This is a genomic window from Burkholderia sp. LS-044 (genome assembly GCF_004803625.1).
Lineage (GTDB): Bacteria > Pseudomonadota > Gammaproteobacteria > Burkholderiales > Burkholderiaceae > Burkholderia > Burkholderia cepacia.
Genome location: NZ_SSWO01000026.1, coordinates 1 through 56553 on the forward strand (window position 1 = coordinate 1; position 56553 = coordinate 56553).

Below are 56553 nucleotides of genomic sequence, written 5' to 3' on the forward strand. Positions count from 1 at the left end.
GTGCGGGCCGCCTTCGACTGGAAATCAGCGATGAACCAGTTTGCTATCCTGTTTGGCGAGCGATTCACGCAGGCGCGCGGATAAGGCGCTGTTCAACCGCCTCGCCCACAAAAATGCGGACAGGTTCACGCGGATTGGCTGGCCTGCTGCAAGCTGTTCGTTGATCGTCGACCAGTTCAGCCTCCCGGGCACCAGTTGCTTGATCAGTGCCGGGTCAAGGTTCAAGCCGTCGTGCCCGGCTCAATCGTCACTTCCTCCTTGCGTTTGCGTGGCATAAAAGTGGTTCCTTGGCTCTCGGTTTATGCCTCACACAAAAGATCGGATAAGCTGCGCCCCGGCAAAAAAATGGTGGCAGGTTTCGCCCCTCGCTTCATTGGCATAATCACGACCTTTTGCGGTATCGTGCGCGAGCGCTGATGTCCGATTCCGTGATGCCGACGAACAACGTACGCGTTTTGCAGCGCTCACGTGAATCCACCGACGATATCGCACGTGCATGTCACGACGCCGTGCCATCCGCACCGCCAAACGTCCCTCCTATCCCTATCACCCATGCTCGCAACAACCGACCTGACGACCGTAGTCAGCCTGAAGCAGATCCTCGAAACGCCCGGCGACTTCTCTGGCTGGCTCTATCTACCGCCGAAGCCGTGGACGCTCGATACAGAGGGCGCATTCTCGGCAGACGCGCAACATGCCGAAGACGATGCATCGTCCTCGATCGCGCTGCAACCCGGCTGGAGCGTCACGCTGAATAGTGCGACGATCGAAGATATCGTGATCAACGCCCACGACCAAATCGACGAACCGAGCGTTTCGCAGTTGCTCGACGCATTCGTCTTTTACGTAGAGAACGATGAATTCATCCTGTTCTGACGACCTGGTTTGCCACACGTCATCATGAAATCCTGGCGGGACACCCTGATTGCAGCCAATCCGCTCGTTCGATTTCTCGAGGAGGATGCATTTTTGGCACTGTCTATCTCGGCAATCCCGCGGCGCATTACGTTGTCCGGGATGCGAAGGTCGCAAGTCGTTTAGCGACCGATGACTCCATCGACGATTTCGGTGAATTCAAGTGTCGGCATGCGGCTGACAGAGAGACCCGAGACCGGTATCGTTCGCAAGCGATTCGACAAGGCGCCATGTCGCCGGGAGGCACGATGCACAATCGGGATCTGAAGCAGTTCATCGTCGAAATTCGCGACACGGTGGGCGTGCACGCAAGCATCGGCGCACCTGCGCCCGACCATGCAACACCCACGAGCTCCCTCTCCGTGAGCGATGAAATTGCTGCGTGGTTCAGCGCACTCGACGATGTCGATCTGTCGATTCCCTGGACCGCTGACGACCTCCTGTTGTACGGCAACCAGGCGAGTCTCGCGCTTGGCCAGACCGGCTATCGTGTCGACGCATCTGGCCGGCGTCTGTCCGGATGGCACGACGACTGGATCGTGCTGGGTCAGATGGGCGGCGATCCCGTTATCGTCGTCCCGGGAGGCGATGTGCTGTTCGACCGCCACGGCGCGGGCTCCTGGGCACCATTGCGCGTTGCGTCATCCCTCACGCACTTTGCCCACGCGCTGCGTATCTGGTGCGAGTTGTACGTTGGAAGGTACTCACGCGACATCGTCGACGACACGTATGAAATCCGCCCGGCATTCCTTGCTGAAGTCCGGGCGCGGATAAGCGAGGCGCTGCCCGATGCGGAAGCGGTGGTGTTCCTGGAGATGGTCGGCGGGTGAGTGCGGGCGAGCAGTCTCAAGCAATGCGCAGGCCAATCCGCAGGCAGCCCCGGGTGACACAAGTGATTGACTGAAACACGGTCTTACTTACGGCGAGAACGAAATGCTTGACCCCGACCAGGATGACGACCTGATCCACGTCTACGCAGGTAGCTCCGGAGATGCACCGGTTCATGAAGAACTTCCCGCGCGCCAGGTCGAGCCGGGCATCTACGAATTGCTGGCATCGCCTGGCCTTGCGCTGAATCTCGCGAAAGGCGATCTTGTCCGCATGGATGACCCCGATCGTCCTGCCACGGTACTGAAGCGCGGCGGAAGCTACTGCATCCAGATCTATGGCGACGCGATTCCGGATCGCGAAATCGACCGGCTTGCGAGCGAGGTCGAATCCGAACTGAGCGGTACGCTCGACGGTCGTTACGGCGGCTCGCTCGCGTTATCGGTGCCGTCCGGTGCGGGAGGCGAGCGAATCCGTACCGTCTTCGACGGCTTCACGGCAAGAACCGGCCTTGCCTGGTACTACGCGAACATCTACCGGAACTTCGAGGATCCGGACGACGAAACGCTGCTCGACTGGTGGCTCGAGTCGTGACGGTGCAAAATCGAACCCGTGTATGTCGGGGATACCGACAGGAAGATCAACCGATGCCCCCCACGCCGACCATCGGCACGACCGTGGCCGAAATCGAAGCGGCCGAAGCATTGCTCGGCCGCGCGTTGCCGCGTTCGTTCGCCGCATGGCTGCTTCTCAACAACGGCCGGTCGCTCGGCGGACTGCCCGTGTTCCCCGTCTTCGATGCGCGCAATCCGCGCAGGACGTGGAATTCGATCGTGCGGCGCTACGACGAAGGCTGGCGCGCGTGGCGAGACAATTTCGACCATACGGATGCCGATTTCTCGCACTTGTTGCCGTTTGCCGAGTTCGGGACAGGTGACTACTACTGCTTCGACTACGACCGGACAGCGGCATCGTGCGAGCCGGCCGTCGTCCTTTGGTCGCACGAGACGGGCGAGACGACGCCGGTATCCGACAGTTTCACGGCCTTTCTGTCGAAGCGGGGCGCCATGGAGGGGGCGGGAAATGAACCTGACGAACGATCCGGCCGAGTGGCGTGAACGCCAGGAGGCCGTGTGTGCGCGATACGCTCTGCGCGCTGCCGAACCCGAGCACAAGGTTGCGGTCGCGATATCGACGCTCGGGCGGATGCCTGTCTATGGCACGCGCATCGCGCTGTCGGAAGGCGATGACATCGGCTGGTTTTTCCACTGCGGTGAATATTCGGACGCACCCGATTTTTACCAGCCGCTGCACGCCGCACATCTGCCCACCTACCTGCCGCTCGTCTTGCCCTATTTGATGCTGCCGCCCGGCGCGCGTTTCATCATCGACGACGCCGGCTACGAAGACGTCTGGATGGATTTGCCCGGCAACGAGGCGTCGCGATGAGTGCGCGGCAGACCTTTCGCAAGGCGCTGATGCTGCTCGATCATGGCATGACGGATCGAGGCGAAGCCGTGCTGCATCTTGCGCTGACCGAGGCCGAGCAGGAGGGCGATCGCGTTGCACTCGCCCAGTCGCTCGTCGCGCTGGGCGATCTGATGTGCGAGACGTCACGCAGTGGATCGGCGCGTCCGTTCCTGGAGCGGGCGCTTGCGGCGGCACGAGACCTCGATGCCGGCCTGCTGGCGTGCGAGCGTGACAGGGCCGAACGATTGCTGGCGCGTATCGAATGCGAGCGCATCGGATTGCAGATTCGCGGCCCGGAAGATTTCAAGAACAGGACGTTCACGCTTGCCGACTTCATCGCGGTTGTGCGAGCGAAGGCCGAACGACCGGAGGGCTACGATCCGGCGTGGCAATACGATGTGTACGGAAATGACGGCGATGCAGACTGGTGCCCGCGGCAGACGATCTATATCGCCGACAAGGTACAGGTCGACGACGAGGATCGCGAGCGCTACCCCGAACGTGTCACTGAGCTCGGTTACGTATTCCGCTACTCGTGCGAGCACTTCCAGGACGTCGTCGATCTGGCCTGTCGTCAGAAACCGGGCGCGTCGATCGACGACCTCGTCCGCTGTCTCGACCACTTCGATCGCCACGACGACTTCCTCGATCTGGATTCGAACGGCGAGTAGCCGCGAGCACGACGAATGGGACGTCGCAACAAAAAAGGACCGCCGGGGCGGTCCTTTCTCATCGTGAAGCGAGGCCGAGAAACCTCCGCCCCTCAAGGCAACGAAATCGTCAAATTGGCCGATTCCGGCCCGACCTTGATGACCTGCGAATAAGGCGCCAACGCCTGCAGCGTCTTGTCCTTCAGATACGTATTGAGCCCGAGATACCCGAGCAGCGCCACCAGCGCAAAAACCGCCCCGATCGCCCACACCGGCACTTCGCGTTTGAGTCGATGCGCGATCTGATCCGGCAACGGCCAATGCGGCGCGAACGGCGCCCGCTTGCCCTTCATATGCGCGATCTCGTCCCCCAGCCGCGCGGTGAGGTAAGCCAGCTTCTCCGGCCCTTCGAGCAGATACTTGCCCTGGAACCCGAGCAGCAGGCACATATGAAACACCTCGAGCGACTGCAGCCGCGCCGCACCCTGCGCGCGACCTTCCTCGAGATACTGGAAGAACTTCTCCCCCGCGAGCTGCTCGCCGAACAGCACGAGCTGCAGCGGCCGGCGTTCCCAGTCCGTGCGGATCTTGAACTGCGACGACAGCACCATCTCGTCGATGGCCGCGCAGAACGCGAACTTCGCGCCGTACACATCCTCGGCCGCGATATTCAGCTTTTTCGCGCCGCGCTCGAAGTCCGACAGGAATTCCTGGATCCGCGTGCTGAACTCGCTCGCGCTATCCGGTTCCCGCCCGTTCTTGAGCAGGAACAGCATGAAGAACCCGTCGTACAGCAGGTCGAGCAGCGAACGGGCCTGGAACGAGGCGTCCGTCGACGCCGGGGTATGCAGGGGAGGCGGCGCGTTGTCGCCGAACAGGGAAGGCGCGTAGCTCATGATGTGACCGCGATCAGTTCGAACTTCAGGTCATTGATGCCAGTCGGCGCGTAGATCATCGCGGACTGGGCCTGCAGCATGCGCTCGTACAGCGCGCCGCGCGAATCGAGCGCGAAGTAGCAGGCGCCGGGGCGCACCGGAATCGCGGGCGGCACCTGCGGCGTGTACGACAGTCGCACGCCGGGCATGGCCGACAGCACGAGCTTGTCGACGTCGTCGGGTGCGCCGACCTTGAAGCGGGCCGGCACCGCATCGACGAGCTCGACGCTCGGCATGTCCGCGGACACCGCGAGGTAGAACTCGGTCTTGTCGTCGATCTTGCCGGAATCGAGGCGGCCGAGGTGGAACGACGGGCGCACCTCGTCGAGCGTGATCGCGAAGTAGCGCGTCGAGATCACGGTGTCGAGCAGCTCGCGCAGCATCAGGTCGAGACGCGCAAAGCTCGGGCCCGGATCGTCGTGGCGGTACACCGGCAGGTCCGCGAGCGTGTAGCCCTTCGAGAACGTCATCAGCTGGCCCGCGAGGCGCAGCAGTTCCTGGAACAGCCGCTCGGGATGCAGCGCCGAGTGCTGGTGCAGGTGCGCGAGCGTCGCGAACGCGGCGTTCGCGGTGTGCAGCAGCCAGAACGACGCGATGTCGCCCGAGCGGAATTCGATGATGTTCTTCGACGGCTCGCGGTGAAAGCCGTACAGCGCGTTCACCTTCGCCTGCAGCGCATCGACGAGCTGGCGCAGCCGCTGGTGCAGGATCGGCGATGCGTCGATCGCGAGGCACGGCGGCACGAAGCTGTCGTCGATCTCGAAACCGGACGTCGCGGTGCGGCGCACGCGTACGAGCGGCACCGACAGCAGCTGGTCGCGCGGTTCGCTGTGCGCGATCAGCTTGACCTGCGTCTTCAGGAACGTGATGTCGGCTTCGGCTGCGTCGGTGAAGTTGTCGCCGACGCTGGTCTGCTCGCTGACGAAACGCGTCATGAAGCCGGCGGCCGGATCGTCGCTGTAGTTGGTGCCGTTCTCGCGCAGCGGGTGCAGCGCGAGATAGAACACGAATTCGTTGATGCCGTCAGGCAGCGTGTCCAGCGCGATCGGCGGCGGCAGGTCGTCGGCCTGCGGTGCGGCATACAGCGCGCCGTCCGGGAACACGAGCGCGAGCTCGGCCACCCGCAGCACGTTGCTGCCGAGTGCGTCGCGGTCGATGCGCACCGAGCGCACGCCCCAGTTGTACGGCTGGATCGCCTGGATCGATTCGAACAGGCGCGCTTCGTGGTACGCGTCCTGTCGCTGAAAGTGTTGAGGCCGGAGGAACAGCCCTTCCCCCCACAGCACCTTGGCCGAATAACTCATGTCAAATCCGGTTAATGTCGCGTTGCGATGTAATCGATTCGTTCGTGCCCGAATTAAATCGCCAATTGTTAACTCTTGTTAATTGACATTCGTGCGTCATGTTTAACCGCAGGAGACCGAAGAAAGCAAATTCAGCGGTTGCGAAGGCGCACCCTGTTGCGGTGCGATGACGGTGCCATCGGTGACCGTCATCGCGCAATTATGCAGGCCGATGATTATGCCGGATTTCTCCGACTTCACCGGGTCGAACGTCAGTTTCCATCGTTGTAGTGCGGGATCGCGGAACAGCGCGACGATGCCGAACGCTTGTGCTTCGCGCGAAACCTTTTCGGTCGCCGTATAGCGCTGGCCCGGAATCAGCGTGATTTCACGCACGTTCAGCAAATCCGCGCCCAGCGCGGCTTTTTCCTTGGTCGGATCCGTAAATGCGTCGAACGGCGCCTGCTGGAACGACGTCGGGTCCTTCAGCGTATAGAGCCGCACGACGAGCGCGAGCGGCTTGTTGTCGGTCGCGGCATTCAGGTTCGGCGCTGCGGCGAGCGTGATGCCGAGGCTGCGCGGCGGCTTCTGCGCGTCGGGCACCTCGGGCTTGCCGATGCCGGCCGCGGACATCACGGCGCTCGCGGCCGAGCCGAGCAGCGGGGCGGCCGCGCATCCGGCCAGAAGGGCGCAGGCAACCAGCGGCAGCGCGTAGCGAATCATCAACGATCTCATCGTATTTCCGGCGTGCTGCCTTTATCCCTGTCAAATCTGCCGGGTATTTCCGCGCTCGTTGCGTATCCCCGGCATTGCACTGTTCAACTATTAAGCACGCCCGCGTCGTGGCGAGCGTCCGGAAATTTTTTCCGCCACCCCGGCGGCGTGTCGTGCAACCAGTAAAACTTGCCCATTCCGGCCGAAAGAAAAATCGCTGCGAGCCCGCGGCGAGCGGCCATTGGAGGGGGTAGCGCCCGGTTTTAAAAGGAATTACTCTTCACACGACGATTGAATTATGAAAAATTGATCGGTACTATACCCGCGCGCTTCTTGCAAAGCAAAAGAACCAGATTCTCAACGATTTAAAACTCACGCGCCGGTGGATATAACGATGAAAGACCGTCTCTTCGCAAAACTGTCTGGGGTAGTAGTGGCTTGCGGCGTGATCGCCGGTTGTGCGAGCCAGCCTCCCGCGCCGCCGACTGCAGAGGTGTTCAACAAGTCGCTGGCCGATGCGGACGCAGTTGCGAAGGCGGGGGACCAGGACAAGGCCCTCGGCCTGTATCAGCAGCTCGCGAAGTCGGATCCGACGCGCGAGGAGCCGTGGTCGCGCATCGCGCAAATCCAGTTCGCACAGAACCACTACGGTCAGGCAATCGTTGCCGCGCAGGAAGCGCTGCAGCGCGACGCGACCGACCGTCAGGCAAAGAGCGTGCTGGCCGTGGCCGGCCTGCGGATCGCGACGCAGTCGCTCGGCGAGCTGCGTCAGGATTCGTCGCTCGCGGGCGACGCGAAGTCCGATGCGCAGGCGCTCGCGAAGCAACTGCGCGACACGCTGGGCGAATCGGCGCTGTTCCCGCCGGAGACGAATCCCCGCGCCAGTGGCCGAACCAAGAAGACCCGCACGGTCGTGCACAAGAAAGTCACGACGCAGGGTGCGGAAACCACCGCTACGGTGCCGCCGACGAACACGTCGTCGGGCGGCGGAGCGCCGAAGGGCGGCGATCCGTTCGGCGCCCTGCGCAACTGACCGTAACTGACGCGATAACCACAACTAACCTGGGAGCCGTCGAGATGGCCAAGAAAGAAAGCATTCAGAAAAGCTTGCAGAAAATACGGCCGCCGCGCGTCCAATTGACCTACGAGGTCGAGAAGGGCGATGCGATCGAGGTGAAGGAACTGCCGTTCGTCGTCGGGGTCGTCGGCGATCTGGCGGGCCAGTCCGAAATCGAGCAGCCGAAGCTGCGCGACCGCAAGTTCGTCAACATCGATCGCGACAATTTCGACGACGTGATGAAGGCGATCGAGCCGCGTGCCGCGTTCCAGGTGGAAAACCGCCTGAGCGAAGGTGGCGGCAAGTTCGCGGTCGACCTGAAGTTCCGTTCGCTGTCGGATTTCAGCCCGGACGAAGTCGTCGAACAGGTCGAGCCGCTGCGCCGCCTGCTCGAGGCGCGCTCGAAGCTCGCCGACCTGCGCAACAAGCTCGCCGGCAACGACAAGCTCGAGGATCTGCTGTCCGAGGTGCTGAAGAACACGCAGCAGCTGCAGGAGCTCGCGAAGGGCACCGGCGGCGACAAAGACGGCGAATGACGACGGAGTGTTGAGATGAACCAGCAAACGGCTGCGGCCCAAGCGAGCGGCGCGGAATACGCCGCCGGGACTTCGCTGCTCGACGACATCGTCGAGAAGAGCAAGGTCGCGAAATCCGATTCCGAGCATGCGCGTGCGAAGGACCTGATCGGCGAACTCGTGCACCAGGTGCTCGACGGCACGGTGATCGTGTCGGACAACCTGTCGGCCACGATCGACGCGCGCGTCGCGGAACTCGACCGCCTGATTTCCACGCAGCTTTCCGCGGTGATGCACGCACCGGAATTCCAGCGCCTCGAAAGCACGTGGCGCGGGATGGACTATCTGGTCAAGGAAAGCAACACCGGCCAGACGATCAAGATCAAGGCGCTGCACGCTCCGAAGCGCGACCTCGTGCGCGACTTCAAGGGCGCGAGCGAATTCGACCAGAGCGCGCTGTTCAAGAAGGTCTACGAAGAGGAATTCGGCACGTTCGGCGGCTCGCCGTTCGGTGCGCTGATCGGCGATTACGAGATCTCGCGCCAGCCGGAAGACATGTACTTCATCGAGCAGATGTCGCACGTCGCGGCGGCCGCGCATGCGCCGTTCATCGCGTCGGCGTCGCCCGAGCTGCTCGGCCTCGAGTCGTTCTCCGACCTCGGCAAGCCGCGTGATCTCGGCAAGGTGTTCGATACGGTCGAATATGCGAAGTGGAAGTCGTTCCGCGACGCCGAAGATTCCCGCTACGTCGGCCTGACGCTGCCGCGCTTCCTCGGTCGCCTGCCGTTCAATCCGAAGGACGGCCAGACCGCGGAGAACTTCAACTTCGTCGAAGACGTCGACGGCACCGACCACGACAAGTACCTGTGGTGCAACGCCGCGTGGGCGTTCGCAGCGCGCCTGACGGCCGCATTCGACGACTTCGGCTGGTGCGCGGCGATCCGCGGCGTCGAAGGCGGCGGCCTCGTCGAGGACCTGCCGACCCACACGTTCAAGACCGACGACGGTGAAGTCGCGCTGAAGTGCCCGACCGAAATCGCGATCACCGATCGCCGCGAAAAGGAACTGAGCGACCTCGGCTTCATTCCGCTCGTTCATTGCAAGAACTCGGATTACGCTGCGTTTTTCGCCGCGCAATCGGTGCAGAAACCGAAAAAATACAGCACCGACAGCGCGAATGCGAACGCCGTCCTGTCCGCCCAGCTTCAGTACATCTTCTCGGTGTCGCGCGTTGCGCACTACCTGAAGGCGATGATGCGGGACAAGATCGGCAGCTTCGCATCGGCGCAGAACGTGGAGACTTTCCTCAACCGGTGGATTTCGCAGTACGTCCTGCTCGACGACAACGCGTCGCAGGAACAGAAGGCGCAATTCCCGCTGCGCGAGGCATCCATACAAGTGTCGGAGATTCCGGGCAAGCCGGGCTCGTATCGTTCGGTCGCGTTCCTGCGCCCGCACTTTCAGCTCGACGAACTCTCGATTTCTCTGCGACTTGTCGCTGATCTGCCCAAACCGGCAAATTCATAAGCGAGTAAATCGCCCGGGCGGGCCGCCTGGGTAGGACGTTAAAACCACCTCTTTGGGGAGTCGAAGGGCCATGTTACATATGCACTTGCAGTTTGGTAGTCCCGCGGTGAAGGGCGAGTCCGCGGACAAGGACCACCAGGGCTGGATCGAACTGAAATCGTGGGATCACTCGATCGTTCAGCCGCGTTCGGCAACCGCATCGACCGCTGGCGGTCACACGATGACGCGTTGCGAGCACGGCGACATGATTTTCACGAAGGAAATCGATTCGTCGAGCCCGCTGCTGTACCAACACGCTTCGGGCGGTACCACGTTCGACGAGGTGACGGTTCATTTCTCGCGCGCTGACGGTGAAGGCAAGCGCGTGCAGTATCTGGAAGTCAAGCTCAAGTACGTGATCATCTCGAGCATCGCCCCGAGCGTTCGCGAGGAAGGTCTGCCGCTCGAGACGTTCTCGCTGAAGTACGCAGCCGTGCAGTGGAAGCAAACCCAGCAGAAGATCGGCGGCAACCAGGGCGGCAACACGCAAGGCGCCTGGAGTCTGACGAAGAACGACAAGACCTACGCGGTCTAAGGTCGGTCGCGGCAACGGGGCGCTCGGCGTCCCGTTGCCGTTTTCGCTGTGAATCAGGGCCTGTTTCCGCTAATAACGGGCTTGCGCTGGCCCCCAGAAGGGCCGAGCGCAAGGATTGCGACGAAGCGAATACTCGACGTATTCGCGAGGAGCGTGACGCGGCGATCGGCCCTTCTGGGGGCCAGCCCCACGAATGATTTTTTCAAACAGGGGAACGTGCGTTGCCGGCCGTATTGCGGCGTCGTTCGTCGCTTGTTTGGCTCGGCCAAACGGCGCTCCTCACTCCTTGCACTACGACCGGCAACACACGTTCGCAAGCCCGTTATTAGCGGAAACAGGCCCTTATGAAACGATTCGAACCCAGTTTTCTCGACAAGCTGTTCGACGACGAACCGCACCTGCCGGCCTCGGCAGCGATGCGGCAATTGTCGCTGGACGAGCTCAAGAACACGGTCGCCCGCGACGTCGAGGCGATCCTCAACACCCGTATCGCCCACACCGAGAACGAGCTGGCCACGCTGCCGGAGTGCCAGAAGTCGGTGCTGACCTACGGGCTGAACGATTTTGCAGGGCTGAGCCTGGCGAGTCACTACGACCGCGCGTTCATCTGCAAGTCGATCCAGCAGGCCATCGCGCGCCACGAGCCGCGCCTGCAGCAGGTGCAGGTGACGTTCGAGCTGAACGAGCAGGCCACCAACGCGCTCTATTTCGCGATCCAGGCGCTGCTCGTCGTGCACCCGGCAGAGGAGCCGGTGAGTTTCGACGCGATGCTGCAGCCGTCGACGCTGCAGTATTCGGTCACGCGCGCACGCGCCGCAAGAATGCAGTAAATCAAGCCGCCGAGCGGGCCGGACCGCCCGGTGATGGTTCAGGGTCCGGCAGGAAATATTGAGGTTCGGGGTCGTCGATGGAAGAATTGCTGCCGTATTACGAGCGCGAATTATCGTTTTTGCGGCGCTATTCGCGAGATTTCGCCGAACGCTATCCGAAGATCGCGGCGCGGCTCGCGCTGTCCGGCGAGCATTGCGAGGATCCGCACGTCGAGCGGATGATCGAGTCGTTCGCGCTGCTCGGCGCGCGCATCAACAAGAAGCTCGACGACGACTACCCCGAATTCACCGAAGCGCTGCTGGAAGTGCTCTATCCGCACTACCTGCGGCCGTTCCCGTCGTGCTCGATCGCGCAGTTCACGCCGGCCTCGCCCGGCCAGCAGACCGAGCCGGTCGTGATCGATCGCGGTACCGAGCTGAAGAGCCGCCCGATCCGCGGCGTGCAGTGCCGGTTCCGCACCGCCTATGACGTGACGCTCGCGCCGATCCGCATCTCGGAAGCGCGCTACACGCCGGTCGCGCTCGCGCCGAGCGCGACGGTGCTGCCGTCGAACGCGACGGGCGTGATCTCGATCACGTTCGAGTCGCTCGCCGCGCAGCTCGATCTCGGTGCGCTGAAGCTGCCGACGCTGCGCGCGCACCTGCACGGCGAGCAGTCGTTCGTCGCCGCGCTGACCGACTGCCTGTTCGTCAACGTGCTCGGCGCGTACGTCGAGCCCGAACGCAACGGTCGCTGGACCGCGTTGCGCAAGCTGCCGATCGCGCACGCCGGCTTCGACGAGGACGACGCGCTGATCGACTACCCGGCGAAATCGCATCCCGCGTATCGCCTGCTCACCGAATACTTCGCGTTCCCCGACAAGTTCGATTTCGTCGACTTCGACATCGCGGCGATCGCGCGCGCGACGGGACGCTGCCAGCGGGCGACACTGCATCTCGTGCTGCAGGACGTGCGCAGCGATTCGCACGTCGCGCGGCTGCTCGAGCTGCTGACGGCGAGCCACTTCCGGCTGTTCTGCACGCCGATCGTCAACCTGTTCCGCCAGCACGGCGAGCCGATCCGCATCACGCACCGCGCGGTGTCCTACCCGGTGATCGCCGAGGCGCGGCGCGCGTTCGCATACGAGGTGTACTCGATCGATTTGGTGAAGCTCGTCAGGCAGCAGGCGCACGAGGAATCGGTGATCGAATTCCGGCCGTTCTACTCGCTGCATCACGGCGAATCGGCGCGGATCGGCCATTACTGGTTCGCGCGCCGCAACGACTGGGTCGCGCAGAAGAGCCCCGGCTATGAAACCGAAATCTCGATCGTCGACATCGATTTCGAGCCGACGTCGCCGCAGACCGACACGCTGAGCCTCGACCTCACCTGCACGAACCGCGACCTGCCGGCCATGCTCGCGTTCGGGCTCGAAGGCGGCGACCTGTTCCAGGAAGGCGGCGCGCAGACGAGCGGCATCTCGATGCTGCGCCGCCCGACGCAGAGCGTACGCTTCGAGCGCGGCCGCGCCGCGCACTGGCGGCTCGTGTCGCACCTCGCGCTCAATCACGTGTCGCTGGTCGCGCACGGCCTCGCGCCGCTGAAGGAAATGCTGACGCTGTACGACCTGCGGCGCACCGCCGTGTCGATGCGCCAGATCGACGGCCTCGCCGGCGTCGAGCAGCGCGGCGCCGTGCAGTGGCTGCCGGGCAAACCGTTCGCGACCTTCGTGCGCGGCATCGAGATCCGCCTGACGATCGACGAGGAGCACTTCGTCGGCGCGAGCCTGGCCTCGTTCGTGCGCGTGCTCGACAGCTTCTTCGGGCTGTACGTTCACCTCAACAGTTTCGTTCAACTAGTCGTCGTGTCGAAGCGCACCGGCGAGGAGATCATCCGATGCAAGCCCCGGACCGGCGAATCGATCCTGGCGTAGTCGACGCACTGCTCGACGAACCGCACCGCTTCGAGTTCTTCCAGGCCGTGCGCGTGCTCGAAGGGCTGTTCGCGCGGCAGGCGTCGGATGCGCCCGGCGCGTGGCGGCAGGGCGACGTGGTCGCGCAGCGCATCGAATTCCGCAACACGCTGTCGCTCGGCTTTCCGCCGAGCGAGATCGAAGGCGCGCGCTCGTTCGACGGCGACGGCACGCAACTGAAGACGGACGAGCAGCGCGGCGCCGCGCTCGCGGCCGGTGAGCTCGGCCACGTCGAGCTGACGCCCGCGTTCTTCGGGCTGCTTGGCGGGCAGGGCGCGCTGCCGCTGCATTACACCGAGCAGATCATCGCGCGCGAGCACCTGAAGCGCGACCACGCGGCGCGCGCATTCTTCGACGTGTTCTCGAACCGCGCGACCGCGCTGTTCTATGCCGCGTGGAAGAAATACCGGCTGCCGTTCCATTACGAGCTCGATCGCGACGAGCGCTACCTGCCGCTGCTGCTCGCGATCGCGGGCGTGCCGAGCGACGAAGTGCGCGACAGCCTCGCGGCCGGCGTGGGCGGCGTGCTCGACGAGGCCGTTGCCGGTTATGCGCTGGCCGCGCGGCACCGGCCGATGTCGGCTGCATACCTGCAGCGCACGCTGTCCGACTATTTCCGCGTGCCGGTGAAGATCGACCAGTTCGTCGGCAAGTGGTACGACGTGCCGCCCGACCAGCTGAGCGTGCTCGGCGAGGTCAACGCGGTGCTCGGCGCGACGGCGCTCGTCGGCGAACGCGTATGGCAGCGCGACATGCGCGCGCGGATCGTCGTCGGCCCGCTGTCCAAGCGCGACTACGAGGCGTTCCTGCCCGGCGGCGCGCAGGCCATCGCACTGGAGCGGATGCTGACGCTGCTCGCCGGCGTCACGCTCGAATACGAGGTGAAGCTCGTGCTCAAGCGCACCGAGGTCGGCGCGAGCGTGCTCGGCGCGGGCTCGCGGCTCGGCTGGGACGCGTTCCTGTGCACGCGGGACGCGCTCGAGGATCGCTCCGACGCGCGCTACGAACTGCACGTGATTCACTGATTCCGAACGACAACAAACACACAATCGAACCTGAGATCGACGCCATGAGCACGCCTCTGAAGACCCTGATCACGAAACTGAACCCGCTGTGCCGCCACGCGACCGAGCGGGCGGCGAGCGCGTGCCTGGCGCGCGGCCACTACGAAGTCGATCTGGAGCACCTGTTCCTCGCGTTGCTCGAGGAGCCGGCGGGCGACCTGCCGCTCGCGCTGCGCGCGAGCCGTGTCGATCCGCATGCGCTGCGCGCCGATCTGGAGCGCGAGCTGACGCGCCTGAAGACCGGCAACACGCGCACGCCGGTGTTCTCCGTGCACCTGATCGCGCTGTTCGAGCAGGCGTGGCTGATCGCGTCGCTCGATTCGCAGCTCGGCCGCATCCGTTCCGGGCACCTGTTGCTCGCGCTGCTGACCGCACCGGATCTCGCGCAATTCGCGCAGCGGATGTCGTCGCAGTTCGCGGAAGTGAACGTGACGGACCTGAAGCACAAGTTCGACGAAATCATGGCCGGATCGAGCGAGGCCGAACCGCGCCAGGCCGATACGGAAGACGGCGGCCTCGCGCCGGCAGCCGGCGGCGCGGCGCCCGCGGCGGGCCCGTCGAAGACGCCCGCGCTCGACACGTACACGACCAACCTCACGCAGCGCGCACGCGACGGCAAGATCGACCCGGTGATCGGCCGCGAAGCCGAGATCCGCCAGGCGATCGACATCCTGATGCGTCGTCGCCAGAACAACCCGATCATGACCGGCGAGGCCGGCGTCGGCAAAACGGCGGTCGTCGAGGGCCTCGCGCTGCGCATCGCGGCCGACGACGTGCCGCCGCCGTTGCGCGGCGTCGCGCTGCACGTGCTCGACATGGGGCTGCTGCAGGCCGGCGCGAGCGTGAAGGGCGAGTTCGAGAATCGCCTGAAGAGCGTGATCGACGAGGTGAAGAAGAGCGCGCACCCGATCATCCTGTTCATCGACGAGGCGCACACGATCATCGGCGCGGGCGGCCAGGCCGGCCAGAACGACGCGGCGAACCTGCTGAAGCCGGCGCTCGCGCGCGGCGAGCTGCGCACGATTGCCGCGACGACGTGGAGCGAATACAAGAAGTACTTCGAGAAGGACGCGGCGCTTGCGCGGCGCTTCCAGGTCGTGAAGGTCGAGGAGCCGAGCGAGCCGCTCGCGGCCGCGATGCTGCGCGGGATGTCCGGCCTGATGGAAAAGCACTTCAACGTGCGGATCCTCGACGATGCGATCACCGAGGCCGTGCGTCTGTCGCACCGCTACATCAGCGGCCGTCAGCTGCCGGACAAGGCGATCAGCGTGCTCGACACCGCATGCGCGAAGGTCGCGCTCGCGCACAGCGCGACGCCGGCGGCGATCGACGACACGAAGAAGCGCATCGAGCGGATCGACGCGGAAATCGCGTCGCTGGAGCGCGAGGCGGCCGGCGGCGCGGCGCACGACGAGCGGCTCGGCGAGCTGCGCGGCGCGCGCGACACGGCGCTCGAACAACTGGCGAAGGACGAAGCGCGTTATGAAGCCGAGCGCGCGATCGTCGCCGAAATCACCGAGCTGCGCGACACGCTCGACAAGGCACGCGGCCCGTCGGAAGACGGCCAGCCGGTCGACGAGCAGGCGACCCGCGACAAGCTCGCCGAGCGCGTCGCGGCGCTGCACGCGCTGCAGGGCGGCGAGCCGATGGTGCCGCTGCAGGTCGACGGCCACGTCGTCGCCGAGATCGTCGCCGCGTGGACGGGCATTCCGCTCGGCCGGATGGTGAAGGACGAGATCGACACCGTGCTGAACCTGCAGCCGCTGCTCACCGCGCGCGTGATCGGCCAGGACCATGCGCTCGACGCGATCGCGCAGCGCGTGCGCACCGCGACCGCGAACCTCGAGGATCCGAACAAGCCGCGCGGCGTGTTCATGTTCGTCGGGCCGTCGGGCGTCGGCAAGACCGAGACGGCGCTCGCGCTGGCCGACATCCTGTACGGCGGCGAGCGCAAGATGGTCACGATCAACATGAGCGAGTACCAGGAAGCGCACAGCGTGTCGGGCCTGAAGGGCTCGCCGCCGGGCTACGTCGGCTACGGCGAAGGCGGCGTGCTGACCGAGGCGGTGCGCCGCAACCCATATTCGGTCGTGCTGCTCGACGAGGTCGAGAAGGCGCACCCCGACGTGCTCGAGATGTTCTTCCAGGTGTTCGACAAGGGTGCGATGGACGATGCGGAAGGGCGCGAGATCGACTTCCGCAACACGCTGATCATCCTGACGTCGAACGTCGGTTCCGCCGCGGTGATGCAGGCGTGCCTGAACAAGCCGGCCGAGGAACTGCCCGATCCGGATGCCCTTGCCGAGACGCTGCGTCCGCAGCTGTACAAGACGTTCAAGCCCGCGTTCCTCGGGCGGATGAAGGTCGTGCCGTACTACCCGATTTCCGACGACGTGCTGGCCGAGATCATCGAGCTGAAGCTCGAGCGGATCCGCCGCCGGATCGAGGCGAACCACAAGGCGGCGTTCGAATGGGACGAGTCGCTCGTCGACGCGGTGCTCGCGCGCTGCACCGAAGTCGATTCGGGCGCCCGCAACGTCGACCATATCCTGAACGGCACGCTGCTGCCGGAGATCGCGGGCCACGTGCTCGGCCGGATCGCCGACGGCGCGGCCATCGCGCGCATCGCGGTGCGCGCGGACGAGGCCGGCGAATTCACGTACACCGTCGAATGAGCGCGGTCGCGCATCACCCAGCATTGATGAACTGAAACCATGCCGATCAATCTCCCCGAGCTGCTGACGCCGATCAGCGATGCGTCGCCCAGCGGCGACGACCTGCTGTTTTCGAACGAATTCGACGCGATCCAGGACGCGCGGCGCTACGACGATCCGACGCTCGACCAGGGCGAATGGGTGACCGAGATCAAGGAGGCCGACTGGGGCTTCGTCGTCGATCACGCGGGCGAGCTGCTGCGCACGCGCACGAAGGACCTGCGGCTCGCCGTATGGCTGACCGAGGCGCTCGCGCTCGAGGACGGCATCACCGGCCTCACCGAAGGCTATGCGTTGCTCGAGGGCCTGTGCCGCGACTTCTGGGACACCGTGCACCCGCTGCCCGAAGACGACGACACCGAGCACCGGCTCGGCAACGTCGCGTGGCTGTCCGGCCGCACGGCGGAGCTGCTGCGCGCGGTGCCATTGACGGACGGCGCGTCGAACGCGTTCAGCACGCTCGACTGGGAAGTGGCGCAGCACGTCGCGCAGGCCATCAAGCGCGACCCCGAACACGCGGACGACATCGCACGCGGCAAGCCGTCGATCGAGCAGATCGATTCGTCGCGGCGCGTGACGTCGATCGCGTTCTACACGGCGCTGCTCGCGAACCTGAAGGCGTTCGAATTCGCGCTCGATGCGTTCGAGGAGCGGCTTGTCGAGCGCGCGGGCGATTCGGCGCCGAGCTTCCGGCAGGCGCGCGACGCGTTCGAGACCGTGTACCGGCTCGCCGAGCGCTTTGCGCGCGAGCAGGGTTATACGGGCAGCGCGCCGCACACGCAGTCGGCACCGCAGGCGCAACCCGAGCGCATCGAGCCGGTGTTCGGCAACCCGATTCAGACCGAGGAGACTCACGTGCAGCCGCAGCCCGTTCCGCGCGCCCCGGTGACGCAGATGATCGCCGGCATCCAGAACCGTGCGCAAGCCGTCGACCAGTTGCGCGCGGTCGCCCGCTATTTCCGCCAGACCGAGCCGCACAGCCCGGTCGCGTATCTCGCCGACAAGGCGGCCGAATGGGCCGACATGCCGCTGCACAAGTGGCTCGAGAGCGTCGTGAAGGACGACGGCTCGCTGTCGCATATTCGCGAACTGCTGGGCGTGAGGCCTGACGAGCAGTCGTAAACGCGAAACGGGCGGCGCATCGCTGCCGCCGCCCGTCGCCTGCCGGGCCGCTCCGTACGAAGCGGCCCGTGACGTCCCTCTACGCTTACTGCCCCACCCGGAACTCGATCCGTCGATTCCGCGCCCGCCCGTCCGCCGTATCGTTCGGCGCGATCGGCTGATCCGGCCCGACGCCCGTCGTCGTCATCTGCTGCGGCGGAATGCTCTTCGTGATCAGGTAACCCTTCACCGCATCCGCGCGCGCCTGGCTCAGCGCAATGTTCGACGTGCGGTTCCCCGAGTTGTCGGTGTGACCGATGATGTCGACCGTGCGGTTCTGCATCTTCGCGAGCGCGGCCGCCATCTGGTCGAGGATCAGCTTGCCCTGCGGCGTGAGCGTTGCGCTGCCCGTCTCGAACTCGATCGTCCGGTTCGCGAGCGTCTGGTCGAGCACGCCCTGTTCGGACGCCGATACGCGCAGCCCGTTCCTGATCGTATACGTCGGGTTCAGCGTGTTCGCCATGTCGCTCGCGAGCTGCTGGCGCTGCGCTTCGTTGTGCACCTCGCCCTTCATCTCGATCTGCGTGCCGTTGATCTTCAACTGCCCCTTGCTGATCTGCTTGAGCTGCGCGCCGAGCAGCTTCTGCACGTTCGCGCTCCAGTTCGGCGGCGTCGCGACGTCGCCGACCTCGATCTGGTCGACGACGTTCGTCGCGCCGTAGGTGTCGCGCAGCTTCTGCAGCACGGCGGCCTTGGTCGCCTCGTCGGGCACCTTGCCGCCGACGACCACCTGGCCGGGCGTCGCGGCCGCGGGCGGCGGCGTGATGGTGCTCGCGGTGCCGGCCGTGCCGTGCACGACGGCGCCTGACGCCGTCCCCGGTGCGGCACCGGTGTTCGCGGGCAGCGCGGTCGTCGCGACCGTGCCGTTGCCGACCGGCGTGACCGTCGCGCCCGTGTTCTGCGCGAAAGCCGTGCCGCTGCCGATGAACAGGCCCGAGGCGAGGAGGGCGGCGAGGACGTGATTCATGCGATGCATCCCGTCAGCCTCCGATGAACGCTTCGCGGAACGCGTCGATGGCGACGCGCAGCGAGAGTTGCGGTTGGTCGAGGTAGCTGACGAGCTTGCTGATCTGGTGATCGTTTTGCGCATGGGCGTCGATCCACTCGGGATCGTCGATGTCGATGTTGTGGGCGGCGTAGGTCTGCGGGTCGACGACGCTCAGCAGCGTCTTGGCCGACGCGCCGTTGAAGCCGATGATGAGCCGTTCGCGCTCGGCGATCGTGCCGATGAAGATCGCGAGCTCGAAGTCGGCCTGCGCGACGAACGGCGCGATCAGTTCGAGCCAGAACGCGGCGACGAGGCTGCGGTAGAACGGATCGACCGGCAGCGGCAGCGTCAGGCCGCGCTCGATGTGCGACGAGCCGCTCTGCATCACCGGCCGCAGCAGCGAGCCGAGCGCGAGCATCGCGCCGCGCAGCCGCACGGGATGACCGCTGTCGAGCAGCATCTCCTGGAGGCCGTACAGCGACTGGTGTTCGACGAAATCGTTGAAGGTGCCGTCATGCGACGTGCCGGGGCCGCCGACGTCGATCGGCACCTGCGTGTCGCCGAGCGCCTGCAGCGCGCCGGGTGGCTCGTCCTTGCCGAGCAGCGGCGGGATCTGCGTGGCGACGCGCGACCACAGCCGCGCGAACGCGAGCGGGCTGCGCGCGAGGAACGCGAGCGGCCGGTCGACTTCGAGCGCCGTTGCGCCGAGGAACGGGAAGCGGCGCATCGACACGTCGTGGCTCGCGACCATGTGGCCCGCGATCGCGAGCTTGCTGCGCGAGCCGAGGAACGCGAAATGCATCGGCTTCGCATCCTCGTAGACGAGCTTCCAGCGCGGATCTTCCGCGAGCAGTTCGAGCGCCTGCGCGATCCAGCGGTCGAGCGTCTGCAGCAACTGCGGATTGTGCGGGCTCTTCACGAAGTCGCCGCGCGACGGAATCTTGCCGAAGTAGGCGATTTGCGCCTGTACGGTTTGCGTCATTGCGCCCCCTGTGCATTCGTTGCGTTGGCGGCCGCGACGGCCGGCGCTGCGCCCGGCGTACCCGTGCCGGACTGGGTCGCGTTCTGCGCGGCGCCCGCGCTCGCGTCGGCGACCGACGACGGCAGCTGCAGGCCGCGCAGGCTCTGCTGCTGCGGCTGGTCGCTGCCCCCGCCGCCGGACGGTTGCGACGTGCTGATGATGCGCATCGTCACCGACACGTTCACGTTGCCCTGCGCCCACGTCAGGTCGAAGGTGCCGTCCGGACGGCGCTTGCGTTGCGCCGAGTTGATCAGCTTCTCGAGGCCGTAGCGGCCCGGCTCGTTGACGAGCTGCACCGTGCGGCCGTCGAAGGTCGTCGCGGACAGTGTCGCGCCCGGCGAGCCCTGCGGGTTCGGCCACACGAAGTTGGTCCACTGCGGCGGCGTGTTGCGGTAGCGCAGTTGCTGGCCGTCGATCGCGATCGTGTATTCCGTCGTGCCCGTGCTCGGCTGCGGCAGGATCTGGAACACGGTCTGCGGCTCGGACGACGCGGCCGCGCCGCCTGCCGCACCGCCCGCGAGCGGCGCGACCCAGCGCGCGAAGCCGTTCGTGAAGTCCGGCGTGAGGCCGATGCCCATGTCGCCCCACGTGCGGGCGGCGAGGGTGTCGCCGCGGCGCACCGCGAGCGGCCCGAGCGTCGTGCCGACGAACTTCGCGATCGAGCCGTCCGGACCGAACACCTGCGCGATTTCACCGGCGCCGGCCTCGACCTTCGCGCTCGCCGCGAACGGGTACTTCGTCGCGAGCGAGTTCTGGAACGGCTGGTAGACCTGCGCGTTCCACACCTTGTTGACTTCGGCGCTGGCCGGCTGGATCACGACCGCGAACGCCTGCATCAGCGGCCGCACGAGCAGCGGACGCAGCGACTTGCGTTGCGAATCGGTGAGGCCGGTCAGCATCTGTTCGTCGACGAGCTTCAGCGAATCGGCGAGTTCCGAACCGTTGCCGTCGAGCGTCTGCTGCATCAGCTGGCGCGCGCCCGGGCCCGGGTCGCCCTGGTTCTTGATCACGTTGAAGCGCGTGCGGACCTTCGACAGCGACTCCATGTAGCCCTTGAGCATCGACGTGCCGTCATGCACCGCGACGATCCGCGCGAGCCCGATGAATTCCTGGCCGATCGGACCCATCGGCACCTCGGCCGGATTGCCGTTGATGTCGATGTTGGCGGCCGCCACCTGGCCGGCCGGCGAGCGCGAGAACAGTTGCTTGACCCAGTTCACGACACCCGTCTGCGCCTTCTTGATCGTCACGTTCGCGAGCGACGGGTTGTCCCACGACGTCTGGTCGTACGCGGTCTCGAGGATCTTGCGGATCGGCGAATCCTGCGGGTCGCCGAGGCGGTTCATCCCGTCGACGGCCTGGCCGAAGCTGCTGAAGCCCTGCACGGCGATGCCCTGCATGAACTTCTGCCAGTGCTGCGCATACTCGGTCTTGTACATGCCGACGAGCGTCTTCTGGATCTGCTCGGGGCTGCCCTCGAGCGTCAGGTCGTCCTGCGTCGACGTGTTCAGCACCCAGTCCTTCGCCTGCAGTTCCTTGGTCGCCGCGTCGCGGATCGCCGGCTGCACGTAGTCGAACCACGCTTCGCGCGTGAACGTGCCCGGAATCGCGTAGCTGCCTGCCACGAGCCCCTGGTTGCCGTCGCCGACGATGCGCGCGATGGTCATCGGCGCGAAGCGGGTCGACGCGCGTGCCTTGATTTCCTCGTACACGCGCTGGCGGGCCGGCATGCCGCGCACGACGCGGCGCAGGTTCTCGCGGGTCTGGTCGACGAGCGCGAGGTTCGCGTCGATCATCGGCCAGTCGTCGTCGTTCACGCGCGACAGGTAGAACGAGATCATGCGCTCCGCGCTCTTGATCATCTCGTCGCGCGGCATGTTGCCGCGATTCGTCTCGAGCCAGCCGCGCCAGAAGCGGGCGAGCTGGTCGGTCAGGTGCGCCTGTTCGACGTGACGCTTGTCGGACAGCATCAGGTACGTCTTGAGCGCGTTGTACGCGTCCTGCACGTTGGTCGGCGACGCGTCGCTGTAGAGGCCGCCCTGCGGAGCGGCCGGCTGTTGCGCGGCGGCCGGCGCGGTGCCGGACGCGGCCAGTGCGGCGCCGGCCTGCGGCGCGGCGCCTGCCGCGTTCGTCGAGACCGGAATCGCGCCACCCTGCACGGCGCCCGATTCGGGCGGGCGCGTCATCGGCACGAGCTGCTCGGGGTGCGCGTTCACGTCCTTCATGAACGACGCGAGATTCTGCGACACGGGGGCCAGCAGGATCTGGCGCACGCCGTTGTAATACTCGGTCAGCAGGTGCTGCTCGAGACGGTCGCCCTGGTACAGGCCGAGCGACACCGAGACCGGCTTGTCGCGGCGGAACTGCTCAAGCTGCTCGATCCGGTCTTCGAGGATGTCCATCGCCTGCAGGCGCGACTGCAGGTCGTTGCGGCCCTGTTGCAGGCGCGTGACGTTGTCGAGGTCGGCCTGCACGTTCGCGACGAGCTGCTGGTTGCCGATCGTCGACCAGGTCCAGCCGCCCAGCGCGAGCGCGAGCGCCGCGACGAAGCCGAAGAAGGTCGCATAGCGCAACCGGGTCTTGGTCGGGCTCGCGAACTGCCGCACCGTCTGGCGGTCCGCGAAGATCACCTTCGAGAACAGGTCGCGCAGGAAGAAGCCGTTCTTCGAGAACGCGCTGTGCGGCTTCGGCAGCGCGCTGCCGTCGAGGCCGAAGCGTTGCGCGATGCGCTGCGCGGCCGCGCTGTTGGTTTCGCCTTCCTGCAAGGCGCTGGTGAAGTAGAAGCCGCGGAAGATCGGCTTGTACTGGAACGGGTTGTTCTCGAACAGCGTCGCGAGGAACGCGCGCAGCGACGGCTTGATCGTCGAGAATTCGAGCGGGAAGCTCAGCTGGCCCGGCGACAGCTGGTTGCCGCGCGACAGCGACAGCTGCGCGACGCTGATTTCCTTCAGCCCTTCGTACAGTTCCTCGAAGTGCGTGTCGAACTGCGCGACCACGTCGCGCTTGTCGTCGGGTTCGTAGGGCAGGGTGGCGCCCCACACGCGGTCGTACTCGTGCTTGTCGCTGCTGCTGAAGAATTCGGTGAAGCCGGTGATCAGGTCGGCCTTCGTGAACATCACGTAGACCGGCGCGAACACCTCGAGCTTCTCCGTCAGCTCCTGAACGCGCTGGCGGAGGTTTTTCGCGAGGTTGATCGCGAATTCGGGGCGGTTGCCGGTGAGTTCGGCGATGCTCGCGGTAACGATGATGCCGTTGATCGGCGCCTTCGGGCGATAGCGCTTGAGCAGGCCGAGGAAGCCGAGCCATTCGCTGCGATCTTCCTCGTGCACCGAATAACGGCCGGCCGTGTCGAGCAGGATCCCTTCGGTCGTGAAGAACCAGTCGCAGTTGCGCGTGCCGCCGATGCCGTGGATCACGGCGCTGTTCTTGTCCGCGAACGGGAACTGCAGGCCGGAATTGAGCACGGCGCTGCTCTTGCCCGCGGCCGGGTTGCCGATGACGATGTACCACGGCAGTTCGTACAGCGCGGAGCCGCCCGACACCTGGCCGATCTTCGACGTCTTGATCGTCTTCACGGCGTCCGACAGGCGCGTGCGCAGCACGTCGAGGTCGGCCGTCTTCGCGTCGGGGGCGAGCGCGGCGGCGGCGGGCGCGGCGATCTTGCCGGTTTCCGCCTGCTCCTCCAGCACCTGGCCGAGCTGCTGGTTCGCGCGCTTCACGCGCCAGCGGCGCCACAGCGCGACGACGAGCCACAGCGCGAGGATCGCCGCGAACGCGATCGCCGCCCACAGGAGCGGCAGCTGGAGCATGTCGGCGACGATGAAGAGGATGGCCGCTAGCGCGACGATCCCGACGATCGAGAGCGTACGCGGATGAGTCAGCACGTTGAGGATGCGTTGCATAGGACGTTCAGGTTCCGGTGCGATTCGGTGAGGCGACGCAGGCGCGTCGAGCGGCAAGGGTGGCGCCGCGATGTGTCGCCATGCTGTCAAACGGGATGAAGGGGGCTGGCATCAATGCGCCCGCGGCATCGGAGAAGGCGCGCGCATTAACGAAAGGACGCTGTGAGATTTAAAACGGAAGCGGCGGCCGGAAAAAATCGCGCACCGGAATGCATGATTTTTTGCGCCGCCCATATCGTTTCCTGCCGGGATATTAAAAAGCCCCATGCCGCCCTCATTATTTCCTGTCCGGCAGCCCTGGCTAGCTGCCGCGTCCCAGTTTAAAACCGGGTTTATGGTATTCCACGTGCCCGAGATCCATCATTTTCCAGCGGCCCCCCCAGGTCAGGCCAACCTGTTCGGCGACCTGGCCGTACAACTGGTAGCCGCGCATCGCCCACGGATCTTTCTCGGAAATGACCAGCTTGCCGTCGCGCAGGAATGCGTTGTCGGCCGCCAGCCCGAATTGGTGATAACTCTGGAAGGCCGCCGCGTTGGTCACGTTGCCGCCCATTGCCGCCAGCCGGTTCTGCCGTTCCGGGCTCCGGTAACCTTCCAGCAACGCCATTTCATATCCATATTGTTCGTGCATGATCTTGTAGACCAGCAGCAAACGCGTACGGAAATCCGGATCCAGCAGGTTCCAGTCGCGGCTCGCATCCTTCAGCGCCGGACGTACCTGTTCGACTTCCTTGGTGGCGAAGACTTCCGGCGGCAGCGGCGGGGGCGGTACGAGCTGTTCGCCCTGCAGCAGGGCGGCGATCTTCTCGTCGGGCACGCGCGCCGTGTCGTCGTACTGGAACAATTGCCGGCCGCGTAACGCAATGGCGACCAATGGCGGCGTCGCAAGAATACCTGCCGATACCATAATCATCAAGCGCCGCCGAACCAGTAAATTTTGCACATCGTTTAAAGCGCCTCGCGTAACGCTTGCCGATTTAACAATCTGATTTCGCGTACGCGCGGCGCGATCGTTCGCACGGCGTGTTAGACGGCCGTGAAACTGGGCGACGGATTCGAAAACGGTCGCGCGGATACCCGGTAAAAGCAACAGTGCCGCAACTGCTACGGCAAGGGCGAAATAGGCGACGAGTGCGACGGCAATCAACGAAATCCCCGGAAATTGGAATTGATTGTGTTTTGCAATGCTTGCTCTTAGAATCAGGCTGCTTCGAGAGGCCGGGCTATATTATCGCGGTGAATTAAACCAGGATTCAATGAGACGCTGAATGAGTGCGCCGGAAAATTCAAATTCGAAAACTCCGCCCAGCCTGCTGTCCGATACCAAACCGGCAGGCGACGGAGCTCAGCAGTCGCGCATTCTCGCGAATCTGGAAGGACGTGTCACGCCGCCGGCCGAACCGCCGCGCCGTTCGCTGAAGGCGCCGATCGCGGCCGTCGTTGCACTGGTGGTTGCCGTCGGTGGCTGGGGCGCATGGCGCATGCAGCATTCGGGCGAGCAGGCCGCCGCCGTCACGGCCGAGGCCGCACCCGCGGCCGCCGCACCGGCGAAGGCCGCAGCGGCCAGCGACGCTGCCGTGCAGGTCGCGCAAAATGCGGCATCCGCCGCGCAGCCGGCCACGATCGTCAACGACGACGCAGCTTCCCGAACCGTTGCTTCCGCATCGTCCGCGTCCGCCGCGGACAACAGCCGCCTGTCGCGCGCGCTCGCCAACGGCGCCGACGATGCATCGGGCACGGCCACGGCCGGCGCGGCCGCTGCTGCTGCTGCGACCAAGACCGCGAAGGCCGACGCAGCGAAGAACGCGAAGGTCGCGGCGCACGGCAAGACCGACACGAAGGCCGATGCCAAGGTTGACGCAAAGGCCGAGGCCCGCAAGCATCGCAAGGAACAGCAGGCCGAGCTCGCGCAGGCGAAGAAGCGTCGCGACGCGACGCCGACCCGCAGTGCGAAGGCGGCCGGGAAGGACGATCCGGATGCGGATCTGCTCGCGGCGCTCGTCGCGCGCACGAAGCCCGCCGACAAGAAACTCGCCGTGCAGAAGGCGCAGGCCGTGCCGACCAAGACGGCCGCGACGGCCGGCTCGCTGGCGTCGCGCGTCAAGGAATGTTCGGAGCGCGGTTTCTTCGAGGATCAACTGTGCCGCTGGCGCGTCTGCGAAGGTCACTGGGGCAAGGATCCCGCGTGCCCGAGCGCCGCGCAGTCGGAGACGCGGCAGTAACGCGTCTCGCGTTTGCCGGCCTGCCGCACCTGCGCCGCCCGTTGGGCGGCGCGTTGCTTTTGGGCGCGGAATCGGCCGGTATGATGCGGCGTGACGCTGTCACGGGCGCGTCACGCCCGTCGGGCATACGTTTCCTTTCCTTTTCCGGCGCGGGCTCGCGACCCGCGATGCGCGGCGCGCCGCGCGCCGCACGACCTTCGACACGATGGACCTGATCGTACAGACTTACGGCGCCGATACGTCCGGCATGGTGTGCGGATTCCGCTTCGATCCGGGCGGATCCGGCGCGACGCTCGATGCCGACACGGCCGCCGCGTGGCTGCGCTCGTGCCGCGAGCACGACGGCGCGTCGGACGATTTCGTCTGGCTGCACTTCAATCTCGCGCACGGCGCGAGCGAGCGCTGGATGCGCACGCATCTCGATCTGCCCGACAGCTTCTTCGAATTCCTTCACGAAGGGTCGCGCTCGACGCGCATCGAGCAGGAAGACGGCGCACTGCGCGCGATCGTCAACGACGTGATGTTCAACCTCGAACTGACGCCGTCGGAGATCGCGACGCTGTTCGTCCACGTCGAGCGGCGCATCATGGTCACCGCGCGGCTCAAGCCGCTGCGTTCGGTCGACACGCTGCGCGCGTGCGTGCGCGACGGCGAGCAGTTCCGGTCGCCGGCGGAGCTGCTCGTGCACCTGCTGCGCGACCAGGCCGACCTGCTGATCCAGATCATGCGGCGCACGAGTGTCGACGTCGATCGCATCGAGGACCGCTTCCTGTCGCAGCGGCTCACGTCGAGCCGCATCGAGCTCGGCGCGATGCGCCGCACGCTGACGCGCCTGCAGCGCATGCTCGCGCCCGAGCCCGGGTCGATCTTCCGGCTGCTCGCGAAACCGCCCGCGTGGCTGCACGTGGAAGACGTGCAGGAGCTGCGCGAGTCGACCGAAGAGTTTTCGCTGGTGCTCGCCGACCTGGCCGGGCTCAACGAGCGGATCAAGCTGCTTCAGGAAGAGATCGGTTCGCGTCTCGACGAGCAGAACAACCGGACGCTGTTCACACTGACGCTCGTGACCGTGATCGCGCTGCCGATCAACATCGTCGCCGGCTTCTTCGGAATGAATGTCGGCGGCGTGCCGTTCTCGGAGAACAAGCACGGCTTCTGGCTGATGGTGCTGCTCGTGGCGGGCTTCACGGCACTCGCCGCGTGGTGGGCATTCCGCCGGCGCGACGACCGCTAGCGGCATCGACCCGTCAGCGCAACAGCGCGATCGCGCGTTCGCCGATCACCATTCCAAGCAGCCCGACGAGCGCGACGAGCGGCGGGGCCGGCGAGCGCACGTGCAGCAGCGCATACAACACGCCGACGCCGAGGCCCACCGCGAGCGAAGTCACGTAATCCGTCATGGCGGTCTCCCGTGTGATCCGGCGTCAGGGTTTGAGGATGACGCGCTCGCGCGCACCGGCCAGCACCGCGCGATACGCCTCGTGCGCGCGCTCGAGCGGATAGACGTAGTCGTCGCCGATCGGGAACGGGCGCAGGGTGCCGTTGCCGAAGCCGGGCGCGAGCGTGTCGAGGATCTGCGCGACCGCGGCGCCGCCGAGCTGCAGCGAATCGACGCCCACGAACGTGTGCTGGCCGCGATAGAACGCGAAGATGTCGAACGGCACGCTGCGCTCGATCGTCGAGATGAAGATCTGCCGTGCACCGATCGCCATCGACGCGTTCGCCGCTTCGAAGTACGGGCTGCCGACCGTGTTGTAGACGATGTCCGCGCCGCGGCCGCCGGTCGCCGCGCGCACCGCGTCGGCCACCGGTTCTTTCGACGCGTCGATCATGTGCACGTCGCCCGATGCGTGGCCGCGATAGCCGCCGGCGCTGCGCTCGACGCCGATCACGGTCGCGCCGTGCGCGGTCGCGAGCTGGATCGCGGCCTGGCCGACCTTGCCGTTCGCGCCGAACACGAGCACGACGTCGCCGGCCGTCGGCATGCCGGCGCGGCGCAAGCCTTCGTAGGCGGTGACGAACGGCACGCCGACGCCGGCCGCTTCGTCGAGCGTCAGCACGGCGGGCTTGCGGCGCACCAGTGCCGCGTCGAGCACGAGCCATTGCGCATGCGAGCCGTCGCGCCCGACGCCGAGATCGCCGCCCGAGCCCCACACCGGCGCGCCGATCCAGCCTTCCGGGCCGCTGCGCACGATGCCGGCCCAGTCGCGCCCGGGCGTGCGCGGCCACACCGCGTGCGGCATGCGGCCGAGCGCGGCCTTCACGTCGCTCGGGTTCACGCCGGCCGCGTGCACCTCGATCAGCATCTGGCCGTCGGCCTGTACGGGCGTGTCGATTTCCCTGACCCGCGCGTCGAGCGACTCGATGTCGGCGGCGGGGGCGTCGAAGCGGATGCTGCGCATGGTGATCTCCGTGGCGGTTGGCTGCCGCGCGGCCCGGTGGGGCGGGGCGTGCAGCGAGTGAAATGGATGAACGCAGTCTAGTCGGCCCGGTTTGACGCGGAAACCCGCAAAAGCGGATGATTGTTTTGCGATGAACGCATAGCCAAATCCGAAGACACCAAATGGACGATTTCCTTTCCCCGCACCTGGCGCTGTTCGTCGACGTGGTCGACCAGCAGAGCTTCTCGGCGGCCGCCCGCCGGCTGGGCGTCGCCGCGTCGTCGGTCACGCGACGTATCGACCGCCTCGAGACACAGCTCGGCATCCGCCTCCTGCATCGCACGACGCATGCGCTGCGGCCCACCGAGGCCGGGCAGTTGCTGTACGGGCGCGCGACGCGGATGCTGGCCGAGCTGCGCGGCCTGCAGGAAGACCTGCACAGCCAGCACGACGAGCCGAGCGGGCTGCTGCGCGTCGACTGTCCGGCGCCGTTCGGCCGGCGGCATCTGGTGGCCGCGCTGGCCGCGTTTATGCAGCGTCATCCGGCGCTGCAGGTCGACCTCGTGCTGACCGACAGCATGGTCGACCTGCAGGGCGCGCGGCTCGGCTCCGACGTCGATCTCGCGGTGCGCATCGGTCCGCTCGAGGACACGCGCCTCGTCGCAACCGTGCTGGCGCCGCAGCGGCGCGTGCTGTGCGCGAGCGCGGCGTATCTGGCGCGGCGCGGCGAGCCGGATACGCCCGACGCGCTCGCCGGGCACGACTGCCTCGCCTGGCACGGGGTGCCGCCGCCGGGCGCGTGGCGCTTCGGCGAGCGCCGCCACGCGCCGGCGCAGCCGCGGTTTCGCAGCAATCATTCGGAAGCGTTGCTCGAAGCCGCGATCGACGGGCTCGGTCTCGCGCACCTGCCGACCTGGCTCGCGGGGGACGCGTTGCGCGATGGCCGCTTGCGCGCGGTGCTGCCGCAGTTCGCGGCGGCGCCCGAGCCGGCGACGATCCACGTGTTGCGCCAGCCGGCGCGCGGCACCGCACGCGCGTCGCGGCTCGTCGCGTTCCTCGCGACGTGGTTCGCGCAGCCGGCGTGGGATGCCGCGTGGGCGTGACGACGACGGCCGGCGACGTGTCGCCGGGCCCGACGCACGCCGGGCATGAAAAAGGGCCTCGCACGCGAGGCCCGTCAAAGGTCGGAGAAACCGGTACGCCGGCCGGCCGCCGCAGGCTGCGCGGCACCGGCCGGGCGCGCACCGTTACTGCGTGACTACCTTGCGCGGCTTGAAGATGCCCTGGTATTGCAGTGCCGGGCGTTCCTTCGTCACCGGTTCGATGCCGCCGAAGGTCGGCGTCTGGCGCAGCTTCATCGCAGCAGGCGAAGCGACCGAGCCGATCGACGTCGAGCGCGATGCCGGCGCGAGGTTGTTCGCGACGAGCAGCGCGGCTTCGCTCTTCAGGTTCGCGAGCAGCACCGGATCGGTCGAGCCGTTGACCTGCGTGAGCAGCCCGCTCCAGGCCGCGTCGCTGTAGTTCACGACGTAGTAGTCGAGCCCGCTCGGGTCGGCCACCACGCCCGTGCAGCCGTCGATCCGCGTTTGCGTCTGCGTATCCTTCAGCGCGAGCGTCGTGCGTTTCGCGAGACCCTGGCCGTACGCGAGCGTGATCGGCACCGTCCATTGCAGGCCCGGATACGCGTTCTTGTTCGGGAACGGCTGCTGTTTCAGCGTGACGACCGTCTGGTTCTTCGTCAGGTCGCATTGCGTGTCGAGCGAGATCAGCGGCACGCCGGTCTGGCGGACGTAGCTGTCGCCGATCGCGCCGATCGCCTGGCCGCTTTCCTTCGACAGCGCATCCCACAGGCGCTTCGGTGTGCCGTTGCCGAACGAGTAGTCGACGAGGTACTGCTGCAAACCCTTGCGCAGCGTCTGTTCGCCGAGATAGTTCTCGAGCGTCTTCAGCACGTGGCCGCCCTTGTCGTACGTGAACGCGCTGGCGCTCAGCACGAAGTCGTTCGAGGCCCAGCCGTTGAAGTTCGGCGCGACCGGGAAGGCGTTCGGGCCGATGTCACGATTGATCACGCGGTACTTGTTCTTCACCTGGTCGAGCCAGCTGAACTCGTCGGGGAAGAACTGGATCGTCGTCTTCGTCTCGAAGAACGTCGCGAACGACTCGTTGAGCCACACGTTGTCCCACCAGTCGGTCGTGACGAGATCGCCGAACCACTGGTGCGCGACTTCGTGCGTCAGCACCTCGTTGCCGTAGTGCGACATCGGCTGGCCCGGCTGCGGCAGGATGTCGTCGGCGAACTCGAGGATCGACCCCCAGTTCTCCATCCCGCCGAAGTTCAGGTCCTTCTGCTCCTTGAACGCATCGTTCGCGGCCACCGTGTCGAACTTCGTGAGCGGCAGCGCAATGCCCGTGTAGCGGTAGTAGAAGTCGAGCGCCTGCTTGGTGCGGTCCATCGCCGGCTTCGCCCAGTCGCTCATGCCCGGCGGCGTGAACACGCGCAGGTGCAGGCCGCCCTTGCCGCCCGGCAGCGGGCTCGTGAAGTCGTCTTCATAGGTGTCGAACAGGCCGCCGCCGAAGAACAGCAGGTACGACGGCATCGGCGGGGTCTTCTCGAACTGCACGAGCTTGTAGCCGCCGCCGACGTTGGTCGACGGCTTCTCGGCCGCGTTCGACACGACGCGCCAGTTCGACGGCACTTCGGCCGTCACTTCATAGGTCGGGCGGAACGCCGGCTCGTCCCAGCCGGGGAACCACTGGCGCGACAGGTTGGTTTCGCCCTGCGTGAGGATCGCGCCGCTCGTCTTGCCGTCGGTGCCCTTCAGGTCGACGCGGAACACGCCTTCCGCGGCCGAGCAGCCCGGATACGGATCGTCGCCGCAGCTGCCGCCCGTCTTCGTGCCCGGATCGTCATACGACTTGAAGTTGATGATGCCCGACCATTCCATGTGCAGCGAATAGTTGCCCGGCGAGATCGTGCCGCTCACGGGGCGCAGCTGGTAGAAGTCGCCCTTGTCCTGCGGCGTCGCGATCAGCTGGATGTTGCCCGGCTGCAGCGTGATGCGGCCGTTCGTGAACTTGATCCGGTGGCCGGCGATCACGATGTTGTTGACCGGCTTCAGCACCTTGATCTCGACGTCGGCGCGGCCGTCGAACGCGTTCAGCGCGTCGTTCGGGCGGAACCACAGCCGGTAGTTCACGGGCACCACGGTGTCCGGCAACTCGACAGGCGACACGCTCTTGTCGACGTTGGATGCGCTCGGCGGCGCGTTGACGGTGGGTGACGAGCCCGAGTGCGGCGCGCCGGCGGAGCTGAGCGCGGAAGCGGAGCCTGCACCGCCGTCGTCACCGCCGCACCCGGCGAGTGCGAGCGCGGCGACGAGCGGCAGATAACGCATCTTGCGAATATCGATCGACATGACTGAAACCTCGATTGTTGAAAGAATCGTTCAGTGCTGCGAAAACGCCGGCAAAAACAATCCCCTCGCCGTTAATCAACAGCGATGAAAATGCCAATGACGGATTATTCGAAAAGACGGCGGCCGACTACGTGAAGGTAATCATGGTTTACTGCCCCCTCTGGATTTCCGGATGTCGGTTAACTTGCCGGTTCAAAATGGCCGGGCGCGTGTTGTACTGAGTTGATTTCGCGCGCACGACACGGAGCCGAGCGCCCTGCGCGGGCGCGCGATTCCATTGAACCAACGACCTACGGGGCTGGCCGGGCCGGGCCGCAGGATGGCAGGAAGGCGTGTCGCCGTTCCGTAAAATCGCCGTCATGCGGCTTCAAGCTTTGTCGGCTTGCTCGAAGGATGCGTAAATATACTTGATGGTTTTAGGTAAAGGAAACGAAAAATTTAGAAATTGCATCTATTGAATTCGCCGCGCTTCATTGAATGCTGGAAAGCATTAATGCGCTTTCCGTTTAGCTGGTATTTTCGTAGTTTTAATCTATTAACGATCCGGCGTGGCCGCGAAAACTACGAAACCCGGTGTGCGGGGCGCGCTCGGTACAATGCAGCGACGATCCGCTCACCGATTGCCGCGAGGAGGCCCCCATGCCACGAACCCTGTTCCGAATCGCGCCGCTGCGCGCCGTACTGCCGCTGTTCGCCGCCGTGCTCCTGCTCGGCGGCTGCGCGGGGCTCACGCGCGATTCCGTGCGCGTGTCGGTCGCCGGGCTCGACCCGCTCGTCGGGCAGGGCCTCGAGATGCGTTTCAACCTGAAGCTGCGCGTGCAGAACCCGAACGACACGCCGATCGAATACGACGGCATCTCGGTGGCGCTCGACCTGAACGGCACGCCGTTCGCGAGCGGCGTGAGCGACCGCTCGGGCGTCGTGCCGCGCTTCGGCGAGGCCGTGCTCGACGTGCCGGTTTCCGTGTCGGCGTTCGCCGCCGCGCGGCAGGCGTGGAACCTGCCCGGCGCGGCTGCCAGCGGCGAGTTGCCGTATGCGCTGCGCGGCCGGCTCGCGGGCGGCGTGCTCGGCACCGTGCGCTTCAGCGATGCGGGCACGTTGCGCATGCCGGCGATGCCGGGGTGGGGCGGGTAGACGATGCCGGATGCCGGATGCCGGATGCAGGGCCGGACGAAGCGTCGCGATCGCGGCGCCGTCTGACGATTCCTGACGATCGAGCTTCACGTGCCTTACGTCTTGCGCGTCAATCGCGTTTAGACTGCCTCAGTCCGGAGGGCCGGGCGACTTTTTCGAGAGGGCACCATGGCAGCGAAATTCGTCATCAAGAAAGCGAGCGACGGGCAGTTCCTGTTCCACCTGAAGGCCGCCAACGGCGAGATCATTCTGCGCAGCGAGCTGTACAAGACCAAGGCGTCGGCGGAAAACGGCGTCGCGTCGGTGCGCAAGAACGCGCCGGACGACGCGCGCTACGAGCGCAAGACCGCGAGCAACGGCCAGTTCATGTTCAACCTGAAGGCTGGCAATCACGAGATCATCGGCACGAGCGAACTGTACAAGGCCGAAGCGAGCCGCGAGAACGGCATCGCGTCGGTGAAGCAGAACGCGCCGGACGCCGCGCTCGACGACCAGAGCTGACCGGCCCGTCAGCGCCAGCACGCCGCGAGCAGCGCGCGGGTGGCGGTCGGGGCGGGCGCCCGCGCTTTGCCGCGCGGGCAAAGCGCGGTATGGTGTGGTCCGCGCGGCGCGCGTCTGTCGCGCCGCCTGTCTGAAGCCAACCGTAGCCGAGCTCGCGTGACCGATTTCCCCGTTTTCCACTGGACCGACGCCGACGGCGCCGAACATGCCGTGCGCTGGCGCTCCGAAGCCGGCGTGCAGCCGCCGAAGCGCGCGGTGCCCGCCGACGACCGTCTCACCGCCGACGCGGCCTACCGTCTGGCCTGCGAGGGCACCGCGCTCGTCTGGCAGGGCGACTTCCAGAATGCGCGCCAGCTCGTGCAGGCGATGGCGCGCCGTGTCGAACGCAAGCCGAAGAAGGCGAAGGCCGCGGTGGGCGTCGACGCATTCAACCTGCATCGTCTCGCGCAGTCGCAGCGCGCCCGCACGCTCGGGATGCTGCTGATCCCGCTCGATGCCGACTACACGATCCCGCTGCGCCGCGCGCCCGACGTGCGCGCCGCGTGCGAGGAAGCGTACGGCCCGGGCGGTGCCCCGTCGGTCGTGTCGCTGCGCGAGCTGCTGGGCCTCGTCGGCGCGCATGAATGGCGCAAGAAGGGTGTGCCGATCCCGGCGCTGGGCGGCGCGCCGATCCATCCGCACTACGGCGTGTTCTCGCCGGTGCGCGGCGAATACGTCGAACTCGTCGCGCGCGCGCCGCTGCCGGCGACGTCGCTCGCGTTCGACATCGGCACGGGCACCGGCGTGCTCGCGGCCGTGCTGGCGTCGCGCGGCGTCGAGCGCATCGTCGCGACCGATCAGGATCCGCGGGCGCTCGCCTGTGCGCGCGAGAACGTCGAGCGGCTGGGCCACGCGGGCCGCGTCGAGGTCGTCGAGGCGGATCTGTTTCCGGCCGGCCGCGCGCCGCTCGTCGTCTGCAACCCGCCGTGGGTGCCGGCCCGTCCGAGCGCACCGATCGAATACGCGGTCTACGATCCCGACAGCCGCATGCTGCGCGGTTTCCTCGCGGGGCTCGCCGACCATCTCGAACCGGGCGGCGAAGGCTGGCTGATCCTGTCCGATTTCGCCGAGCATCTCGGCCTGCGGCCGCGCGACACCCTGCTGCAGTGGATCGACGAAGCCGGCCTCGTCGTGCTCGGCCGCGAAGACATCCGCCCCGCACACCCGAAGTCAGCCGACGCCGACGATCCGCTGCACGCGGCACGCCGCGCCGAGGTCACGTCGCTCTGGCGGCTCGGCGCACGAGCCTGACCGCGCATTTTCGGTAAACTATCGCCATTCCTCACGAATTCCCGCCGCCGGGCCGTGGTCTGCCGACCGTGGCCCGGCGCCGCTTCACGATGTCGAACAAGACCCACGAAATCCGCCCGGAGCAGTCCGTCGAGCTGCTGAAGGAACTGCACATCCTCACCCGCGACGGGAAGCTGAACCAGGACAGCCGCCGCAAGCTGAAACAGGTCTATCACCTGTTCCAGTTCATCGAGCCGCTGCTTGCCGGCGTGCAGGCCGACCGTGGCAGCGTGACGCTCGTCGATCACGGCGCCGGCAAGTCGTATCTCGGCTTCATCCTGTACGACCTGTTCTTCAAGCAGCAGCCTGGGCACGGCACGGCGGCGTTTGCGTCGCATGTGTACGGGATCGAGACCCGCGAGGAGCTGGTCACGCGTTCGGCCGAGCTCGCCGCGCGGCTAGGGTTCGGCGGCATGTCGTTCCTGAACCTGTCGGTCGCCGATTCGATCACGTCGCCGAAGCTGCCCGAAACGGTCGACGTCGTCACCGCGCTGCATGCGTGCGACACGGCGACCGACGACGCGATCCGCTTCGCGCTCGCGAAGCGCGCGCAGCACATCGTGCTCGTGCCGTGCTGCCAGGCGGAAGTCGCGGGCGTGCTGCGCAAGAACAAGGGCAAATCGCTCGCGAACGCGCTGACGGAAGTGTGGCGGCATCCGCTGCATACGCGCGAATTCGGCAGCCAGATCACCAACGTGCTGCGCTGCCTGCAGCTCGAAGCGCACGGCTACCAGGTCAGCGTGACCGAGCTGGTCGGCTGGGAGCATTCGATGAAGAACGAGCTGATCATCGCGCAGTACAAGAACCTGCCGCGTCGGCGGCCCGGCGAGCGGCTGAACGAGATCCTGGGGATGTTCGGGCTTGCCGAGCTGAACGCACGTTTCTTCGTGCCGGAAGCCGCGGCGGCGGGCGGCGAGGTCGCGGAGCCGGCCGAAGGCTGACGCGCGGGCGGGCGGTGCGCCACGCGGCGCACGTTGCACGCCGCACGTTGCACGCCGCGTCAGACGTCGTCGCCCGGCCGGCGCATCCATTCGCGCCAGCCGTCGTGGCCGAGGCGGCGCAGAGTTTCCTGATTCCTTTCGTAGATCGCGGACGCGTCCGGGAACGCGTCGACCGCGCGCGCGATGCTGTCCTCGCGCAGCAGGTGCAGGATCGGATACGGCGCGCGGTTCGTGTAGTTCTCGATGTCGTCGGGCTCGCTGCCTTCGAATCGGTAGTGCGGGTGGAAGCTCGCGATCTGCAGCACGCCGTCGAGCCGCAGTTGCCGCACCAGGCGGTCGGCAAAGAACAGCGCATCGTTGTAGTCGACGAAATCGGCGAACGCATGCGGGAAGATCAATAGCGTCGTGTCGACCTGCTGCGGGTTGGCCGCGTCGAGAGCGCGCAGTTCCGTTTCGAGTTCGGCGAGCGCGTCTTCGAGCGTCGTGGCTTCGCTGATCGCGTAGCGCACCTGTTCCTTCACATAGACGCTTTTCGCGAACGGGCACAGATTGAGCCCGATCACCGCGCGCGCGAGCCAGTGCCGCGTGGCGGCGAGGATGTCGTCATGCGATTCGGGGCGGATGTCGGTCATCGTGAAACCAGTCGGGCGGAAGGGCGGCGAGGGCCGCATTGTAGCGGGCGCGCAGCGTGCGGACGCGCGCGGCCCGTCACGCGCACGCGGCTTCGATCAATTGCGTGACGAGCGCGGGCGCGGTGCCGATCGGCGTTTCGCCGTGCCGATAGGTCTGGCTCGCCGCGTAGATACCCTCGACCACCAGCGCGAGCGCATCGGCGAGCGCCTGCGGTTGCCGCGCGCCGGCGCCTTCGCAAAGCGCGACGAGCCGCTTCATCAACTGTTCCTTGTTCTGCGCGACGCGCTCGCGCGCCGGGTGCGATGCATCCGGAAACTCCGCCGCGACGTTGACGAACGGGCAGCCGCGATAGTCCTTCTGCGTCGCGCGCTCGGCCAGGTCGACGAAATACTGGATCAGTTGCGCCTTCGGCTGGCCCGGATGCTTCGCGGTGCTTGTGTCGAGACGCTCGAAGAAACACGCATCCATCCGCTCCAGATACGCGAGGATCAGGTCGTCCTTCGACGAGAACTGCCGATACAGGCTCATCTTGTTGACGCCCGCGCGTTCCACGACCGCCTCGACGCCCACCGTCCGAACGCCTTCCCTGTAAAACAGCTCCTCGGCGGCGCGCAGCAGGTGCTCCTGCGCGGTGGCGCCGTCGATCGGCCGGCGCGTACGACGCGCCGGCGGCTTGGCGATCTCGATGCCCGACATGATGACCCTCGACTGCATATTGGATTGCTTGACATGTTACCGATTGGTCACTACGATCGCAACACACTTGTGACCGGTCGGTAACAATGCCGACCGGATCGACAGACAAATGCCAAGCGTCGGCCCGGGTCAGCCGATGCAGCGTGCGGCGGAGGTGGCCTGGCTGGGTGGGGCGGAGCGGGCGCGGAGGCGCCGGCGCCGCCAACTGGAGAACGCGAAGATGAACTGGGCGGTGACACGAATCGGCGGGCGCTTCCACTACGGATGGCTCGCGGCGGCGGTGGTATTCCTGATCCTGCTGGCGGCCGCCGGCACGCGCGCGACGCCGAGCGTGCTGATGGTGCCGCTCGAACGCGAGCTCGGCTGGAGCCGCGCGGCGATTTCGCTGGCGATCTCGGTGAACATCGCGCTGTATGGCCTGACCGGCCCGTTCGCGGCCGCCGCGATGCAGCGCTTCGGGCTGCGCCCGACCATCCTCACCGCGCTCGTGACGATGAGCGCGGGCGTCGCGCTGTCGTCGATGATGACGCAGAGCTGGCAGATGGTGGTGATCTGGGGCCTGATGGTCGGCTGCTCGACGGGTGTCGTCGCGCTGACGCTGTCCGCGACCTTCGTCACGCGCTGGTTCCATGCGCGGCGCGGGCTCGTGATGGGGATCCTGACCGCGAGCACGGCCACCGGCCAGCTCGTGTTCCTGCCGATGCTCGCGGCGATCGCGCAGCGCCACGGCTGGCGGCCGGTCGTGCTGGTCGTCGCGGTGGCGGCCGCGATCGTGATTCCGCTCGTTGCGTTCCTGTTGCCCGAGCGGCCGGCCGACGTGCAGCTGCGCCCTTACGGCGAGCCGGCCGATGCGCCGCTCGCGCCCGATGCGACCAAGGAGAACCCGCTCGCGGTCGCGTTCCGTACGCTGCTGACGGCGAGCCGCTCGCGCGATTTCTGGCTGCTGTTCTTCAGCTTCTTCATTTGCGGCGCGAGCACCAACGGTTACGTCGGCACGCACCTGATCGCGATGTGCAGCGACTACGGGATGACGGAAGTGCAGGGCGCATCGCTGCTCGCTGCGATGGGCGTGTTCGACCTGTTCGGCACGACGCTGTCGGGCTGGCTGTCCGACCGCTACGACAATCGCGTGCTGCTGTTCTGGTACTACGGGCTGCGCGGGCTGTCGCTGATCTACCTGCCGCATGCGTTCGGGATCGATTTCTTCGGGCTGCCGCTGTTCGCGATGTTCTACGGGCTCGACTGGATCGCGACCGTGCCGCCGACCGTGCGGCTCGCGACCGACGTGTTCGGCAAGGCCGCGGCGCCGGTCGTGTTCGGCTGGATCGTCGCCGGCCACCAGCTCGGCGCGGCATTCGCGGCGCTCGGCGCAGGGCTGCTGCGCGCGAGCCTCGGCACCTACACGATCGCATCGATGATTTCGGGCGGGCTGTGCATCTTCGGCGCGCTGATCGTGCTGCGCATCAACCGCGGCCCGTCGCGCGCGGCTGCGCAGGCGGCCTGATCGCGGCAAGCCGGCAGTCCGGCCGGCCCGCGCGGCAGGCGGCCGGCCAATGCACGCACGGAGATTTGCATAGCTCGGCAGGATCGGGCGCGGATCGGCTCAAGCGGGTATGCTTGCGGTTCGCCAGGCGTTCGCGCCCCTTCATCGATGTCAGCGAGGATCCGCATGTCCGTCAAACCTGCTCCCACCACTGTTTCGATTCACGATCTGATCGCGGGCCGCTGGAGCCCGCGCGCGTATTCGGATGAACCCGTCAGCGCCGGCGATCTGCACGCGGTGCTCGAAGCTGCCCGCTGGGCACCGTCTGCGTACAACGCGCAGCCGTGGCGCTTCATCGTATTCGACCGCACGCAGGACGAAGACGCATTCAAGCGCGCGTTCGCGACGCTGGTGCCGTTCAACCAGGGCTGGAATGCGCCGGCGCCCGTGCTGATCGCCGTGACCGCGCATACGCTCACGCCGAAGGGGGAACCGGCACCGACCGCGCTGTACGACGCGGGCGCCGCCGCGATGTCGCTGGTGCTGCAGGCGCACGCGCTGGGCCTGGCTGCCCACCAGATGAGCGGCTTCGACGCGAAGGCGTTCCGCGACGCGTTTGCGATCCCGGCCGACGTCGCGATTCCGGCGATCATCTCGCTCGGCCACTACGGCAACGTCGACAAGCTCGATCCCGTGCTGCGCGATCGCGAGAAGGCGCCGCGCACGCGTCATGCGATCGGCGAGGTCGTCTATGCGGGCGCGTGGAAGAAGGGCTTCGACGCGGCGGCCTGATCTGCCTGGAGCGGGCTGCGTCGCGCATCCCGTCCGCCTGTCTTCCCGGTGCGCCCGTCTGCGCGCCGTCGCCACCGGGGCCCGCTGCGCGGCACCGGTGGCCGGCCCCGGTTGTGATCCCGCGGGCTTCATGTTAAAAAGCCCGTCCTTTCCGTTTTCGCGCCGGCCCTGCTGCGGCAATTTCCCATGACTTACTGCGCGATCGATTTCGGCACGTCCAATTCCGCCGTGGCGCTGCCCGACGGCGATGGCATGCGCCTCGCGCCCGTCGAGGGCGACCACCTGACGCTGCCCACCGCGATCTTCTTCAACAACGACGAAGAGACGGTCGAATACGGCCGTGCGGCGCTGGCTTCCTACATCGACGGTTTCGACGGCCGGCTGATGCGCTCGATGAAGAGCATTCTCGGCTCGCCGCTCGCGGAAACGACGACCGATCTCGGCGACGGCAGCGCGATCGCGTACACCGACATCATCGCGCGCTTCCTGACGCACCTGAAGCGCAAGGCCGAAACCCGCGCGGCTGCGCCGATCGGTCGTGCGGTGCTCGGCCGGCCCGTGTTCTTCGTCGACGACGATCCGCGCGCCGACCGCCTTGCACAGGACCAGCTCGAGGCTGCCGCGCGATCGGTCGGCTTCACGGACGTTCAATTCCAGTACGAACCGATCGCGGCCGCGTTCGACTACGAGTCGCGCCAGCAGGCGGAGCGCCTCGTGCTCGTCGCCGACATCGGCGGCGGCACGTCCGACTTCTCGCTGGTGCGCGTCGGGCCCGAGCGGATGGCGCGGCTCGAGCGCAAGGACGACGTGCTGGCCCACCACGGCGTGCACGTCGCGGGCACCGACTACGACCGGCGTGTCGAGCTGGCCGCGATCCTGCCCGCATTCGGCTACCGTTCGCTCGATCCCGAAGGGCGCGAGCTGCCGAACAAGATCTACTTCGATCTCGCGACCTGGCACCTGATCAACACGGTCTACACGCCGAAGCGGCTCGGCGAGCTGAAGCTGATGAAGCACCTGTACCGCGATGTGCAGCAGTACGACCGGCTCACGAGCGTGGTCGAGCAGCGGCTCGGGCATGCGTTGATGGCGCGCGCGGAGGAAGCGAAGATCGGCGTCGCGGCGGGCGGGGAGACGATGATCGACCTGAACGACGTGGAAGAGGATCTGCAGATCGCGTTCGATGCCGAGCGCCTCGTCGATGCGAGCCGCGACGACACCGCCCGCATCGTCGACGCCGCGCGCGAGACGGTGCGGCTGGCGGGTGTCGCGCCGCGCGACGTCGGCGCACTGTATTTCACCGGCGGCTCGACGGGGCTCGCGTTCCTGTCGGGTGCGCTCGCGGGTGCGTTCCCGGATGCGCAGCCGGTGTTCGGCGACCGCCTCGCGAGTGTCGCGACGGGGCTCGGCATTCACGCGCAGCGCTTGTTCGGCTGAATGCGGGCGGCTGAAAGGCCGTCATGCCGGGCGACCGGCGCCGAAAAACAAAAAGCCCCGCCGAAGCGGGGCTTTTTTACACGAATAATCGCGCCAAGACTTAGACCGGACGGATGTTCGCAGCTTGCAGACCCTTCGGGCCCGTCTTCACTTCGAATTCAACCTTCTGGTTTTCTTGCAGCGTCTTGAAGCCTTCGACGCGGATTTCCGAGAAGTGCGCGAACAGATCGTCGCCGCCGCCTTCCGGGGTGATGAAGCCGAAGCCCTTTGCGTCATTGAACCACTTGACGGTACCGGTTGCCATGTTACTTGTTCCTAAAAAGATAAAACGGGGCCGAAGCCCATGGTGTGCGGAAAATCAAGGAAGGGGTAATAGGACCAACCGGAGTACCGTTGATGGGCGAACTACGAAAGAACCAATTCACTCGCCACTTGAAATCCTGCGAAGTCCTTTATACGGCTTATCACCCGCGTGGTCAACCGTATTTCCATGGACTCAGGGTTATTGCGTATATCAGGTTTACAAAGCTTGCAAACGATGCGAATTTTTTGTAGGGGCCGAACGATTTTGGCGCCACGCTTGAGGTGCAACCGTTAAACTACGCGCCGCGCGGACGGGTTGCCCTGATCGGGTGACGCGTCCCCCCAAGAATGCGTGCGCGGTGCAGTCCGAGCCGATCCCGGATCGCGGGCCGACCATGCTTTTTGAGACACAGGAGAGGATGTGAAGAGTTCTATTCAACGGAACATCGGCCCGTTTGCATTGATGCTGACGGGGCTGGGTTCGATTATCGGCTCGGGCTGGCTGTTCGGCGCCTGGAAGGCCGCAAAGATCGCCGGTCCGGCAGCGATCTGCGCATGGATCATCGGCGCGGTCGTGATTCTCGCGATTGCACTGACGTACGCGGAACTGGGCGCGATGTTCCCCGAGTCGGGCGGCATGGTGCGCTACGCGCGCTACTCGCATGGCTCGCTGGTCGGCTTCATCAGCGCGTGGGCGAACTGGATCGCGATCGTATCCGTGATCCCGATCGAGGCTGAAGCGTCGATCCAGTACATGAGCACGTGGCCGTATCCGTGGGCGCATGCGCTGTTCGTAAACGGCGAGCTGACGACACCCGGCCTGCTGCTGTCGGCCGTGCTGGTCGTCATCTACTTCTTGCTGAACTACTGGGGCGTGAAGGCGTTTGCCCGGGCGAACACCACGATCACGATCTTCAAGTTCCTGATCCCCGGCCTCACGATCCTCGGCCTGATGCTGACGAGCTACCATCCGGAAAACCTCGGCACCGCATCCAATGCAAGCTTTGCTCCGTACGGCTGGTCGGCGGTGCTGACCGCGGTCGCGACGAGCGGCATCGTGTTCGCGTTCAACGGCTTCCAGAGCCCGGTGAACCTCGCGGGCGAAGCGCGCAACCCGTCGCGCAGCGTGCCGTTCGCGGTGATCACGTCGATCCTGATCGCGCTCGTGATCTATGTACTGCTGCAGATGGCGTACATCGGCTCGGTGAATCCGGCTGACGTCGCGCAGGGCTGGTCGCACTTCAACTTCAAGTCGCCGTTCGCCGAACTGGCGATCGCGCTGAACCTGAACTGGCTCGCGATCCTGCTGTACGTCGACGCGTTCGTCAGCCCGAGCGGTACCGGCACGACGTACATGGCGACCACCACCCGCATGATCTACGCGATGGAGCGCAACAACACGATGCCGAAGATGTTCGGCAACGTGCACCCGCTCTACGGCGTGCCGCGCCAGGCGATGTGGTTCAACCTGCTGGTCTCGTTCATCTTCCTGTTCTTCTTCCGCGGCTGGAGCTCGCTCGCGGCGGTGATCTCGGTCGCGACGGTGATCTCGTACCTGACCGGCCCGATCAGCCTGATGGCGCTGCGCCGCTCGGCGACCGACATCGAGCGTCCGCTGTCGATTCCGCTGATGAAGCTGATCGCGCCGTTCGCGTTCGTCTGCGCGTCGCTGATCCTCTACTGGGCGAAGTGGCCGCTGACGGGCGAGATCATCCTGCTGATGATCGTCGCGCTGCCGGTGTACTTCTACTTCCAGGCGAAGTCGGGCTGGACCGGCTGGGGTGCCGACCTGAAGGCCGCATGGTGGCTGGTCGCGTACCTGCCGACGATGGCCGTGCTGTCGCTGATCGGCAGCAAGGAGTTCGGCGGCTACGGCGTGCTGCCGTACGGCTGGGACATGCTGATCGTCGCCGCAATCTCGCTGGTGTTCTACTTCTGGGGCGTGAATACCGGCTACCGGACCCAGTATCTCGACGAGCGTGAATCGCACGACGAGATCCTCGAGGGGGTCGGTGCCTGACGCGTGACCTGTCGCCGGATTCGGCGGCGGCAGCCAGCAGCGGAAAAAAGCCCGCCCGAGCGATGCTCGGGCGGGCTTTTTATTGGCGCTCGACGGTTGCCGCGCGACGCTCAGGCGGCCGCGCTCGCGAACACGTAGTTCGTCATCGCGAGCACGCGCTGGTACGTGCCGAGCGACTGGATGCCAAGCTGGTAGTCGTCGTCCGCCGCGCCGAGCGCCGTGAACACCGGCAGCAGATGCTCGTCGGTCGGATGCATCAGCGCGGCATGCGGCGCCTGCCGACGGTAGTCGAGCAGCGCGTCGACGTCGCGCGCGGCCAGCTTCGCCTCGAACCAGTCGGTGAATTCCGCGACGCGCGGGTCCGCGTCTTCCGGTGCCGCACCGAAATCGGCGGCGCGCAGGTTGTGCGTGATTTGGCCGGAGCCGATCACCATCACGCCTTCGTCGCGCAGCGGTCGCAGCGCGCGGCCGAGCGCGAAGTGGTGCGCAGCATCCGCCCGCGGCTGGATCGACAGCTGTGCCACCGGCACGTCAGCTTCCGGGAACATCAGCAGCATCGGTACCCACGCGCCGTGGTCGAGGCCGTGCTCGGTCGTCGCGGTGGCGATGCCGGCTGCATTCAGCAGTCCGGCCGCGCGCTCGGCGACGTCGGGCGCGCCGGGTGCCGGGTAGCGGATGTCGTACAGCGCCTGCGGAAAACCGTAGAAGTCGTGGATCGTTTCAGGATGCGCGGCCACGCTGGCGACGGGACGCTGCGTGCCCCAGTGCGCGGACAGCATCAGTACCGCGCGCGGGCGCGGCAATTCGGCGCCAAGGTGGGTGAACGCGCCGGACGGCAGCGTCGGGTCGATCGGCAGCGTCGGGGCGCCGTGGGACAGGTAGAGCGAAGGCAAGCGGTTCATGGTGGTGGCCTGCAAAGGGATTTGCCTGTGACTATAGGCGCGCACCGGGCATTGATAAATCCGTCGCGCGGAATTTGATTGAGTCGTATTGGTTGATAATCGGGCCGATTCTGCGAGCGCGAGAGCGGACGAGGGTTCGAGGTGGCCGAATCAGGCCGGAAGGCAGATGAATCGATGAAGATGCGCGAAGAACGGCGCGGAAGCAGCGAGCGGCTTACTGCGCCGGCCGGATGCCGGCCCACGGCGTCGTCATCGGTGCACTGAGCGCGAACAGGTCGAGCACGCGGGTGACGGTCTGGTCGACGAGTTCCTCGATCGTCTTCGGCATCGCGTAGAACGCGGGTAGCGGCGGGAAGACGATGCCGCCCATTTCGGTCACGGCGGTCATGTTGCGCAGATGCGCGAGGTTGAACGGCGTTTCGCGCACCATCAGCACGAGGCGGCGGCGCTCCTTCAACGTGACGTCGGCCGCGCGCGTGATCAGGTTGTCGGACAGCCCGTGCGCGACGCTCGCGAGCGTCTTCATCGAGCAGGGCGCGATCACCATCCCGTCGGTCGCGAACGACCCCGATGCGATCGTCGCGCCGACGTCGCGCACCGAGTGCACGACGTCCGCACGGCTTTCGACCTCGGCCTTCGACAGCTTCAGTTCGTGCTGGATGTTGAGCCAGCCGGCGTTCGAAATCAGCAGGTGCGTTTCGACGCCGCCGGCGGCGCGCAGCAGGTCGAGCAGCCGTACGCCGTAGATCGCGCCGGTGGCGCCGGTGATCGCGACGATCAGCCGGCGTGGCGGCGCGCTGGGAGATGCCATCGAAAAGGGGGCGGGGCGTATTACGCGGCGGCGAACAGTTGCTGCAGTTCGCCCGACTGGTACATCTCCATCATGATGTCCGAGCCGCCGATGAATTCGCCCTTCACGTAGAGCTGCGGGATGGTCGGCCAGTTCGAGAATTCCTTGATGCCCTGGCGGATCTCGTCGTCTTCGAGCACGTTGACCGTCTTGAACTGATCGACGCCGCAGGCCTTCAGCACCTGGATGGCGCGGCCCGAAAAGCCGCACATCGGGAATTGCGCGTTGCCCTTCATGAAGAGCACGACCTGGTTTTCGTCGACGATTTGCTTGATACGTTGTTGGGTGTCCATGACTGACCTTGCGTTTGCGGGGCGTTAGATCGAAATGATAGCGGATTTCAACCGGACGGGCCGGGCATCAGCCCGGCAGGCGGCCGCCTGTCGTGCGTTCGATTGCGGCCAGATCGGCGAGCGATTCGACCGCGACGAAGCCGTGCGATGCGAGTACGGCGCGCACGGCCTCGGCCTGGTCGTAACCGTGCTCGATCCAGAGCGTGCCGCCCGGTTTCAGGTAAGTGCCGGCGCCCGCGACGATCGTGCGGATCGCGCTGAGGCCGTCGGCATCGTCGGTGAGTGCGCCGCGCGGCTCGAAACGCAGGTCGCCCTGCGTGAGGTGCGGATCGTGCTGCGCGATGTACGGCGGATTGCTGACGATCGTGTCGAAGGCGAGCGCAGGATCGAGCGCCGCGTACCAGTCGCTCTGCAACCAGTGCAGCGGGCCGCCGGGGCGGTGCGCGTCCAGCAGCTTGCGTGCGTTGCGTTGCGCGACCTCGAGTGCGGCCGGCGAACGGTCGAGCGCCCACACGCGTGCATCGGGCCGCTCGGCGGCGATGGAGACGGCAATCGCGCCGCTGCCCGTGCCGAGATCGAGCACGGCCGGATGCGGCAGCCCGTCGATCGCATCGAGTGCGGCTTCGACGAGCAGTTCGGTTTCAGGGCGCGGGATCAGCACGTCGGGCGTCACGTCGAACGGCCGGCCGAAGAATTCGCGCATCCCGACGAGCTGCGCGACCGGCTCGCCGGCCATGCGGCGCGCCTCGAGCGTGCGGTAGCGTTCGACCGCGGCCGCGTCGAGCGGCGCGTCACCGCGCGTGATCAGTTGTGTGCGGGTCCAGCCAAGCGCGTGCGCGAGCAGCACGCGCGCATCGACCGCGTCGAGCGCGGACGCGCGCAGCAGTTCGTCGGCGGTCGTGTCGGGCATCGTGACCTCAGTCGGCGTCGCCGAGCGACGCGAGCAGTTCGGCCTGGTGCTCGCTGACCAGCGCGCTGATCAGTTCGTCGAGGTCGCCGTCCATGATCGCCTCGAGCCGGTACAGCGTCAGGTTGATCCGGTGGTCGGTCATCCGGCCCTGCGGGAAGTTGTACGTGCGGATCCGTTCCGAGCGGTCGCCGGAGCCGATCAGGCTCTTGCGCGTCGCGGCTTCCTTCGCGTGCTGCTCGTGATACTGCTTGTCCTTGATGCGCGCGGCGAGCACCTTCAGCGCACGATCCTTGTTCTTGTGCTGCGAACGGTCGTCCTGGCACTCGACGACGATCCCGGTCGGGATGTGCGTGACGCGCACCGCCGAGTCGGTCTTGTTGATGTGCTGGCCACCCGCGCCGGACGCACGGAACGTGTCGATCCGCAAGTCGGCCGGATTGATCTCGACCTCGCCGATTTCGTCGGCTTCCGGCATCACCGCGACCGTGCACGCGGACGTGTGGATGCGCCCTTGCGTCTCGGTTGCCGGCACGCGCTGCACGCGATGGCCGCCCGATTCGAACTTCAGGCGCGAATACGCGCCCTGGCCCGCGATCCGCACGATCACTTCCTTGTAGCCGCCGAGATCGGATGCGCTCTCCGACATCATTTCGACCTGCCAGCGCTGGCGTTCCGCGAAGCGCAGGTACATGCGCAGCAGGTCGCCGGCGAACAGCGCGGATTCGTCGCCGCCCGTGCCCGCACGGATTTCGAGGAAGATGTTGCGGTCGTCGTTCGGATCCTTCGGCAGCAGCATCTTCTGCAGCTCGGTCTCGAGGCGGGTCATGCTCTCGCGCGCGCTGCGGATTTCGTCTTCCGCGAAGTCGCGCATCGACAGATCGCCGAGCAGCTCCTGCGCGGCCGTCTCGTCGCTGCGCGACTGGCGCCACAGCGCGTACTGTTCGACCACCGGGCCAAGTTCCGCATGTTCACGCGTCAGCTTGCGGTACTGGTCGAGGTCGGCCGTGACGTTTTCGCGGCTCAGCAGGTCGTTCAGTTCGGCCAGCCGTGTGGACAGCTGGTCGAGCTTGCGTTGCATGCTCGTCTTCATGGTGTGGAGCGGCGCTCCCGGGCAAGGGGTATTCGGAAAGGATAGGCCGGCGCGCGGCCGGCGGCAGGGCGATCGGCCGGCGCTAGTGGCCGGACTGGTCGTTCGAGCGCGGCGCGTGCTGGTAGAAGCCGCGCATCAGGTCGATCAGCGAATCGCGATCGGCGCCGTTCACGCGATTGAGCGCGCTCGTCGGGCCGTGGATCAGCTTGTTGGTCAGCGCCTGCGACAGCGCTTCGAGCACGGCGGCCGGATCGTCGCCGCGCGCGAGCAGCTTCTGCGCCTTGTCGACTTCGGCCCGGCGCAAGGCGTCGGCCTGCGTGTGCATGTGACGGATCACCGGCACGACGCTGCGCGTGTCGAGCCACTGCATGAAATTCTGCACGCGCGTTTCGATGATCGCTTCGGCCTGCGCGACCGCAGCCTGGCGCGATGCGTTGCCTTCGCGCACGATCGCGCCGAGATCGTCGACGGTGTAGAGGAACACGTCCTTCAGCTTGCCGACTTCGGGCTCGATGTCGCGCGGCACCGCGAGGTCGACCATGAAGATCGGCCGGTGGCGGCGTGCCTTCACCGCGCGCTCGACTGCGCCGAGGCCGATGATCGGCAGCGTCGACGCCGTGCACGACACGATGATGTCGAATTCGTGCATGCGGGTCGGCAGATCCGAGAGCGGCATCGCGCGGCCGCTGAAGCGTTCGGCAAGGCGCTGGCCGCGTTCGGCCGTGCGGTTCGCGACGACGAGTTCGCGCGGGCCTTGCGCGGCGAAGTGCGTCGCGCACAGCTCGATCATCTCGCCGGCGCCGATGAACAGCACGCGCTGATCGGACACTTTTTCGAAGATCCGCTGCGCGAGGCGCACCGCGGCGGCCGCCATCGACACCGACTGCGTGCCGATTTCGGTCGTGCCGCGCACTTCCTTCGCTACCGCGAACGTGCGCTGGAACAGCTGGTTCAGGTAGGTGCCGAGCGCGCCGGCTTCCGTTGCGGTGCGGACGGCATCCTTCATCTGGCCCAAAATCTGGGTTTCGCCCAGCACCATCGAATCGAGGCCGGATGCGACGCGGAACGCGTGCCGGACTGCTTCCGACTGCGGCAGCGCATAGACGTGCGGTGCGAGCTCGTCGACCGGAATCCGGTGATACTCCGACAGCCAGCGGACCGCGCCTTCGCGTGCGGCGCGATCATCGGTCGCGCAATACAGTTCGGTGCGGTTGCAGGTGGAGAGGATCGCCGCTTCGGGCGTATTGGGCGCCTGGGGGCCGAGAAACACGTTCTTGAACGTGACGAGAGCCGGCTTGATCTGCTCGAGCGGAAACGCCACGCGTTCGCGCAGGGCGACAGGCGCAGTGTGGTGATTGATTCCGATCGTGAGGAGTTGCATATCGAGGGCTATCGTTTAGCCCCATATTATAGCGTTTCAGCGATTTCCTCACTCGCGGCATACCGGGCATCGGCGTGGCGGGGCCGGGAATTTGGGGGCTCGATCGGCACGCGGTCGAGCTGATAGCCATAGCCGTAGAGCGGCAGCAGCCGGTAGCCGCGCTCCGGAAGCAGGTGCAGCTTGCTGCGCAGCCGGGACGCGTGGGTATCGAGCGTGCGCGACTTCATGTCGCGGCGGCGTGCCCACACCGTTTCGAGGATATGGGCGCGCGACACGGGCCGCGACAGGTTCGCGAACAGCAACTGCGCAAAACGGAACTCCTTCGGCGTGAGTGAAACGATTGCGTTGTCGAAGCGAACGAGGCAGTGCGTGGCGTCGAAGGCGTATTCGCCATACATTTCGCGTGAGCGGGCCGGCGGCCGGCGCACGCCGGCGCGCCGGCTCACCGCGTTGACGCGCGCGAGCAGCTCGGGCCCGCTCACCGGGCGCACGAGGCAATCGTCGGCGCCCGCGTGCAGGCACGATACGATTTGGCTTTCGCGCGGCATTTGCATCACGGCGATCGCCGGCAGTCCGGGCAGGACCGTCTGCGCACGCGGAATGACTTCCTCGGCCGGCTGGTCGCCGGCCCAGTGGCCGGTGATCAGCATGTCGCAGGTATTGGCGGCGAGCCACTCGAAGAACGCCGTACTGGACGGAAACGCGTGGCACACATGACCGCCCGCAAAGAGCAGGCGGTTCAGGAGCGCGGCATGGCGCGCGTCCGGATCGATCAGAGCGATTCGCATGAGAATTTCTTCAATACGGCAGCCGGTGCGCGCTTGCCATAACGTCGAGTCGGCCCCTACACTCGAATGTTCGCGGCACCCGGCTGGTCTCGGGTTCGATGGATGAATCGATGCTAGCCGCTGGCAACGTTCACGCCTATGGGACGAATCCGAATTTATGGAAGGCGTCGAATGAACTGGTTTGGAATCCTTGTCCTGGGAGCGGCCGTCGGGCTGTTCGGCCGATGGCTGCATCCGATGCGGCGCACGGGCCGGCCGGCGTGGTGGATCGCGGTGCTCGCCGGTATCGTCGGCGCGGCTGCGGCCCGCATGGCCGGCAATCTCTCTGGACTGTTTTACGATGGCGAGACGCTCGAATGGCCGGTCTGCACCGGCGTCGCGTTCCTCGCAGTAGCCGTGACGGTTGCGCTGTCGGCCCGTCGCTGAATGCTCTCAGGTGAAATCATGAATGCCCGTCTTCCCGAAGTCTCGCCGGTGCCGGCCCGTCTCGCGCTGCTGCGTGGCGCGATGGCCCGCGAGAACCTGGCCGCCTATCTCGTGCCGTCCGCCGATCCCCACCTGTCCGAATATCTGCCGGAGCGCTGGCAGGCCCGCCGCTGGCTGTCCGGCTTCACGGGCTCGGTCGGCACGCTGGTCGTGACCGCGGATTTCGCGGGGCTGTGGGTCGACAGCCGCTACTGGGTGCAGGCCGACGCCGAACTGGCCGGCACGGGCGTGCAACTGATGAAGATGACGGGCGGGCAGCAGAGCGCGCCGCACGTCGACTGGCTCGCGCAGAACGTGGCGGCGGGGGCGACGGTCGGCGTCGACGGCGCGGTGCTCGGCGTCGCGGCCGCACGCGGGCTGACGGCCGCGCTGAACGCGCGCGGCATCGCGCTGCGCACCGACCTCGACCTGCTCGACGCGATCTGGCCCGAGCGGCCGGGGCTGCCCGGCGACGCGGTGTTCGAGCACGCGGCGCCGCAGGCCGACACGACGCGCGCGAGCAAGCTGGCCGAAGTGCGCCGCGCGATGCGTGCGCAGGGCGCGCAGTGGCATTTTGTCTCGACGCTCGACGACCTCGCATGGCTGTTCAACCTGCGCGGCGCCGACGTCAACTTCAATCCCGTATTCGTTGCGCACGCAATGATCGGCGCCGATCGCGCGACGCTGTTCGTCGCCGACGGCAAGGTGTCGCCGGCACTGGCCGCGTCGCTCGCGCAGGACGGCGTCGACGTCCGCGCCTACGACGCCGCGCGCGCCGCGCTCGCGGCACTGCCCGACGGCGCGACGCTGCTGATCGACCCGCGCCGCGTGACGTTCGGCACGCTCGAGGCCGTGCCGGCCGGCGTGAAGCTCGTCGAGGCCGTGAATCCGTCGACGTTCGCGAAGTCGCGCAAGACGTCCACCGAGATCGAGCACGTGCGCGTGACGATGGAGCACGACGGCGCCGCGCTCGCGGAATTCTTCTCCTGGTTCGAACAGGCCGTGAACCGCGAGACGATCACCGAACTGACGATCGACGAGAAGCTCACTGCCGCGCGCGCGCGGCGCCCCGGCTACGTGTCGCCGAGCTTCGCGACGATCGCGGGCTTCAACGCGAACGGCGCGATGCCGCATTACCGCGCGACGCCGGAGTCGCACGCGACGATCGCCGGCGACGGGCTGCTGCTGATCGATTCGGGCGGCCAGTACGTGACGGGTACGACCGACATCACGCGCGTCGTGCCGGTCGGCACCGTCAGCGACCTGCAGCGGCGCGATTTCACGATCGTGCTGAAATCGATGATGGCGCTGTCGCGTGCCCGATTCCCGCGCGGCATCCGCTCGCCGATGCTCGACGCGATCGCGCGCGCGCCGATGTGGGCGGCCGGGCTCGACTATGGGCACGGCACGGGGCACGGCGTCGGCTACTTCCTGAACGTGCACGAAGGCCCGCAGGTGATCTCGCACTACGCGCCGGCCGAGCCGTATACGGCGATGGAAGAGGGCATGATCACGTCGATCGAGCCGGGCGTGTACCGTCCCGGCCAGTGGGGCATCCGGATCGAGAACCTGGTCGTGAACCGCGCGGCCGGGCAGACCGAGTTCGGCGATTTCCTCGCGTTCGAGACGCTGACGCTGTGCCCGATCGACACGCGCTGCGTGCTGATCGAGATGCTGCATGAAGAAGAACGCGCGTGGCTGAACGCGTATCACGCAACGGTGCGCGAGCGCGTCGGCCGCCATCTGAGCGGCGATGCCAAGGCGTGGCTCGACGCGCGCACGCAGCCGATCTGACGCAACGCAGGAAAGCGGCCGGGCGCCGGCCGAACAACAACAGCGAGGGCGACGATGGCGGACACGGCAGTGATCGTGGTCGACATGCAGCGCGGGCTGGTGGAGCGGGCAACGCCCGCGTACCGGCTCGATGACGTGGTGTCGGGCATCAACCGGTTGACGGCGGCGGCGCGTGCGGCGAACGCGCCCGTGTGCTTCGTGCAGCACGACGGCGACGCGGACGACGACGTCGTGCCCGGCACGCCGGGCTGGGAACTGCACGCGGGGCTGGTCGTCGGGAACGACGACTGGCGGGTGCGCAAGCAGATGAGCGATTCGTTTCACGATACGCTGCTCGCGGCGCAACTCGAGCGCCACGGCATCCGTTCGGTGCTGATCTGCGGTTATGCGACCGAGTTCTGCGTCGATTCGGCCGCGCGCCGCGCAGCGCTGCTCGGCTACCGGACGACCGTCGTGTCCGACCTGCACACCACGAACGAGCGCACGCACCTGTCGGCGGCGCAGATCGTCGCGCATCATCACTTCGTATGGGAAAACAATTCGCTGTCGGGCAACCCGGTGATGCCGCGCCCGCTCGCGGACGTCCTTGCGACGGAGTTCGCATGACGATCAAGGCCGTGGTGTTCGATTTCGGCGGCGTGCTGATCGACTGGAGCCCCGAGTACCTTTACCGGGAACTGATTCCCGACGACACCGAGCGTCGCTGGTTCTTCACGCATGTGTGCACGATGGACTGGGTGGTCCGCCAGGACGGCGGGCAGACGATCGAAGAGGGGACGGCCGAGCTCGTCGCGAAGTTTCCGGCGCACGAGGGGCTGATCCGCGCGTTCTATGCGCGCTGGCACGAGATGATCGGCGGCGTGCTCGACGAAGGCGCCGCGCTCGTCGACCGGCTCGACGCGCAGGGGATGCCGCTGTTCGGGCTGACGAACTGGTCGGCGCAGACGTTTCCGTATGCGTGGGACAACTTCCCGGTGCTGCGGCGTTTCAGGGACATCGTCGTGTCGGGCCGTGTGAAGCTCGTGAAACCCGATCCGGCGATCTACCGCGAGATGCATGCGCGGATCGAGCCGCACTTGCCGGGCATCGCGCCGCACGAACTCGTGTTCATCGATGACAACGCGAAGAACGCCGCGGCCGCGACGGCGCTCGGCTGGCACGGCATTCATCACACGAGTGCGGCGGCGACCGAGGCACGGCTGCGTGAACTGGGCGCGCTGACGTAAGCGGCAAGCCGGCAGCCAGCCGTCGGAAAAAAAACGGGCCAGCGGCCCGTTTTTTGTTGTTCCGCTTCCGGAGCGACCAGCCTCGGTGCCCGTTCCTGCGTTACCGCAGTGCCGGGCGCCCGGGCCGCGCCGCTCAGCGGCTGATCGGCTTGTAGCGCAGACGCTTCGGCTTCGCGGCTTCCTCGCCGAGGCGGGCACGCTTGTCGGCTTCGTATTCCTGGTAGTTGCCGTCGAAGAACGTGACCTGCGAATCGCCTTCGAATGCGAGGATGTGCGTTGCGATCCGGTCGAGGAACCAGCGATCGTGCGAGATCACCATCACCGAGCCCGCGAATTCGAGCAGCGCGTCTTCCAGCGCGCGCAGCGTTTCGACGTCGAGGTCGTTCGACGGTTCGTCCAGCAGCAGCACGTTGCCGCCCGAGATCAGCGTCTTCGCGAGGTGCAGGCGGCCGCGTTCACCGCCGGACAGGTTGCCGACGATCTTCTGCTGGTCGCCGCCCTTGAAGTTGAAGCGGCCGATATACGCGCGCGACGGCGTTTCGTACTTGCCCACCGTCAGCACGTCGGCGCCGCCCGAGATTTCCTCGAACACCGTCTTCGTGCCGTCGAGCGCGTCGCGGCTCTGGTCGACGTACGCGAGCTTCACGGTCGGCCCCATCACGACTTCGCCCGAATCCGGCTGCTCCTTGCCCGTCAGCATCCGGAACAGCGTCGACTTGCCGGCGCCGTTCGGGCCGATGATGCCGACGATCGCGCCGGCCGGGATCTTCAGGTTCAGGTTGTCGATCAGCAGACGGTCGCCGAACGCCTTGCTGACGTTCTTGAACTCGATCACTTCATTGCCGAGGCGATCGCCGACCGGGATGAAGATTTCCTGCGTCTCGTTGCGCTTCTGGTATTCCTGGCTGTTCAGCTCCTCGAAGCGCGCGATACGTGCCCTCGACTTCGCCTGCCGGCCCTTCGGGTTCTGGCGCACCCACTCCAGTTCCTTCTTGATCGCCTTCTGGCGCGCCGATTCCGACGCCTCTTCCTGCTTCAGGCGCTCTTCCTTCTGGTCGAGCCAGCTGCTGTAGTTGCCCTTCCACGGAATGCCGTGACCGCGGTCGAGTTCGAGAATCCACTCGGCCGCGTTGTCGAGGAAGTAGCGATCGTGGGTGACCGCGACGACGGTGCCCGGGAAGCGCACCAGGAACTGCTCGAGCCAGTCGACCGATTCCGCGTCGAGGTGGTTGGTCGGTTCGTCGAGCAGCAGCATGTCGGGTTTTTCGAGCAGCAGCTTGCACAGCGCGACGCGGCGCTTCTCACCGCCCGAAAGATGCTCGATCTTTGCGTCCCATGACGGCAGGCGCAGTGCGTCGGCGGCCACTTCGAGCTGCTGCTCGGGGCTGCCGCCGTCGCTCGACGCGAGGATCGCTTCGTACTTCGCCTGCTCGGCCGCGAGCGCGTCGAAGTCGGCGTCCGGCTCCGCGTACGCCGCGTAGATTTCCTCGAGCTTCTTGTTGGCCTGGAACAGGTCGCCGAGGCCTTCCTCGACGGCTTCGCGCACCGTCTTCGTCGGGTCGAGCTGCGGCTCCTGCGGCAGATAGCCGATGTTCAGGTTCGGCATCGGCGTCGCTTCGCCTTCGATGTCCTTGTCGACGCCCGCCATGATGCGGATCAGCGTCGACTTGCCCGAGCCGTTCAGGCCGAGCACGCCGATCTTCGCGCCGGGAAAGAACGACAGCGAGATGTCCTTCAGGATCTGGCGCTTGGGCGGCACGATCTTGCCGACCCGGTTCATCGTGAAAACGTATTGGGCCATTTGGGTGTGAAAGTCAGAAATGGTTGAGACTGCCGCGCAGCGCGCGGGCGTGGCGGCGTCGGGTGATTCGGTACGGAGCGTGCCGCGCACGGCGCGGCGGCGTCGCCGCGTGTCGGCGGCGCGAGCGGCTATTGTACTTCGCCGCCGGCTGCCGCTGGCGCGACACCTGGCCTTTTGGCCGGGGCTGTGCTCACAGCCACGCGGCGACGCCGCCGTGCCCCGAGCACGTGCCGCGCCGATGGCGGCTGAAGCTGTAGGTGCCGTCGCGGCAGCGCGCGCTCGCGCCTTCGGGCACGCGGCCCGATTTCGAATGCGCGGGTGCGTGCACGGTTTCGCCGTCGCGGTTGCGATACGTGTCGTGACGGTCGAGATCGGCTTCGTTGCCGTAGCCGGGCGGTGCGCGGTACGCGTGTGCGGGTTGGGGCAACGCGGCGCAGGCGACGAAGAAGACGGCGGACAGTGCCGCGATGCGTGTCGTGCGGCAGAACAGGGCAGGCATGGTCTCTCCCGGTCGGCTTGTTGTTATCGATGTCGGGCGGATGGCCCGCGCCGCATGTTAGCGGATCGGCGCCCGACCGGTACCGGCGCGGCGGCGTGACGCTACGCCGCGCCCGACATCGAGGCCGCGCCGTCGGCCTGCGCGGCCTCGAGGATCCACCGGCGAAAAGCGGCGACCTTCGGCCGCTCGGCGTGATGCGGCGGATAGACGAGGTAGTACGCGAAATCGTCGAGCCAGGCGACGTCGGCGAGCTGCACGAGCCGGCCGCTTGCCAGCTCGCCGCGCACCATCGCGGCCGGCAGCAGCCCGGCGCCCTGGCCGGCGACAATCGCCTGCAGCAACAGGCCCGAGTCGTCGAACGCGGGGCCGCGCGGCGGGCCGAAATCGTCGATCCGCTGCGCGCCGAACCAGATGTGCCAGCCCTTGCGCTCGGCGTCGTGCAACTGCGGCCAGCCGACCAGATCGGCGGGCGTCGCCGGCATGCCGAGCCGTGCGACAAGGTCGGGCGACGCGAGCGCGACGATCTCCACCGTCAGCAGGCGCTCGCTGCACAGGCCGATGTAGCGCCCGAGGCCATGACGGATTGCAACGTCGACGCCGTCGCGCGAAAAATCCGCGAGTGCGTGGCTCGTGACGACCTGCAGGTCGACGTCAGGGCACGCGTGCCGGAATTGCGCGAGGCGCGGGACGAGCCACGCGGATGCGAAGAACGGGGTGACGCTCACCGTTAGCACGCCGCTGTCGGCGGCGCCCGACACGCGCTGCGACGCGTCGGCGATCTGCCGGAACGCATTGCGCACCGGCGGCAGGTAGTCGCGACCGGCGGCCGTCAGCAGGATGCCGCGGTTGACGCGCTCGAACAGCTGCACGCCGAGGTGCGTCTCGAGCGTGCGGATCATCTGGCTCACCGCGCCGGGCGTGACCGACAGCTCCTCGGCCGCCGATTTCACCGACAGGTGGCGGGCGGCTGCTTCGAATGCACGCAGCGCGTTGAGCGGCGGCAGGCGGGAACGATTCATTGAGTTTTTCTAAAGCGAATGGCCGATGAAATATCGTTTGAGGCGGCGCGCGTGCGCGAGTACCGTTGTCGCATCCGATTGCGTGCTTGGGGGCTGCATTGCAGCGACCAATGCGATCAACATAGTTCAACTATATCCACGAGGCAAACC

General features: G+C 66.5%; 53 protein-coding genes and 1 pseudogene. 30 read left to right on the forward strand and 24 right to left on the reverse strand.

From position 1 onward, the window contains the following. Positions 1–144 precede the first annotated feature (144 nt). Positions 145–275, reverse strand: a pseudogene (locus E9536_RS38015) (IS256 family transposase); the annotation flags it as partial. Positions 276–552: 277 nt separating this feature from the next. Between E9536_RS38015 and E9536_RS38020 the strand changes: the two are divergent. The 6 genes from E9536_RS38020 (at position 553) to E9536_RS38045 (ending at position 3884) form a co-directional block, all read left to right on the forward strand. After that, positions 553–876, forward strand: coding sequence for a hypothetical protein (locus tag E9536_RS38020; RefSeq protein ID WP_060359910.1), 324 nt, complete (start codon positions 553–555; stop codon positions 874–876). A gap of 287 nt (positions 877–1163) precedes the next feature. Continuing rightward, positions 1164–1745 carry an SUKH-4 family immunity protein gene (locus E9536_RS38025; protein WP_124536114.1) on the forward strand — a complete coding sequence of 194 codons (582 nt, stop codon included), beginning with the start codon at positions 1164–1166 and terminating at the stop codon, positions 1743–1745. Between the two features lie 103 nt (positions 1746–1848). After that, a complete protein-coding gene (locus E9536_RS38030) occupies positions 1849–2337 on the forward strand; it encodes a DUF4265 domain-containing protein (protein WP_136472737.1) in 489 nt (162 codons plus the stop codon). Next, a complete protein-coding gene (locus tag E9536_RS38035) occupies positions 2334–2861 on the forward strand; it encodes an SMI1/KNR4 family protein (protein ID WP_196488648.1) in 528 nt (175 codons plus the stop codon). Before E9536_RS38030 ends, E9536_RS38035 begins: the two co-directional genes overlap by 4 nt. Next, positions 2827–3192: a hypothetical protein gene (locus E9536_RS38040; RefSeq protein ID WP_060082856.1), complete on the forward strand. Its 366-nt coding sequence runs from the start codon at positions 2827–2829 to the stop codon at positions 3190–3192. The genes E9536_RS38035 and E9536_RS38040 overlap by 35 nt, the downstream gene beginning before the upstream one ends. Then, a complete protein-coding gene (locus E9536_RS38045; RefSeq protein ID WP_060194600.1) occupies positions 3189–3884 on the forward strand; it encodes a hypothetical protein in 696 nt (231 codons plus the stop codon). The genes E9536_RS38040 and E9536_RS38045 overlap by 4 nt, the downstream gene beginning before the upstream one ends. Positions 3885–3976: 92 nt before the next feature. Here E9536_RS38045 and icmH read toward each other — a convergent pair whose 3' ends face one another. The 3 genes from icmH to tssJ form a co-directional block, all read right to left on the reverse strand. Continuing rightward, entirely contained in the window at positions 3977–4759 is a 783-nt protein-coding gene (icmH, locus tag E9536_RS38050; protein ID WP_027788517.1) for a type IVB secretion system protein IcmH/DotU, read from the reverse strand. Beyond that, a complete protein-coding gene (gene tssK, locus E9536_RS38055) occupies positions 4756–6102 on the reverse strand; it encodes a type VI secretion system baseplate subunit TssK (protein ID WP_011350756.1) in 1347 nt (448 codons plus the stop codon). The genes icmH and tssK overlap by 4 nt, the downstream gene beginning before the upstream one ends. 102 nt (positions 6103–6204) lie before the next feature. Continuing rightward, on the reverse strand, positions 6205–6816 hold the full coding sequence (tssJ, locus tag E9536_RS38060) for a type VI secretion system lipoprotein TssJ (RefSeq protein WP_027788516.1): 612 nt from the start codon (positions 6814–6816) through the stop codon (positions 6205–6207). A 373-nt stretch (positions 6817–7189) separates the two neighbouring features. On the opposite strand from tssJ, the gene E9536_RS38065 reads away from it, so the two are divergent. The 9 genes from E9536_RS38065 to tssA all read left to right on the forward strand — a co-directional run bounded on the left by E9536_RS38065 (position 7190) and on the right by tssA (position 18150). Beyond that, complete coding sequence (locus E9536_RS38065) at positions 7190–7828, forward strand: tetratricopeptide repeat protein (protein WP_060194599.1); 639 nt, start codon at positions 7190–7192, stop codon at positions 7826–7828. Positions 7829–7872: 44 nt separating this feature from the next. Continuing rightward, a complete protein-coding gene (gene tssB, locus E9536_RS38070; protein WP_027788514.1) occupies positions 7873–8388 on the forward strand; it encodes a type VI secretion system contractile sheath small subunit in 516 nt (171 codons plus the stop codon). Between the two features lie 15 nt (positions 8389–8403). Further along, on the forward strand, positions 8404–9894 hold the full coding sequence (gene tssC, locus E9536_RS38075) for a type VI secretion system contractile sheath large subunit (RefSeq protein WP_006477094.1): 1491 nt from the start codon (positions 8404–8406) through the stop codon (positions 9892–9894). Positions 9895–9964: 70 nt separating this feature from the next. Further along, positions 9965–10468, forward strand: a complete 504-nt coding sequence (locus E9536_RS38080; RefSeq protein ID WP_006477093.1) for a type VI secretion system tube protein Hcp — start codon at positions 9965–9967, stop codon at positions 10466–10468. 344 nt (positions 10469–10812) lie between these two features. After that, positions 10813–11298 (forward strand): type VI secretion system baseplate subunit TssE, encoded by a 486-nt coding sequence (gene tssE, locus E9536_RS38085; protein ID WP_021161818.1) that lies wholly within the window; start codon positions 10813–10815, stop codon positions 11296–11298. Between the two features lie 77 nt (positions 11299–11375). After that, on the forward strand, positions 11376–13211 hold the full coding sequence (tssF, locus tag E9536_RS38090) for a type VI secretion system baseplate subunit TssF (RefSeq protein ID WP_136472739.1): 1836 nt from the start codon (positions 11376–11378) through the stop codon (positions 13209–13211). Further along, the gene (gene tssG, locus E9536_RS38095) at positions 13175–14275 is read left to right on the forward strand and encodes a type VI secretion system baseplate subunit TssG (protein WP_048023630.1); all 1101 of its coding nucleotides are present in this window, start codon (positions 13175–13177) and stop codon (positions 14273–14275) included. The genes tssF and tssG overlap by 37 nt, the downstream gene beginning before the upstream one ends. A gap of 44 nt (positions 14276–14319) precedes the next feature. Beyond that, complete coding sequence (gene tssH / locus E9536_RS38100) at positions 14320–16989, forward strand: type VI secretion system ATPase TssH (protein ID WP_136472741.1); 2670 nt, start codon at positions 14320–14322, stop codon at positions 16987–16989. Positions 16990–17028: 39 nt separating this feature from the next. Continuing rightward, entirely contained in the window at positions 17029–18150 is a 1122-nt protein-coding gene (gene tssA, locus E9536_RS38105; protein WP_027788510.1) for a type VI secretion system protein TssA, read from the forward strand. Between the two features lie 85 nt (positions 18151–18235). On the opposite strand, the gene E9536_RS38110 is transcribed toward tssA, so the two are convergent. From E9536_RS38110 to E9536_RS38125, 4 genes are all read right to left on the reverse strand, one after another. After that, the gene (locus E9536_RS38110) at positions 18236–19165 is read right to left on the reverse strand and encodes an OmpA family protein (protein WP_059688450.1); all 930 of its coding nucleotides are present in this window, start codon (positions 19163–19165) and stop codon (positions 18236–18238) included. Between the two features lie 4 nt (positions 19166–19169). Next, on the reverse strand, positions 19170–20159 hold the full coding sequence (gene tagF / locus E9536_RS38115) for a type VI secretion system-associated protein TagF (RefSeq protein WP_027788508.1): 990 nt from the start codon (positions 20157–20159) through the stop codon (positions 19170–19172). Then, complete coding sequence (tssM, locus tag E9536_RS38120) at positions 20156–24100, reverse strand: type VI secretion system membrane subunit TssM (protein WP_060194596.1); 3945 nt, start codon at positions 24098–24100, stop codon at positions 20156–20158. The genes tagF and tssM overlap by 4 nt, the downstream gene beginning before the upstream one ends. A gap of 301 nt (positions 24101–24401) precedes the next feature. Next, on the reverse strand, positions 24402–25247 hold the full coding sequence (locus tag E9536_RS38125; RefSeq protein WP_136472743.1) for a M15 family metallopeptidase: 846 nt from the start codon (positions 25245–25247) through the stop codon (positions 24402–24404). Between the two features lie 121 nt (positions 25248–25368). Between E9536_RS38125 and E9536_RS38130 the strand changes: the two genes are divergently transcribed. Continuing rightward, complete coding sequence (locus E9536_RS38130; RefSeq protein ID WP_136472745.1) at positions 25369–26322, forward strand: phage tail protein; 954 nt, start codon at positions 25369–25371, stop codon at positions 26320–26322. 205 nt (positions 26323–26527) lie between these two features. Then, entirely contained in the window at positions 26528–27553 is a 1026-nt protein-coding gene (locus E9536_RS38135) for a transporter (RefSeq protein WP_059688453.1), read from the forward strand. A 13-nt stretch (positions 27554–27566) separates the two neighbouring features. On the opposite strand, the gene E9536_RS38140 is transcribed toward E9536_RS38135, so the two are convergent. Together E9536_RS38140 and E9536_RS38145 are read right to left on the reverse strand one after the other, a co-directional pair. Beyond that, positions 27567–27719, reverse strand: coding sequence for a DUF1427 family protein (locus E9536_RS38140; RefSeq protein WP_021161806.1), 153 nt, complete (start codon positions 27717–27719; stop codon positions 27567–27569). Positions 27720–27743: 24 nt separating this feature from the next. Continuing rightward, complete coding sequence (locus tag E9536_RS38145) at positions 27744–28721, reverse strand: zinc-binding alcohol dehydrogenase family protein (protein ID WP_136472747.1); 978 nt, start codon at positions 28719–28721, stop codon at positions 27744–27746. A 161-nt stretch (positions 28722–28882) separates the two neighbouring features. Between E9536_RS38145 and E9536_RS38150 the strand changes: the two genes are divergently transcribed. Continuing rightward, positions 28883–29803, forward strand: a complete 921-nt coding sequence (locus E9536_RS38150; protein WP_021161804.1) for a LysR family transcriptional regulator — start codon at positions 28883–28885, stop codon at positions 29801–29803. Between the two features lie 144 nt (positions 29804–29947). On the opposite strand, the gene E9536_RS38155 is transcribed toward E9536_RS38150, so the two are convergent. Continuing rightward, positions 29948–32116, reverse strand: a complete 2169-nt coding sequence (locus E9536_RS38155) for a M1 family metallopeptidase (protein WP_059710380.1) — start codon at positions 32114–32116, stop codon at positions 29948–29950. Between the two features lie 639 nt (positions 32117–32755). On the opposite strand from E9536_RS38155, the gene E9536_RS38165 reads away from it, so the two are divergent. The 4 genes from E9536_RS38165 to E9536_RS38180 all read left to right on the forward strand — a co-directional run bounded on the left by E9536_RS38165 (position 32756) and on the right by E9536_RS38180 (position 36021). Then, the gene (locus E9536_RS38165) at positions 32756–33250 is read left to right on the forward strand and encodes an LEA type 2 family protein (RefSeq protein WP_060359919.1); all 495 of its coding nucleotides are present in this window, start codon (positions 32756–32758) and stop codon (positions 33248–33250) included. A gap of 168 nt (positions 33251–33418) precedes the next feature. Next, on the forward strand, positions 33419–33751 hold the full coding sequence (locus E9536_RS38170; protein ID WP_027788501.1) for a YegP family protein: 333 nt from the start codon (positions 33419–33421) through the stop codon (positions 33749–33751). A 156-nt stretch (positions 33752–33907) separates the two neighbouring features. Beyond that, the gene (locus E9536_RS38175; protein WP_027788500.1) at positions 33908–35041 is read left to right on the forward strand and encodes a class I SAM-dependent methyltransferase; all 1134 of its coding nucleotides are present in this window, start codon (positions 33908–33910) and stop codon (positions 35039–35041) included. Positions 35042–35130: 89 nt separating this feature from the next. Beyond that, complete coding sequence (locus tag E9536_RS38180; protein WP_021161799.1) at positions 35131–36021, forward strand: SAM-dependent methyltransferase; 891 nt, start codon at positions 35131–35133, stop codon at positions 36019–36021. A gap of 59 nt (positions 36022–36080) precedes the next feature. Here the strand turns inward: E9536_RS38180 and E9536_RS38185 are convergent, their stop codons facing one another. After that, the gene (locus E9536_RS38185) at positions 36081–36653 is read right to left on the reverse strand and encodes a DUF1415 domain-containing protein (protein WP_136472749.1); all 573 of its coding nucleotides are present in this window, start codon (positions 36651–36653) and stop codon (positions 36081–36083) included. 76 nt (positions 36654–36729) lie between these two features. Beyond that, on the reverse strand, positions 36730–37350 hold the full coding sequence (locus tag E9536_RS38190) for a TetR/AcrR family transcriptional regulator (RefSeq protein WP_027788498.1): 621 nt from the start codon (positions 37348–37350) through the stop codon (positions 36730–36732). A gap of 220 nt (positions 37351–37570) precedes the next feature. Here E9536_RS38190 and E9536_RS38200 point away from each other — a divergent pair, with 220 nt between their 5' ends. The 3 genes from E9536_RS38200 (at position 37571) to E9536_RS38210 (ending at position 41062) form a co-directional block, all read left to right on the forward strand. Next, complete coding sequence (locus E9536_RS38200) at positions 37571–38854, forward strand: MFS transporter (protein ID WP_136472751.1); 1284 nt, start codon at positions 37571–37573, stop codon at positions 38852–38854. Between the two features lie 165 nt (positions 38855–39019). Next, positions 39020–39625: a nitroreductase family protein gene (locus E9536_RS38205; RefSeq protein ID WP_021161795.1), complete on the forward strand. Its 606-nt coding sequence runs from the start codon at positions 39020–39022 to the stop codon at positions 39623–39625. Between the two features lie 186 nt (positions 39626–39811). Beyond that, a complete protein-coding gene (locus tag E9536_RS38210) occupies positions 39812–41062 on the forward strand; it encodes an Hsp70 family protein (protein ID WP_060173921.1) in 1251 nt (416 codons plus the stop codon). Between the two features lie 100 nt (positions 41063–41162). Here the strand turns inward: E9536_RS38210 and E9536_RS38215 are convergent, their stop codons facing one another. Next, entirely contained in the window at positions 41163–41366 is a 204-nt protein-coding gene (locus tag E9536_RS38215; RefSeq protein ID WP_006477070.1) for a cold-shock protein, read from the reverse strand. A 420-nt stretch (positions 41367–41786) separates the two neighbouring features. Between E9536_RS38215 and E9536_RS38225 the strand changes: the two genes are divergently transcribed. Further along, positions 41787–43385, forward strand: a complete 1599-nt coding sequence (locus E9536_RS38225) for an APC family permease (protein WP_021161792.1) — start codon at positions 41787–41789, stop codon at positions 43383–43385. A gap of 110 nt (positions 43386–43495) precedes the next feature. Here the strand turns inward: E9536_RS38225 and E9536_RS38230 are convergent, their stop codons facing one another. The 7 genes from E9536_RS38230 to E9536_RS38260 form a co-directional block, all read right to left on the reverse strand. Beyond that, positions 43496–44287, reverse strand: a complete 792-nt coding sequence (locus E9536_RS38230; RefSeq protein WP_042976606.1) for a class III extradiol ring-cleavage dioxygenase — start codon at positions 44285–44287, stop codon at positions 43496–43498. Between the two features lie 214 nt (positions 44288–44501). Further along, entirely contained in the window at positions 44502–45098 is a 597-nt protein-coding gene (locus E9536_RS38235) for a UbiX family flavin prenyltransferase (protein WP_059688460.1), read from the reverse strand. A 20-nt stretch (positions 45099–45118) separates the two neighbouring features. Next, complete coding sequence (gene grxD, locus E9536_RS38240) at positions 45119–45430, reverse strand: Grx4 family monothiol glutaredoxin (protein WP_021161789.1); 312 nt, start codon at positions 45428–45430, stop codon at positions 45119–45121. 67 nt (positions 45431–45497) lie between these two features. Then, positions 45498–46340 carry a peptide chain release factor N(5)-glutamine methyltransferase gene (gene prmC, locus E9536_RS38245; RefSeq protein ID WP_027788493.1) on the reverse strand — a complete coding sequence of 281 codons (843 nt, stop codon included), beginning with the start codon at positions 46338–46340 and terminating at the stop codon, positions 45498–45500. 7 nt (positions 46341–46347) lie between these two features. After that, positions 46348–47430 (reverse strand): peptide chain release factor 1, encoded by a 1083-nt coding sequence (gene prfA / locus E9536_RS38250; RefSeq protein ID WP_027788492.1) that lies wholly within the window; start codon positions 47428–47430, stop codon positions 46348–46350. Between the two features lie 82 nt (positions 47431–47512). Further along, positions 47513–48811: a glutamyl-tRNA reductase gene (gene hemA / locus E9536_RS38255; RefSeq protein WP_027788491.1), complete on the reverse strand. Its 1299-nt coding sequence runs from the start codon at positions 48809–48811 to the stop codon at positions 47513–47515. A 26-nt stretch (positions 48812–48837) separates the two neighbouring features. After that, complete coding sequence (locus E9536_RS38260) at positions 48838–49599, reverse strand: response regulator transcription factor (RefSeq protein ID WP_027788490.1); 762 nt, start codon at positions 49597–49599, stop codon at positions 48838–48840. Between the two features lie 171 nt (positions 49600–49770). Between E9536_RS38260 and E9536_RS38265 the strand changes: the two genes are divergently transcribed. The 4 genes from E9536_RS38265 to E9536_RS38280 are packed head-to-tail and all read left to right on the forward strand — an operon-like array spanning position 49771 to position 53084. Then, positions 49771–50025, forward strand: a complete 255-nt coding sequence (locus E9536_RS38265; RefSeq protein WP_027788489.1) for a hypothetical protein — start codon at positions 49771–49773, stop codon at positions 50023–50025. An 18-nt stretch (positions 50026–50043) separates the two neighbouring features. Further along, a complete protein-coding gene (locus E9536_RS38270) occupies positions 50044–51858 on the forward strand; it encodes an aminopeptidase P family protein (RefSeq protein WP_027788488.1) in 1815 nt (604 codons plus the stop codon). Between the two features lie 54 nt (positions 51859–51912). Next, complete coding sequence (locus E9536_RS38275; protein ID WP_136472753.1) at positions 51913–52464, forward strand: cysteine hydrolase family protein; 552 nt, start codon at positions 51913–51915, stop codon at positions 52462–52464. Next, positions 52461–53084, forward strand: a complete 624-nt coding sequence (locus E9536_RS38280; RefSeq protein ID WP_059699726.1) for an HAD-IA family hydrolase — start codon at positions 52461–52463, stop codon at positions 53082–53084. The genes E9536_RS38275 and E9536_RS38280 overlap by 4 nt, the downstream gene beginning before the upstream one ends. Positions 53085–53217: 133 nt before the next feature. Here E9536_RS38280 and ettA read toward each other — a convergent pair whose 3' ends face one another. The 3 genes from ettA to gcvA form a co-directional block, all read right to left on the reverse strand. Then, complete coding sequence (ettA, locus tag E9536_RS38285; protein ID WP_136472755.1) at positions 53218–54885, reverse strand: energy-dependent translational throttle protein EttA; 1668 nt, start codon at positions 54883–54885, stop codon at positions 53218–53220. 190 nt (positions 54886–55075) lie between these two features. Next, positions 55076–55384, reverse strand: a complete 309-nt coding sequence (locus E9536_RS38290; RefSeq protein WP_027788484.1) for a DUF3761 domain-containing protein — start codon at positions 55382–55384, stop codon at positions 55076–55078. A gap of 101 nt (positions 55385–55485) precedes the next feature. Further along, positions 55486–56403: a transcriptional regulator GcvA gene (gene gcvA, locus E9536_RS38295; RefSeq protein ID WP_136472757.1), complete on the reverse strand. Its 918-nt coding sequence runs from the start codon at positions 56401–56403 to the stop codon at positions 55486–55488. Between the last annotated feature and the right edge of the window lie 150 nt (positions 56404–56553).

Bases quoted from the DNA above. Each gene is read 5' to 3' on its own strand.
- E9536_RS38020 (WP_060359910.1), top strand. From the start codon at position 553: ATGCTCGCAACAACCGACCTGACGACCGTAGTCAGCCTGAAGCAGATC.
- E9536_RS38025 (WP_124536114.1), top strand. From the start codon at position 1,164: ATGCACAATCGGGATCTGAAGCAGTTCATCGTCGAAATTCGCGACACG.
- E9536_RS38030 (WP_136472737.1), top strand. From the start codon at position 1,849: ATGCTTGACCCCGACCAGGATGACGACCTGATCCACGTCTACGCAGGT.
- E9536_RS38040 (WP_060082856.1), top strand. From the start codon at position 2,827: ATGAACCTGACGAACGATCCGGCCGAGTGGCGTGAACGCCAGGAGGCC.
- E9536_RS38045 (WP_060194600.1), top strand. From the start codon at position 3,189: ATGAGTGCGCGGCAGACCTTTCGCAAGGCGCTGATGCTGCTCGATCAT.
- icmH (WP_027788517.1), bottom strand. From the start codon at position 4,759: ATGAGCTACGCGCCTTCCCTGTTCGGCGACAACGCGCCGCCTCCCCTG.
- tssK (WP_011350756.1), bottom strand. From the start codon at position 6,102: ATGAGTTATTCGGCCAAGGTGCTGTGGGGGGAAGGGCTGTTCCTCCGG.
- tssJ (WP_027788516.1), bottom strand. From the start codon at position 6,816: ATGAGATCGTTGATGATTCGCTACGCGCTGCCGCTGGTTGCCTGCGCC.
- E9536_RS38065 (WP_060194599.1), top strand. From the start codon at position 7,190: ATGAAAGACCGTCTCTTCGCAAAACTGTCTGGGGTAGTAGTGGCTTGC.
- tssB (WP_027788514.1), top strand. From the start codon at position 7,873: ATGGCCAAGAAAGAAAGCATTCAGAAAAGCTTGCAGAAAATACGGCCG.
- tssC (WP_006477094.1), top strand. From the start codon at position 8,404: ATGAACCAGCAAACGGCTGCGGCCCAAGCGAGCGGCGCGGAATACGCC.
- E9536_RS38080 (WP_006477093.1), top strand. From the start codon at position 9,965: ATGTTACATATGCACTTGCAGTTTGGTAGTCCCGCGGTGAAGGGCGAG.
- tssE (WP_021161818.1), top strand. From the start codon at position 10,813: ATGAAACGATTCGAACCCAGTTTTCTCGACAAGCTGTTCGACGACGAA.
- tssF (WP_136472739.1), top strand. From the start codon at position 11,376: ATGGAAGAATTGCTGCCGTATTACGAGCGCGAATTATCGTTTTTGCGG.
- tssG (WP_048023630.1), top strand. From the start codon at position 13,175: ATGCAAGCCCCGGACCGGCGAATCGATCCTGGCGTAGTCGACGCACTG.
- tssH (WP_136472741.1), top strand. From the start codon at position 14,320: ATGAGCACGCCTCTGAAGACCCTGATCACGAAACTGAACCCGCTGTGC.
- tssA (WP_027788510.1), top strand. From the start codon at position 17,029: ATGCCGATCAATCTCCCCGAGCTGCTGACGCCGATCAGCGATGCGTCG.
- E9536_RS38110 (WP_059688450.1), bottom strand. From the start codon at position 19,165: ATGCATCGCATGAATCACGTCCTCGCCGCCCTCCTCGCCTCGGGCCTG.
- tagF (WP_027788508.1), bottom strand. From the start codon at position 20,159: ATGACGCAAACCGTACAGGCGCAAATCGCCTACTTCGGCAAGATTCCG.
- tssM (WP_060194596.1), bottom strand. From the start codon at position 24,100: ATGCAACGCATCCTCAACGTGCTGACTCATCCGCGTACGCTCTCGATC.
- E9536_RS38130 (WP_136472745.1), top strand. From the start codon at position 25,369: ATGAGTGCGCCGGAAAATTCAAATTCGAAAACTCCGCCCAGCCTGCTG.
- E9536_RS38135 (WP_059688453.1), top strand. From the start codon at position 26,528: ATGGACCTGATCGTACAGACTTACGGCGCCGATACGTCCGGCATGGTG.
- E9536_RS38140 (WP_021161806.1), bottom strand. From the start codon at position 27,719: ATGACGGATTACGTGACTTCGCTCGCGGTGGGCCTCGGCGTCGGCGTG.
- E9536_RS38145 (WP_136472747.1), bottom strand. From the start codon at position 28,721: ATGCGCAGCATCCGCTTCGACGCCCCCGCCGCCGACATCGAGTCGCTC.
- E9536_RS38150 (WP_021161804.1), top strand. From the start codon at position 28,883: ATGGACGATTTCCTTTCCCCGCACCTGGCGCTGTTCGTCGACGTGGTC.
- E9536_RS38155 (WP_059710380.1), bottom strand. From the start codon at position 32,116: ATGTCGATCGATATTCGCAAGATGCGTTATCTGCCGCTCGTCGCCGCG.
- E9536_RS38165 (WP_060359919.1), top strand. From the start codon at position 32,756: ATGCCACGAACCCTGTTCCGAATCGCGCCGCTGCGCGCCGTACTGCCG.
- E9536_RS38170 (WP_027788501.1), top strand. From the start codon at position 33,419: ATGGCAGCGAAATTCGTCATCAAGAAAGCGAGCGACGGGCAGTTCCTG.
- E9536_RS38180 (WP_021161799.1), top strand. From the start codon at position 35,131: ATGTCGAACAAGACCCACGAAATCCGCCCGGAGCAGTCCGTCGAGCTG.
- E9536_RS38185 (WP_136472749.1), bottom strand. From the start codon at position 36,653: ATGACCGACATCCGCCCCGAATCGCATGACGACATCCTCGCCGCCACG.
- E9536_RS38190 (WP_027788498.1), bottom strand. From the start codon at position 37,350: ATGTCGGGCATCGAGATCGCCAAGCCGCCGGCGCGTCGTACGCGCCGG.
- E9536_RS38200 (WP_136472751.1), top strand. From the start codon at position 37,571: ATGAACTGGGCGGTGACACGAATCGGCGGGCGCTTCCACTACGGATGG.
- E9536_RS38205 (WP_021161795.1), top strand. From the start codon at position 39,020: ATGTCCGTCAAACCTGCTCCCACCACTGTTTCGATTCACGATCTGATC.
- E9536_RS38210 (WP_060173921.1), top strand. From the start codon at position 39,812: ATGACTTACTGCGCGATCGATTTCGGCACGTCCAATTCCGCCGTGGCG.
- E9536_RS38215 (WP_006477070.1), bottom strand. From the start codon at position 41,366: ATGGCAACCGGTACCGTCAAGTGGTTCAATGACGCAAAGGGCTTCGGC.
- E9536_RS38230 (WP_042976606.1), bottom strand. From the start codon at position 44,287: ATGAACCGCTTGCCTTCGCTCTACCTGTCCCACGGCGCCCCGACGCTG.
- E9536_RS38235 (WP_059688460.1), bottom strand. From the start codon at position 45,098: ATGGCATCTCCCAGCGCGCCGCCACGCCGGCTGATCGTCGCGATCACC.
- grxD (WP_021161789.1), bottom strand. From the start codon at position 45,430: ATGGACACCCAACAACGTATCAAGCAAATCGTCGACGAAAACCAGGTC.
- prmC (WP_027788493.1), bottom strand. From the start codon at position 46,340: ATGCCCGACACGACCGCCGACGAACTGCTGCGCGCGTCCGCGCTCGAC.
- prfA (WP_027788492.1), bottom strand. From the start codon at position 47,430: ATGAAGACGAGCATGCAACGCAAGCTCGACCAGCTGTCCACACGGCTG.
- hemA (WP_027788491.1), bottom strand. From the start codon at position 48,811: ATGCAACTCCTCACGATCGGAATCAATCACCACACTGCGCCTGTCGCC.
- E9536_RS38260 (WP_027788490.1), bottom strand. From the start codon at position 49,599: ATGCGAATCGCTCTGATCGATCCGGACGCGCGCCATGCCGCGCTCCTG.
- E9536_RS38265 (WP_027788489.1), top strand. From the start codon at position 49,771: ATGAACTGGTTTGGAATCCTTGTCCTGGGAGCGGCCGTCGGGCTGTTC.
- E9536_RS38270 (WP_027788488.1), top strand. From the start codon at position 50,044: ATGAATGCCCGTCTTCCCGAAGTCTCGCCGGTGCCGGCCCGTCTCGCG.
- E9536_RS38275 (WP_136472753.1), top strand. From the start codon at position 51,913: ATGGCGGACACGGCAGTGATCGTGGTCGACATGCAGCGCGGGCTGGTG.
- E9536_RS38280 (WP_059699726.1), top strand. From the start codon at position 52,461: ATGACGATCAAGGCCGTGGTGTTCGATTTCGGCGGCGTGCTGATCGAC.
- ettA (WP_136472755.1), bottom strand. From the start codon at position 54,885: ATGGCCCAATACGTTTTCACGATGAACCGGGTCGGCAAGATCGTGCCG.
- E9536_RS38290 (WP_027788484.1), bottom strand. From the start codon at position 55,384: ATGCCTGCCCTGTTCTGCCGCACGACACGCATCGCGGCACTGTCCGCC.
- gcvA (WP_136472757.1), bottom strand. From the start codon at position 56,403: ATGAATCGTTCCCGCCTGCCGCCGCTCAACGCGCTGCGTGCATTCGAA.